Below are 55968 nucleotides of genomic sequence, written 5' to 3'. Positions count from 1 at the left end.
CGAGCGCGGCGAGGGCGGTGGAGCCGTCGGCCTTCTTGGCGAAGCCGATGGCCACGCCGATGCAGAAGAGCAGCGGCAGGTTGTCGAAGACCGCGCCACCGGCGGTGGCGAACACCGAGGCGACCTTGCCCCAGCCGAGGCCGTCGGCGCCGAACACGTCGGGCTGGCCGAGACGGAGCAAGATACCCGCGGCCGGCAGTACGGCGATCGGCAGCTGCAGGCTGCGACCGACCTTCTGCAGGCCCTGGAACAGGCCGGATCCGCGCTTCTTCGCGGGAGCGGCGGCCTGGGCGGTGGCCGTACTCATCAACTTCCTCCAGTAGGCAAGGCGCCGCCAGAGGACAGGGAAAAGGGGGTGACGGCGGCGTCTCGGGAACGCGGTGGTCTGGACCGCGTGGTCTACACCAATAAGTGGTGTAGACCTGTTGTAGCACGGGAGACTTAGATAAGGAACCTGTGAATTCTGTGCACTGAGCCATAGCCGCCCGGCGGACAGCGCAGGGCCCCCGGACCGGAGGTCCGAGGGCCCTGTGGGAGGGGGCAGGGGGCGGGCTCACGCCTTGGTCGTGTCCCGGTCCATCTCCTCCTCCACCTCCTCCGGCTCACGGCCCGGCGTCGGAAGGTCGAACTTGGTGATCGCGAAGCGGAAGATCACGTAGTAGAGGACCGCGAAACCCAGGCCGATCGGAATGATCAGCCACGGCTTCGTCGCCAGATTCCAGTTGATCAGATAGTCGATCAGACCCGCCGAGAAGCTGAAGCCGTCCTTCACGCCGAGCGCCCACGTCACCGCCATCGACACACCGGTCAGCACCGCGTGGATCGCGTAGAGCACCGGCGCGATGAAGAGGAACGAATACTCGATCGGCTCCGTGATCCCGGTGACGAACGACGTCAGCGCCACCGACAGCATCATGCCGCCCACCCGCTTGCGGTGCTGCGGCCGCGCGCAGTGCGTGATCGCCAGCGCCGCCGCCGGCAGGGCGAACATCATGATCGGGAAGAAACCCGTGGTGAACTGGCCCGCCTCCGGGTCACCCGCCAGGAACATGCTGATGTCACCGTGGACCGTACTGCCGTCCGGCTTGGTGTACGAACCGAACTGGAACCAGATCGGCACGTTCAGGAACTGGTGCAGACCGATCACAAGCAGCGCCCGGTTCGCCACCCCGAAGATGCCCGAACCCCAGGCACCCAGCCCCACCAGCCAGTCGCTGAAACTCTCCAGCGCGTCACCGATCGGCGGCCAGATCCACAGACACAGCGCGGCGAAGACGATGCCGACGAACGCCATGATGATCGGGACCAGCCGGCGGCCGTTGAAGAAGCCCAGCCAGTCGACCAGCTTCGTGCGGTGGAACCGCTGCCAGAGATAGGCGGCCAGCAGACCCATGACGATGCCGCCGAAGACACCCGGATTCTGATACGTGTAACCGGCGAAGGCGTCGTCCGCGCCCAGACAACCGCCACCCACGTCCCTCGTCCCCGTCGGACAGTCCTTCGGGAACTGGCGCAGCACCGTGTAATAGACGAGGAAGCCGACCACCGCGGCCAGCGCGGTCGAACCGTCCGCCTTCTTCGCCATGCCGATGGCCACGCCGATGCAGAACAGCAACGGCAGACCCAGACTGCCGTCGAGCAGCGCGCCACCCGCACCCGACATCACCTTGGCGACGTTGTCCCAGCCCAGACCATCGGCACCGAAGACATCCGGCTGGCCGAGCCGGTTGATGATGCCCGCGGCCGGCAGCACGGCGATGGGCAGCTGGAGACTGCGCCCCATCTTCTGCAGCCCCTGGAAGAAACCGCCCCACATCGACTTCTTCGGTGGGGCGGCGGCACTTGCGCTGCTCATCGGCGTCCTCCCTGGGCCTGCGGACGGGTGCTGGGGGCGTACTGCGGACGAATGCTGCGATGCACTGGTGTAGACCAGTTGCGGTAGGCTCGCGGAGGCCGCCGAGGGCAGGCCGCCGGTGATCGTCATCATTCGACAGAACGGCGGTATGCGCTCGCGAGGTTGGGCCAACCGTGGGTTACCGTGACACAGCGGACCATCGGCGCGCAGAACGGACAGGGAGAGACATATGGCCAGCAAGGCTGAGAAGATCGTCGCCGGCCTCGGCGGCATCGACAACATCGAAGAGGTCGAAGGCTGCATCACCCGCCTCCGCACCGAAGTCGTCGACCCCGCCCTCGTCGACGAGGCCGCCCTGAAGGCCGCCGGCGCCCACGGCGTCGTCAAGATGGGCACCGCCATCCAGGTCGTCATCGGCACCGACGCCGACCCCATCGCCGCCGACATCGAAGACATGATGTGAGCAGCTGACACCAGCCGACGAGGGGCCCGTTCCGGCAGGGGAACGAGCCCCTCCGTCACGACGCCGTCCACGCACTACGCTCAAGGCATGTCTCGTATCGACGGCCGTACCCCCGAACAGCTCCGCCCCGTCACCATCGAACGCGGATGGAGCAAGCACGCAGAGGGCTCCGTCCTCATCTCCTTCGGCGACACCAAGGTCTTCTGCACCGCCTCCGTCACCGAAGGCGTCCCGCGCTGGCGCAAGGGCAGCGGCGAAGGCTGGGTCACCGGCGAATACTCGATGCTCCCCCGCTCCACCAACACCCGCGGCGACCGCGAATCCGTCCGCGGCAAGATCGGCGGCCGCACCCACGAGATCTCCCGCCTCATCGGCCGCTCCCTGCGCGCCGTCATCGACTACAAGGCCCTCGGCGAGAACACCATCGTCCTCGACTGCGACGTCCTCCAGGCCGACGGCGGCACCCGCACCGCCGCCATCACCGGCGCCTACGTCGCCCTCGCCGACGCCATCGCCTGGGCCCAGAACAAGAAGCTCGTCAAGGCCGGCCGCAAGCCCCTCACCGGCACCGTCTCCGCCGTCTCCGTCGGCATCGTCGACGGCATCCCCCTCCTCGACCTCTGCTACGAGGAAGACGTCCGCGCCGAGACCGACATGAACGTCGTCTGCACCGGCGACGGCCGCTTCGTCGAAGTCCAGGGCACCGCCGAAGCCGAGCCCTTCGACCGCAAGGAGCTCAACGCCCTCCTCGACCTCGCCTCCGGCGGCTGCGCCGAACTCGCCGAACTCCAGCGCAAAGCCCTCGAAGGAACCCTGTAGGACGCCACCGCGTCTCTACGCTTACGGGCGCACGGGTCGAACCGTGCGCCCCGTCCAGCAGTGCACACCTGTACGTACGTAGGGGGAGGACCCGACTCGTGAAGCGCCGCCGCTCCATAGCACTCGCCGTCGCCACGGCCGCCGTCGCAGTCACCGGCCTGGTGGGCTGCGGGGCGCTCGACAAGGCCATGGACTGCGTCAAGACCGCCGAGGCCATCGCCACCTCGGTCGACAAGCTCCAGCAGGCCGTCTCCGACGCCTCCAACGACCCCACCAAGATCGAGGAAGCCCTCAACAGCATCGACACCGAGCTGGGCAACCTCAAGGGCACCACCGACAACGCCGACCTCTCCAAGGCCGTCGACGACCTCAACAAGGGCGTCGACACCGTCCGCGAGTCCGTCAAGAACGGCGACACCACCCCCGACATCAAGCCCGTCACCGACGCCGCCGCCGAGATCGGCAAGGTCTGCACCCCCGGCTAGACCCCCGGCTGGACCCGCGGCCGGCCACCCCGCCGGCCACCCGGCGAGGACCGGATAATCAGGGCATGACCCGTCTGATCCTCGCCACCCGCAACGCGGGCAAGATCACCGAACTCCGCGCGATCCTCGCCGACGCAGACCTCGACCACGAGCTCGTCGGCGCGGACGCGTACCCCGACATCCCCGACGTCAAGGAAACCGGCGTCACCTTCGCCGAGAACGCCCTCCTCAAGGCCCACGCCCTCGCCCAGGCCACCGGCCTGCCCGCCGTCGCCGACGACTCCGGCCTCTGCGTCGACGTCCTGGGCGGCGCCCCCGGCATCTTCTCCGCCCGCTGGGCCGGCCGCCACGGCGACGACAAGGCCAACCTCGACCTCCTCCTCGCCCAGCTCGCCGACATCGCCACCCCCCACCGCGCCGCCCACTTCACCTGCGCGGCCGCCCTCGCCCTCCCCGACGGCACGGAGCGCGTGGTGGAAGGCCGCATGCCGGGCGTCCTCCGCCACGAGCCCGTCGGCACGAACGGCTTCGGCTACGACCCGATCCTCCAGCCGGACGGCTACGACGTGACCTGCGCGGAACTGACGCCGGACCAGAAGAACGCGATCAGCCACCGGGGGAAGGCGTTCCGGGCGCTGGTGCCGGTGGTGAAGGAACTGCTGGGCTGAGGTGGTGAGGGGGCCGCCCATACGGGCGGCCCCCTCCGAGTGCGGCCGGTGGGACTCGAACCCACACGGGCTTTCGCCCACTGCGATCTAAACGCAGCTCGGCTGCCAATTACGACACGGCCGCATGCACGGCCATCGTAGCGGTCACCCGGTGCTTGTTTGAGGGGTGTTTCGGCGCCCGCCCCGGCACCAGGTGCTGGTGATCGCGTGACAGTTGGGACACATCAGCCGCAGATTCTCGCGTCGGTCGTCCCGCCAGTCTCCGTTGATGTGATCGACCTCCAGCGTCATGGGCTTCCCGAGCCACTCGGGTCCGACACCGCATTCGGCGCACTCCTCGGCCACGCCCACCTCGTGCAATGCGCGGCGGAGCAGATGCGTCTGAGTCCTGCGCACACCGCTGTGCATAACCAGAATCTCTGCCGCGCCCTTGGCCCTGCCCGGCTTCCCTCGCTGGTGCGCCTGCCCGGCGAAGTGGGCGATGTCGAGGCCGTCATCTGCGGCCCACTTCCGAAACAACGCGCGCACATGACCGCTGTCCGCCCTTCCCAGGGTGCGCAGAGCGCCGGCGATGGAGATCGACTGCTCGACAGCGGTCCGCAGGTCTTCCGGTGTCGGGCGTGGCGGTTGTTCGCCACGCCGCCGGTGCGGAAAGTGGGAGATGTCGATGTCGTAGTGGGCGAAGCGCTTCAACAGGTAGCGGCGCAGCTTGTCACAAGGCTGCGTGCCAAAGAAGGCCATGACCTCGTCGATGTCCGCGCACCGCGCGGCTGCTTCGGCCAGCCGCGCACGCGTGTACCGCACCTCGTTCCTCATCGGGCGCGCCCTTTGCCTCGTCCGCGATATGTGTCCGTAGTCGAGTGGCAGTTGGGGCAGAGGAAACGCAGGTTCCCGAGGCGGTTGTTGCGCCAGTTGCCGTCCACGTGGTCGACCTCCAACGGCAGGAGCTCTCCTTGCCACACTGGCTCTATCCCACACAGCGCGCATCGCTGTGGTACCCCGCACTCCGTCATCGCCCACGCGATCCGTTCGCTCGAGATGCGACGCGGGTGCGGGCCATCCTGCTCGACGAGCAGAGATTCTGGCGTACGGCGTCGCCGACTCTCCCCCCGCCGATCCGGCGCCCGAAAATGTGACGTGTCGATGCCGAACGCCTTCACCCGCCGGCTGATGTGCGTGTGCTGCCCGCCCACGACCTCCACCCCCAGCCGTCGCAGCACCTCGCACATGTTCGTCGACGCCGCCACCGCCTCCGCCAGTACGTCCCGTGTCCACCGCACCCCCTCCCGCTCGAAGTGCGACGTGTCCACCCCCAGCTTCCGCATCCGGTCCGCCACGTACCGCCGCGTCCCGCTCCGGGGATCCACCCCCAGCCGCTCCAACGCCTCCGTCAGCGTCCGCGCCTCGCGCCGCCGCTTCCAGCCGTTCCTTCGTGTACGCGCTCGTCCCCATCGAGCCCCCTCCGTGCTCGGCCACCCGTTCGTGGCCTCGCACGGACTAACGAGCCGACTGTCGGACGGTCACGTCATATCGCGTACCCCTATCGCGTGCCCTCGCCCGCAAGCGGCGGTCTCAGAACTTCGGTTCCGGCGCGCCCGCCATCACCAGTTCGGCCGCCTCCTCGTGCGTCTCGACCGCCGGGGGCGAGCCCTCCAGGGGGCGCTGGGCCGTTTCCTTCATGCAGGCGACCGCGATGACGCCGACCAGGGCCGCGCCCATGGCGTAGTAGGCGGGCATCAGGCTGCTGCCGGTGGCGCCGATGAGGGCGGTGATGACGAGGGGGGTGGTGCCGCCGAAGAGGGAGGTGGAGACGTTGTAGCCGACGGACAGGGAGCCGTAGCGCAGGGAGGTCGGGAAGAGGGCCGGGAGGGCGGCCGACATGGTGCCGAGCATGCACAGCAGGGAGAGGCCGAGCATCAGCATGCCGGCGGTGATCGCCACCACCCCGCCCTGGCCGATGAGCAGGAAGGCGGGCAGGGACAGGAAGAGGAAGCCGAGCATGCCCGTCATGAGGACCGGCTTGCGGCCGAAGCGGTCGTTGAGCCGTCCGACCTGGGTGATCAGCAGCATCATCAGGACCATCACGACCAGGAGCACCAGCAGGCCGTGGGTCTCGCTGTAGCCGAGCTCGTCGGAGAGGTAGGTCGGCATGTAGGAGAGCAGCATGTAGTCGGTGATGTTGTACGCGCCGACCAGCGCCACGCACAGGACGAGGGCCCGCCACTGTTCCCGGAAGATCCGGCCGAGGTCGCCCTTGGTGGTCGTCTCCACGGTGTCCGCGGCCTCGGAGGCGTGCGCCGACTCCGCTTCCAGCTTGCGGAAGGCGGGCGTTTCGTCGAGTCGCATCCGCAGGTAGAGGCCCACGAGGCCGAGCGGTCCGGCCACCAGGAACGGTACGCGCCAGCCCCAGGCCTCCATGGTGTCCTGGCCGAGCCACGCGGTCAGGGCGGTGACGAGGCCCGCCGCGCCGACGTAGCCGGCGAGGGTGCCGAACTCCAGGAAGCTGCCGAAGTAGCCGCGGCGGCGGTCCGGGGCGTACTCGGCGATGAAGGTGGAGGCGCCCCCGTATTCGCCGCCCGTCGAGAAGCCCTGCACCATCCGGAAGAAGACCAGAAGGACGGGCGCCCAGTAGCCGATGGAGGCGTACGAGGGGATCAGGCCGATCGCGAAGGTGCCCACCGCCATGAGGATCATGGTCAGGGCGAGGATCTTCTTCCGGCCGAGCCGGTCGCCCATCGGGCCGAAGACCATGCCGCCGAGCGGGCGGATCAGGAAGGCGACCGCGAAGGTGGCGAAGGAGGAGAGCAGCTGGACGGTCTCGTTGCCGGCGGGGAAGAAGACGTGGCCGAGGGTGACGGCGAGGTAGGCGTAGACGCCGAAGTCGAACCACTCCATGGCGTTGCCGAGGGAGGCCGCGCGTACGGCCCGCTTGACCGCCGCCTCGTCGGTCACGGTGATGTCGGTGCGGCGCAGCCGGGGCCGCTGCCGGCGGGTGACCGCCCGGAACAGCCGGGGATGTCGCCGCAGGGCGTCCGGATCGGCCGGGGTGTCGTGGTCGGGGGCCGGCATGGCCGTACGTCCTTTCTCCGGGGATGTTCCGGGAAGGACTCCTGTACGGTCACGCCGTTCCCAAACGGAATCCGGCCCCGAGTGCGACCCGCGTCACGCCGGGGGGCGTGTGGGGTGGCACCGGGGCGGGCGGCGGGGGAGGGGTCAGGCCTCGATCTTGAGGTCCTTGATGATCTTGGCGACGTGGCCGGTCGCCTTCACGTTGTACAGCGCGCGCTCGACCTTGCCCTCCTCGTCCACCACGACCGTCGAGCGGATCACGCCCGTCACCGTCTTGCCGTAGAGCTTCTTCTCGCCGAAGGCGCCGTACGCCTCCAGGACCTTCTTGTCCGGGTCGCCGACCAGGGTGACCTTCAGGTCCTCCTTGTCGCGGAACTTCGCGAGCTTCTCCGGCTTGTCCGGCGACACGCCGATGACGTCGTAGCCCGCGTCCGCGAGCAGCTCCAGGTTGTCGGTGAAGTCGCAGGCCTGCTTGGTGCAGCCCGGGGTGAGGGCGGCGGGGTAGAAGTAGACGATGACCTTGCGGCCCTTGTGGTCGGCCAGGGAGACCTCGTTGCCGTCCGCGTCGGGAAGGGTGAAGGCGGGGGCGGTGTCGCCGGGCTGCAGTCGCTCGCTCATGGCTCTCTGGCTCTCCTCGACAGGTCGTACGCGTACGCGAACCCAGCCTAATGGGGGTCTGTGACAACCCCGGCGGCTCCGAGCTGACAGACTGTCCACAACGACCGGAACACGACTACGGAGGCAGCGCGGTGTCGGACGCCAGGACCCCTGCGCAGATCGAGGCGGACATCGTCCGCCGGCGCGAGCAGCTCGCCGTCACTCTCGACGAGATCGGGATTCGGCTGCACCCGAAGACGATCGTCGGCGATGCGAAGGCGAAGGTCGCCGCCCAGGTCGACCACACCGCCGGGCGGGCGTTCGTCGCCGTCAACCGCGTCGTCTCGGACGTGAAGGCCCGCTTCACCGACGCCGACGGCGCCCCGCGCCTGGAGCGCGTGGTGCCGGTGGCGCTCGTCGCCGTGGCCGTGATCGGGCTGATCGCCGCCTCCGCCCGCAAGGGCAAGCGGTGACGCTTCCGGTCCGGTGTTCCGGTCCGTGTACCGGTCCCGGGTACGGGCGACACGCCCGGGCAGGTAGGTTCGAGCCGTGAGCGAGAACACCCACGACAAGCTGCCCATCCGGATGCTCCACGACCGCGTCCTGGTCCGGACCGACACCCCCGAGGGGGAGCGTCGCTCGGGCGGCGGCATCCTGATCCCGGCGACCGCGGCGGTCGGTCGCCGTCTTGCCTGGGCCGAGGTCGTCGCGGTCGGGCAGAACGTCCGTACCGTCGAGATCGGCGACCGGGTCCTGTTCGACCCCGAGGACCGCGCCGAGGTGGAGGTGCGGGGCGTGGCGTACGTCCTGATGCGCGAGCGCGATCTGCACGCGGTGGCCGCGGACCGCTTCCAGGGCGCGTCGGACTCCACCGGGCTGTATCTGTAACGACCTGTGGCGGTTACGTCGCGCGAAGGGCCTGGTGACGACCGTCACCGGGCCCTTCGCCGCTGTCCCGGGGGATTTTGCTAGCCTGGAATCACCCGACGAGACGCGCCGTACCGGGTTACACGACAAGACGACGCACCCCTGTAGATCCGTCTCGCGGAGGTGTTCGTCGTCATGGCCTGGGTTCTTCTCATCGTCGCCGGTCTGCTCGAGGTCGGCTGGTCGATCGGCATGAAGTACACCGAAGGGTTCACCCGGCTCTGGCCCAGTGTCTTCACGGCCGCCGGGATCGTCGCCTCGATGATGCTGCTCTCGCAGGCCGCCAAGACCCTTCCGATCGGTACGGCCTACGGCGTGTGGGTCGGCATCGGTGCGGCCGGTGCGGCGGTGCTCGGCATGGTGGTGCTCGGTGAGCCGGCGACCGCCGCGCGGATCTTCTTCGTGTGTCTGCTGCTGGTGGCCGTGGTCGGCCTCAAGGCGACCTCGGGGCACTGACCGGGGCGCCGACGGGTGCTCCGCCCGCGTCCCCGACCGGACCGTCGGCGGGGGCCGGAGCCGGCAGCGGCGGCGCCTCCTCCCGGCCCGGTCCGGGTCCCGGCTCCGGTCCCGCTCCGGCCGCCTGGCCCTGGGCCTCGGGCAACGGGGCGTCCTGGGGCACCTGCGCCTGGGGCCCGGCCGCCGGTGCCCGCCGGTCCTCGGGCCGCCCGGGCTGTCCGCGCGGCGCCGCCTCGCCCGGTCCTCCCGGACCGCCGGGCCCACCGGGGGCCGCTCCCGGCTCGCCGGGCTCGCCCCGTACCGCCGACCTCGGTGTCCACGGCGCCCACGGCTTGGGGGCGTGCGGCCGGCCGGCCGCGCCCGGCCCCTCGTACCCCTCGTGTCCTTCGTACCCCTCGTACCCCTCGCGCCCCTCCCCGAGCGGAGGCTCCGGCGCGACGCCCTCCATCAGCCGCAGGTCGAAGTCCTTCGGCGGCACGCCGGCCAGCGCCTCGCGGGTGAAGCGGGCCCAGATCTCCGCGGGTGCCCCGCTCCCGTTGATCCGGGGCTGTCCGAGCGCCCCGTACAGCGGCTGCTGCCGGCCCGACTCGGGGTCCTGGCCCATCATCGCCACCACGGTCGCGAGCTCCGGGGTGTAGCCGGCGAACCAGGCCGCCTTGTCGTCCTCCGCCGTGCCCGTCTTGCCCGCCGCGGGCCGCCCGGCCGCCAGCGCGGCCGTCCCCGTGCCGCCCTCGACGACGCTGCGCAGCACCGCGGTCGTGGTGTCGGCGGCCTCGCGCCCGATGACCTGCCGGCCCTCGTCGGCCGGCAGCGCGACCTCCTCGCCGTCCCTGGTGACCTTCTCGACCAGGGTGTACGCGGCGCGCCGGCCGTGGTTCGCGAGGGTGGCGTACGCCTGCGCGAGGTCCAGGACGCTCGCCGTGGCCGGGCCGAGCGCGATGGACGGGCCGGTGGTGAGGTCGGGGGTCTTCGCCGGCAGGCCGAGTGCCACCGCCGTGTCGCGGACCCGGGCCGGTCCGGCGTCCACGGCCATCTGCGCGTACACGGTGTTCACCGATTCGTCGGTCGCGGTCCGGACGGTGATCTCGCCGTAGCTGGCGTCGTCCTCGTTGGCGGGGTCGTAGGAGCCGCCGTTCCAGCCCCGCACCGGGCGCCGGTTGTCGCCGTCGTAGAGGGTGTCCGGGGTGATCGGCTCGCCCTCCTGCGTCAGGGCGCCGTGCTCGAACGCGGTGGCGAGGACGAAGGGCTTGAAGGTGGAGCCGACCTGGTAGTCGCGGCGGGTGGCGTTGTTGACGAACTGCCGGGTGTAGTCGACGCCTCCGTAGAGCGCGACGACCTTGCCGCTGGCCGGCTCGATGGCCGCGCCCCCGACCCGTACGTGACGGTCGACGGGGTTGCGGTCCGGGTCGAGCCTGGAGGTGACGTGCTCCTCGACGGCTTCCACGAAGGCGTCCTGCTGGGCGGGTTCCAGGGTGGTGGTGATCCGGAAGCCGCCGGCGGCCAGGGTCTTCTCGTCGACGACGGCGTGCTCGGTCAGGTACTGCTCGACGGCCTGGACGAGGTAGCCGCGCTGCCCGGAGAGCCCGGCGGAGGGGCGCGCGGGCTGGGGGGCGGGGAAGACGGCGGCCGCGCGGGCGGCGGGGGAGAGCCAGCCCTCCTTGACCATGCCGTCGAGGACGTAGTGCCAGCGGGCGAGGGCCCGTGCGCGGTTCTCGGGGTGGGCGGCGACGTCGTACGCGCTGGGGGCGTTGAGCAGCGAGGCGAGGTAGGCGCCCTCGGCGGTGTCGAGGTCGTGGGCGTCCTTGCCGTAGTAGGCGCGGGCGGCGGCCTGGATGCCGTAGGCGTTGCGGCCGAAGTAGCTGGTGTTCAGGTAGCCCTCGAGGATCTCGTCCTTGCTCTTCTCGCGGCCGAGTCTGAGCGCGATGAAGAACTCCTTGGCCTTGCGGGTGAGGGTCTGTTCCTGGCCGAGGTAGTAGTTCTTGACGTACTGCTGGGTGATGGTGGAGCCGGACTGGCGGCCCTTGCCGGTGAGGGTGTTCCAGGTGGCGCGGATCATGGCGCGGGGGTCGACGGCGGGGGAGGTGCGGAAGTCGCGTTCCTCGGCGGCGAGGACGGCGTTCCGGACGGTGGCCGGGACGCGTCGCAGGCTGACGTTCTCGCGGTCGATCTCGCCGTCGCGGGCGATGGGGGTGCCGTCGCGGTAGAGGAAGAGGTTGGACTGGGCGACCGCGGTGGCGTTGGCGGGCGGGATGTCCACGAGGAGGTAGCCGGCGACGAGGCCGCCGAGCAGGAGCAGGACGGCGAGGACGACGAGGCCGAACAGGCGCCGCAGGAGGCGGCGGGGCCGGCGCGGCCGGGAGGGCGGGGCGGGGACGGTCGGGTCCCGTGGTTCCCAGGAGGGTTCGGTGGGCCGAACCTCACGCGTACCGGATGAAGGGGACATAGCACCACATCCTGCCCTCATGGGGGTCGATGGGGCGGGAAAACCGGTCGCGGCGGCCCGGGAAATCCCACTAAGGTCGTGCGCTTTGGTTCCGGTCGGTGCTGGTCGGTGCTGGTCGGTGCTGGTCGGTGTCGGTCGGTGCTGGCCGGTTCCGGTCGGTTCCGCGGTTTCGAGGAGAGAGGGGTACGGGGGTGGGTGTGGGTGTGCTGCGGCTCTACGCGACGGTGGCCGCCGGTGGCTTCCGGCGCCATGCCACCTACCGGGTGGCCACCGCGGCAGGCGTGTTCACCAACACGGTCTTCGGCTTCATCCTGTCGTACACCTATATGGCCCTGTGGGACGCCCGCCCCGGTCTCGGCGGATACGCCATGGGCGACGCCCTCGCCTATGTGTGGATCGGTCAGGCCCTCATCACCGTCTGCGGGCTGATGGGCGGCGGCTTCGAGGAAGAGCTCATCGAACGGATCCGGACGGGCGACATCGCGGTCGACCTCTACCGGCCCGCCGACCTCCAGGCCTGGTGGTTCGCCGCCAACCTGGGCCGCTCGGCCTACCAGCTGCTCGGCCGCGGGGTCGTCCCCATGCTCTTCGGCGCCCTCGTCTTCGACCTGACCCTCCCGTCCCGCCCCTGGACCTGGCTCGCCTTCCTCCTCGCCGTGACGCTCGGCTCGGTCGTCAGCTTCGCCGTCTGGTACCTGGTCGCCCTGAGCGCCTTCTGGCTCCTCGACGGCCAGGGCGTGGTCCAGATCGCCTGGCTGGGCGGGCTGTTCTTCTCCGGGATGCTGCTGCCGCTCAACGTCTTCCCGGGATCCCTGGGCGAGGTGGCGCGGCTGCTGCCCTGGGCGTCGCTGCTCCAGGTGCCGGCGGACGTCTATCTGGAGCGGTACGAGGGATGGGGGCTGCTCGGGGCGTACGGCTTCCAGGCCTGCTGGGCGGCCGTGCTGCTCGCGGCGGGCCGGGCGGCCCAGGCGGCGGCGACGCGGAAGGTGGTGGTGCAGGGTGGCTGACGGACCGGGGCATCAGCGCGCGTACGGGAGGCGCGCGTACGGGAGGCGTGCGTACGGGAGGGGTGCGGACGGGAGGGGTGCGGACGGGAGGGGTGCGGACGGGAGGGGTGCGGACGGGAGGGGTGCGGACGGGCCGGCGGCGGACGGCCAGTGGCGTGGGGGCGCCTGCCGTGCGGCCGGCGAGTCGTGGCGTACGTACCGGATGGTGGCGGCCCTGTGGATCCGCTCCACCATGACGTACCGCTCCTCCTTCGCGCTCACCCTCCTCTCCTCCTTCACCGTCACCTTCTTCGACTTCGTCGTCATCCTCCTGATGTTCGGTCAGGTCCGGGGCCTCGGCGGCTTCTCCTTCGCGGAGGTCGCCTTCCTGTACGGGACGGCGGGGACGTCCTTCGGGCTCGCCGACCTGGTGATGGGGTCGCTGCCGAGGATGGGCAAGCGGGTGCGCGACGGCTCGTTCGACACCTTCCTGCTGCGGCCCGCGCCGGTCCTCGCGCAGGTCGCGGCGGACCGGTTCGCGCTGCGGCGGCTCGGCCGGCTCGCGCAGGGCCTGCTGGTGCTGGTGTGGGGGCTGGTCCTGCTCGACCTCTCCTGGACGCCGCTGAAGGTGCTGCTGGTGCCCGTGATGCTGCTGAGCGGTGCGCTGATCTTCGCGGCGGTGATGGTGATCGGGGCGTCGGCGCTGTTCTGGATGCAGGACGCGGCGGAGGTCACCAGCTCGTTCACGTACGGGGGCAACACGATGCTCCAGTACCCGCCGACGATCTTCGCCCAGGACCTGGTGCGCGGTGTCGTCTACGTCGTGCCGCTCGCCTTCGTCAACTGGCTGCCCGCCCTGTACGTGCTGGGCCGGCCCGCCCCGGCCGGGGTGCCGGGGTGGACGGCGTTCGCCTCGCCGCTGGTGGCGGCGGTGTGCTGCGCGGTCGCCGGGTGGGCCTGGCGGGCCGGCCTGCGGGCCTACCGATCGACAGGAAGCTGAGACACGAGATGCCCATGTCCACGCCCACGCCGTTCATCGAACTGGACGGCGTGGAGAAGGTCTTCACGGTCAGGAAGCGGGCCGGTCTGCTGCGTCGCGAGAAGCGGGAGGTCAGAGCGGTCGACGGCATCTCCTTCACGGTCGAGAAGGGCGAGATGGTCGGCTACATCGGCCCCAACGGGGCCGGGAAGTCCACCACCATCAAGATGCTGACCGGCATCCTCACCCCGAGCGGCGGCCGACTGCGCGTCGCCGGCATCGACCCCTCGCGCGAACGGACCCGCCTGGCCGGGCGCATCGGCGTGGTCTTCGGCCAGCGCACCACCCTGTGGTGGGACCTGCCGCTGCGCGACTCGTACCGGCTGACGCACCGTATGTACCGCATCCCCGACGACCGCTTCCGGGAGAACCTCGCCCGCTGCGTCGACCTCCTCGACCTCGGCGAGCTGCTCGACGTGCCCGTACGGCAGCTCTCGCTGGGCCAGCGGATGCGCGGCGACATCGCCGCGGCCCTGCTGCACGACCCGGACGTGCTCTACCTCGACGAGCCGACCATCGGCCTGGACGTCGTGTCCAAGGCGAAGGTCCGGGAGTTCCTGCGCGAACTGAACGCCTCACGCGGTACGACGGTGCTGCTGACCACCCATGACCTCACCGACATCGAACAGCTCTGCTCGCGGGTGATGGTCATCGACCACGGCCGGCTGATGTACGACGGGGAGCTCGCCGGCCTGCACGCGGCGGGCGAGAGCGAACGGCTCCTCGTGGTCGACCTGGCGCGCGAGACGGCCCCGATCGAGGTGCCGGGCGCCCGCTTCGTACGGGCCGAGGGGCCGCGCCAGTTCCTCGCCCTGCCGTCCTCGGCGTCGGCGGCACCGGTGGTGGCGGCGGTCGCGGCGGCGTACCCGCTGGTGGACCTGTCCGTGCGGGAGCCCGACATCGAGGCGGTGATCGCGAAGATGTACGGGGGAACTCGGGATGCGGCCGGGGAGTCAGTCAGGTAGGGAGGTGAGGTGATGGTGGCATGGTGAGCTTCACGTACACGGCGGCGGACGAGGAGAAGAGCAGGGGCGTACGCCGCATGAAGGCGTTCGCCGCGTCGCTGCTCGGCTTCGTGGCGGTGGTCTACGCGCTGGCCACGTGGGCGGAGTCGGCGGACGCGGGCGCCTGGGCGGGCTATGTGGCCGCGGCGGCGGAGGCGGGCATGGTCGGCGCGCTCGCGGACTGGTTCGCGGTGACGGCGCTCTTCCGCCGCCCCCTCGGGCTGCCGATCCCGCACACCGCGATCATCCCGACGAAGAAGGACCAGCTGGGCGCCTCGCTGGGCACCTTCGTGGGGGAGAACTTCCTGTCCGCCGACGTCGTACGGGGCCGGCTGCGCGGCTTCGCCATCGCCCGCCGCCTGGGGGTGTGGCTCGCGGACCCGGCGCACGCCGACCGGGTCACCTCCGAGCTGGCCGCCGCCCTGCGCGGTGCGCTCACCGTGCTGCGGGACTCCGACGTGCAGGCGATCGTCGGGGAGGCGATCACCCGGCGGGCGGAGGCGGCGGACGTCGGGCCGCCGCTGGGCAAGACGCTGAGCCGGATGGTGTCCGACGGCGCCCACCGCCGCGCGGTGGACCTGGTCTGCGCGCGGGCCCACGACTGGCTGGTGACGCACGGCGACTCGGTGATGGAGGCGGTGGAGGGCGGCGCGCCGGGCTGGACCCCGCGGTTCGTCGACCGGCGCGTGGGCGAGCGGGTCTACAAGGAGCTGCTCCGCTTCGTGACGGAGATGCGCGACATGCCGGGCCACCCGGCACGCGGCGCCATCGACCGCTTCCTGACCGACTTCGCCGCCGACCTCCAGGGCGACACCGACACCCGGGCGAGGGTGGAGCGGCTGAAGTCGGAGCTGCTGGCCCGCCCGGAGATCCAGGACGTCATCGCCTCCGCCTGGTCCTCGGTCCGCGCCCTGATCCTGGCGGCGGCGGAGGACGACCGCAGCCAGCTCCGCCGCCGCGCCCGCGCCTCCCTGATCTCTTTGGGCACCCGCCTCTCCAAGGACGAGCGCCTCCAGGCCAAGGTCGAGGGCTGGGCGGAGGACGCGGCGGCCTATGTGGTCACCACCTACCGGGCCGAGATCACCTCCCTGATCACCGACACGATCGCCGGCTGGGACGCCACCCAGACCTCCCGCAAGATCGAGGCCAACATCGGCCGCGACCTCCAGTTCATCCGCATCAACGGCACGGTGGTGGGCGCGCTGGCGGGGCTGCTGATCTATACGGTGAGCCACGCGTTGGGGGGGTGAGGGGCGGCCGCGCGGGGGCGCGCCTGGCCAGGGGCCCGGGCCCTCGGTCTCGTGGGGGCCGGGGCCGGGGCCGGGGGCCTCGGCCTCGTGGGGGCCGGGGGCGCCGGACCTCAGCCCGTCTTGCGGGCCACGGCGTACGCGGCTCCGGCCATGGCCCCGGCCACGGAGAACACCGCGGGCCACGCCCCGATCTTCTTCGCGAGCGGGTGCGACCCGGCGAACGCGGCCACATAGGCAGCCCCGAGCCCGGCCGCCACCTTCCCCCCGCCCACCTGCTGCCACTCCCGCGCGGCCACCCCACCGGCCACGGCCAGCACCACCCCACCGAGCGGTCGCTTCTTGGTCCACCGGGCAACGGCATAACCACCGACGAGCCCGGCGGCGGCGACGGCGGGGGAGAGGGTGCGGGGCATGGCGAGGGCCTTCCTGGTGTCGAAACGTCGTCGTAGCGAGCCTAGGTCACGCTTGCCCTGCCGAGGGTGTTCTCTCGCGTCCGTCGGATCCACGCCACAATGGCGTCATGAGGGTCCTGGAGACGACAGAGTCGACGAGCTCCCGGATGAGCAAGCAGCGTCGCCGGAACACCGATGTGGAGATGGCCTTGCGTCGTTGCCTGCACGCTGCCGGGCTCCGCTATCGGGTGCACCGACGCCCGCTGAAGGGAGTGCGTCGTGAGGCCGACATCGTCTTCGGGCCGGCCAAAGTGGCCGTGTTCGTCGACGGTTGCTTCTGGCACGGTTGCCCCGAACACGCGACGTGGCCGAAGCGGAACTCGGAGTTCTGGCGCGAGAAGATCGAGAAGAACCAGGCTCGGGACGCGAACACCGACGCCCGCCTGATCGAGGCGGGGTGGATACCCGTGCGCGTGTGGGAGCACGAGAGCGCCGCCGAGGCGGCGCTGCGCGTCGCAGCGGTCGTAGAGGAGCGGCGTGCTGTGTCGCGTCCGCGGGCCAGGGGAGCGCAGGCCGTCGGTGAGTGAGACACGGAAGCCCGCCAATTGGAATTTGACATCCTACGTTCTGTCAAATGGTCGGTGGTAGGCTGGCTTGCCGCTGTGCGTGCCAAGGATGCGCGGCGGTCATCACTTCGTGCAGCGAAGCGGCGAACTTCCGGGGGGAAACGCGTGACGGAACCGCAAGGCGAAGAGTTCGGTACCTGGTTGGAGCGCCAGCTCGCCCGAGCCGACATGAAGCAGGTCGAACTCGCGCAGCGCCTCGGCCTTACCCGAGCCGCTGTCTCCGCGTGGATCACCGGGCGCGCAGAGCCGCGTGAGGAGATCAAGCGTGCCATCGCCTCCGTCTTCGACATCGACCCCGCATCGGTCTACAACCGCACCGCCGACATCGCGTCCGCTCTTCCTCGTCAGTGGCATCATCGGCCTGCGCACGCCGACGGCGGTCGTGAATACGGCAATGCCGCGGCCTTCGCCTTCGACGCCGACCTGTCCGTCCTCGCTCGAGAGGCCACCCAGAACTCCCTCGACGAGCGCCTCGACCGTACGGCGCCGGTCCGAGTCCGCTACGTCCTGCACGAACTCAGCGGCGAGCACCTCGACGCCTTCCTCACCGCCATGCGGTGGGAAGACCTACGGCCGCACTACGAAGCCGCTGCCGTGGGGGGACAGAAGGTGTCCCGGAGCCTCCGTGCCGCCCTCGACGACCTGGATGAGCAGCGTTCATTGCTGTTGCTCCGCGTCGAGGACTACAACGCGGCCGGTCTGACCGGGCCGGAGTACCAGGACGGTCGCTACGCCGCCGTCGTACGCCGCCAGCTCGACAGCCACAAGCAGGCAGGCGGCCGTGCCGGTGGTTCGTACGGGCTCGGCAAGGCCACACTGTGGGCCACCAGCCGTCTGGGCCTCGTCCTCGTCAACTCCACGCTTTCGGAGCCGCACGAGGGACGCCTGGAACGGCGCGTCGTGGGCCGGCTCGACCTGCCCTGGCACGAACTCGACGGCGAAGCCTACGCCGGCCCGGCCTGGTTCGGGGAAGCCGAACCAGAGCCGCTGCACAAGGGCGTATCCCGCTCATGGTGGGCTGACGAGAACGAGGTCTCGGCTCTCCACCTGTCCAGGCAGGGCTCCGCCCCGGGCACCTCCTTCCTGATCGTCGGCGCCCACGATGCCTCGGGGGACGCCGAGACTCTCCAGGAGATGCACGACAAGATCGTCCGTTCGCTCGCGGACGGGTTCTGGGCCGCCATGATCGGGGGCCGGTCTGCCGGGGCACTGATGGAGGCCAGCGTCACCACCCTCCGAAACGGTCATGTGCTCGTCACCGAGGAACGGGTCGACCCCCATGCTCATCACCCGGCTCTCGGTCGAGCCCTTCAGGCGTACCTGGACGGAGAGACCGTTTCCGAGTTGACCGCCGGCGACCAGGTCGCACTTGCGGAGGTACCTCTCGTCGTCTCCCCCCTCAAGGGGCGCGGTCGGACCAGGGACAAGGGACGCGAGCATCCTGCCGTTCTGCTCCTCACCGCGGCTGCCGATCGGGACGAGCGACACAGCCGAGTCGTCTGCATGCGCGGCAACCGAATGACCATCACGGAGCAGCGTCCGCGCGAACTTCCGCTGGGTACGGCGCCGTTCCAGGCTGTGCTTCTCGCGGGATACGCCACCGGCAGGGTGGGCGAGGACGTCGAGCTGGCGGAGGCTTTCCTGCGCGCTTCCGAACCTCCCGAGCACGACCGCTGGGACCGCACGGAGGAGCTCACCTCTCTCTACGAGCGCGGAGCGCTCAGTCGTCTCAAGGAGTTCAGGGCCGAGATCGACAAGGCAGTACGAGGCCTGGTCGGACGCCGTGAGGCCGCACCGACCGGCGGCCCCGCCGCCCTTCGCGAACTGCTCAAACTGGACGGAGGGGTCGGTGCCACCGGAGCTGGGAGGCGTTCCCAGGGCTTCCCGGTCGTGCGTAGTGTGCAGGCGCGCGTGGAGGAGAGCGGTGCCTGGAACGTCACGGTCGGGCTCAAGCTTCCCGACGCCGAGGACCCGTGGGTGTTGACGCCCGTGGCGAAGTTCGACGTGCGATCCGGTGGCCGTCCGGCCGTGGGGTGGGCCCTGCTCACTGCGTCGGACCACTGTCGAGTGGACAACGGCAACCTCGTCGTGGAGCCCGGCGTGCGCGCCGCCGTGTTCACAGGAGTGACCGATCCGGCCACTCACCCCGTCCAGGGCGGTTTCGCCCGCCTCGTCGTCGATGTCCAGAAGGCCCGCGGAGGAGCGGCGTGAAGCCTGTCTACCCGTATCCGACCCTCTTCGGCGATGTCGACCTCGACGTGCTCTCCGGCACCGTCGACGGCGTTTCTCCGCTTCCCTACGCCAACATCTCCAAGCCCCAACGGACCGTTGCCCTCCACCAGGCCGGCCGGGGCAACTGGGAGTTCTGCACGTTCCGGCTCCAGGCGACGCTCCCCGAGCAGGAGATCGCGGGTGGCGAGTGGACGGACCTGGTCTGTCTGGCCGCTCTGACTGAGAAGGCGACGAACGCCCGCACCACCACCACCCTCGAGCGGTCCAGCGACGGCACCTGGAGCGGGAGCATCGACTTGTACCGGAGTCGTCACCTCGGCCGTGCCACCCTCGGTCTCACGGTCGTCGCCACCGTCGACGGAGTCCGAGGCCGAGTCATCGGTACTGCCGAGCAGGACTGGTACCTGGACCTCAAAGGCACCACCCCGGTTCGCCAACGGGAGATCGGGATCGTCTCCACGGACTTTCGCGAGGGGCCAGAGGAATGGCTTCGTCCGTACAAGGATGCTCCTTGGATCGTGGACACGACCGGCGACGTGCCCACCGTCTACCTCAACACCGGATCCGTCGACGGACTCGTCGAACTTCTCGGTGGCAGCGGCGGCAGCCCGGCGGAGAGAATGCTGCGCGACGTGACGTCCGGACAGATCGCTCAGGATGCCTGGACAGCCATGTTCCACACTGCCATCAGTGATCTCGACGTCGACGAGGACGGCACGCCCGTCCTGCCCACCGGCTGGCGTGAGGCCGTTCTCCGGATGATGCTTCCCGATGTGCTCCCGGGACGGCAGCTCACCGACGCCCTGTACGACATCGAGGAGCGCCGCACCAAGGGGTTCGGTTGGTCCGAGCTCCAGACGACCATCCAGTACGCGGCGGGCAGGCGAAGCCGGACGACCAAGAAGCTGACCAATGCGGTGCGGGCCCTCGACGCCGCGGACAGGAGCGGAACCCGATGAGCCACCTCGCTCCCGTGGACCTGCCGCCCGTACTGGCGCTGCTGCCCGACGCCGCCGTGACCAAGCACCTCAGCCGGGGCATTCAGGCCGGCTTGGAACTTCCGCCGCAAGTGGCGCTCGGCCGTGCGTGCGTCCCGTACGACGTGCAGACCGCTCAGCGGCGGCGCACCGAACCCGTCCGCACTCTGCTCGACGAGACGATGAGACGTTTCGCCGACGATCGATTCTCTGCCGACGGCTGGCTCGCGCCCCGCCTCCACGCCACCCTCCGCATGACCCGTGCCGAGGCCGCTGACACGCGCCTCTGGAACCACCTCGCCATGATCGTCGCCCCTGACTACGTGGTCTGGCGCCACAAGGGCGCCGCCAAGGCGGAAAGCCCGGGTATCGCAACCGCTGCCCGGTTCTGTGGCCCTCACTACACCCAGACGTTCTCCCGCCTCTGGTGGGCAGCCGAACTCTTCCGCAACGGCGACGACTACACTCCCGTCGCCACGGCTTGCAGGATTCAGGACGTCCTGAACACGACCATGCGCCTTGACGTGATCGATCACCGTCCGACGGCCCAGGCCATGATCCGTGTGATCGGCGACCTCCTCGACTCGGGAGTGGCGCGACCAGGCGACCACGTCAATGCCTTCTCCTCAGCGGTGAACGCCGCGGGCAGCACCCTGATGTACGAGGTGCTGGCGCCCGACATCGATCCGGACGTCGACGAGCTGCTCGACTGGATCGAGGCGGGCGACCGCGAGGTAGTGGACTGGGAGCGCCTTCCGGAAGGCCCCTCTGACGGGCGGGTCAAGCCGGCGGCCGTCGACGCGCTGCTACCCCTGTTCGAAAAACTGCAGAGCGAGGCTCCGCTGCGAGAGCGGAGGTCCGTCAAGGAGTCCGAGGCAGCAGACGTGTCCGTTCCGGCTCCGCGCGCACCTGGAGTGGTCCTGTCGAAGCCCTCGGACTTCGCCTGACCAGCTGATCAGGACTCGCCCCCGGTGGCGTAGTCCTCTGCGGTGCCGAGGGCGGCCGTCAGGACCGCCCGGCCGAGCAAGGGAGGGATCGCATTCCCGATCTGCTGGGCGATCGCCCGGCCGGACCAGGGGTAGCCGGCCGGGAACGTCTGAAGGATGCCGGCCTCGGCCTCCGAGAAGCGGGGAAGCTCGGCTCCGTCCCGGCCGACGACTCGGTTGCGGGAGACTTTGCCGGTGACCGTGAAGGCCGGCTCGTCGGAGGAGCGGCGGCCACGACTCTTGGGGTCGCCACCGGTTCCGTAGTTCGAGATCACCTCGAAGGGTGCCGGTCGATCGAGCACCGCAGACATGGGTACCCAGGGGGCGAGACGGGGATCGCCGTGGTCACGAGGAACGCCCTTGCGGTACATGCGGTGGGTGGGCGACGGAAGTTCGACGATCCGGTTGAGGCGGGCCACCAGGATGGCGCGACGCCGCGTCTGAGGAACGCCGAACTGCTCGGTGTGCAGCACCTTGGGCTTGGCCACCCAGTAACCGTTCGCGGACAGCACCTTGGCGTACTCTTCCCAGACCGGGAGGACTGCGGGAACCTGCTCCAGGATGATCGCTTCGTAAGGGCGTCCATCACGCATGGCTTCCAGTGCCCATCGCAGTGGCTCCAGGACGAGGCCGGTGCGCTCGTCGTCAAGTACGGCGAGCTGTGAGCGGACGTCCTCACCACGCGCCATCCGCTTGACGAACTCGATCACCTCGTCAAGGGCACGGCGCCCCGCTCCGGAGCCGGCCACGGTGAACGTCTGGCATGGTGGTCCGCCGGCCAGCACGGTCGCGTTCGGGAACTTGTGTGGCCCGAAATCTCGCACGTCGCCCTGCAAGGTGAGGAGTCCGGCTGCGGTCCGGGTGTCGCAGGCGTCCTGGTCGAACTCGATACCGGTCACCTCGTAGCCGAGGTCACGGGCTGCCACGTCGAGCCCGCCCGGCCCGGCGAACAGGTCGACAATCTCGGGACGTGGCACGTGTGATCTCCAGAAGGCGTGATGTGTTCGTCGAGGGGACCGGGAGACCCCAGCAGCAGGGGACCGGGAGACCCCAGCAGCGCCCAAGGTTACCCGGCCCCTCCGTCCCGGAGACGCGGCTGTCGGCCGCCGCCTCGCATCGGCCGGTGTCGGCGTATTCCGGCCGACCGTGTCAGTGCTCCAGAGCGGCTTTGATCGCTTTGCCCAAGGCCAGACCGACCGGCGGTGGAGTGGCGTGGCCCACCTGCCGGTATTGCGCCGTCTTTCGGCCCGCGAAGGCCCAGTCGCGAGGGAAACCCTGAAGCATGGCCGCCTGGCGCACAGTGAGGGGCACCATTCCCGCACGGCCGAGCGACGGATTCCAGGCGAAGTCCGGGCCGGGCACGTCGTCGGCCACCGTAGCGCCGTCCACGCCCATGCGTGCCCACGCGCGCTTGCTGCCGGTCGGCCCCAGATCCGCACCACCGCGGTTCCAGGACCCGCCGACCAGGGTCGGCGCGGGCCGGTCTGCCTGGGCAGCCCACTCGGCCGCCTGCGGCCAGCCACGGACCGCCATCGACATGCCCAACACCTCCCCGACCGTCCGCTGCCGGGTGACGGTGGCGGCAGGCGGAGTGAAGGAGGCCAGACGATCGCCCTCGAACGCGATCACGACGCCCTCTCTGCGATCTTGCGGCACTCCGAAATCCACGGCGTTGAGGACGAACCAGTGCAGCTCGTAGCCGAGGTGGACGAGCTCTTCACCGATGTACTCCCTGATCGGGCCGTAGGCCGGCTTGGTGACCAGGTCGGGCACGTTCTCGATCAACAGAGCACGTGGCCGGACAGCATGCATCAGCATGATCGTGGCCTTCAGCACCTCAAGCTCGTCGTTCCTATCGGCACGACCCACGGACGCAGCGGCCTTGACGCGGGGCAGGCCCGCGGCGAGAAGGTCCACGTCGTAGGTGTGCTGGTGGTCGATCGGGTCGAATTCGAGGAGGTCGAGCTCCAGGACGTTCCACGCCGGTCGATTCGCACGCAACGTCTCACAACTGACAGCTCTGTTGTCGAGGAGGAGAACCGGGTCGAACCCGGCCTGCTCCAAACCGAGGGCGAGGCCCCCGGCGCCGGTGCACACGCCGACGCTCTTCATACGGGTCGTCTCGGTGGACATCACGCTCTCCTGGCACGTCAGCGGGCCGCCGCGGCGGTGTCGATGATGGCGACGCCCTCCTGGGAGGAGTCGATGGTCGTGAACCGCAGCACGCGGCCGTCGTCACTGCGGGCCGAGGCGGGAGCGACGAAGCCGAAAGCCATCACGACCCGACTCGGATCGACCGCCTCGCCCTCCACGATCGCGGCCCGGTGCGCGGCCTCGACGATCGGGTAGAGGACGATCGCGCCCCGACGCGGCCCGACGAGGCCTTCGACGGCGACATCACCTGAATCGGGCATTCCGCCCGCGATGCGCATGGCTGCCGCGCGATGCTTCATGTCACTGATGGCGCCGAAGAGTGGATCACGACGACGGTCACGGGCGAAGTAGGAGTAAGTGCGGCCGGCAGCGCCGAGCCGGATCCGTCGGCCCGGCTGGGCGTGCTGGGGTGCGAGCACGACCCAGTCGTCCACCTGGGCGGTCTTGTCGGTGATCTCCCGCAGATAGTCGAGATGCGGATCGAACTGCGAGGGAGCCCCCCACCTGACGCCGGACACCAGCTCGAAGAGCTCTGCGGCGCCCACGACCCCCGTGAAAGCGGCGTAACGGTGGGCGACACCCTTCTTCGCGAAGTGGTAACAGAGCTGCGTCGGCTCGGTCGACAAGGAATCGAGGACCGGCGTCCACAGGTGGGTGTTGTGTCGCAGATCGGAGACCTTCGTCGGGTAGGCCGTCGGTTCCTGCCACTGACCGGGGGACCTGAGGGTGACCAGTCGAGAGTTGTACATCTTGTTCGGGCTGGTCGGCTTCAGCCACGGGATGTGCTGTGATACCAGCGGCGGCACCTTGTCCGGGGTGACCTGCGGGCGCCCGTCGACGGTCACCGAGTACTGGGCCAGTTCGGCACGGAACGCCTCCTCGTCCCTGCAGATCGCCTCGAAGCCCGCGTAGAGGTCGATCTCCTTCTTGCCCATGGTCTCCTGACGGCCGAGGTACAACCGGACCAGGTCCCGGTAACCCTTGCGGAAGCCGAACCAACGGCCCATCTGCATCAGGGTGGAGGCGTTGCCGGCACGGCGCCGGAAGTACGAGACGGTCAGGCCCTCCACGGTGAAGCCGCGGGCCAGCTTCTGTCCGCCGATGAGGATCTTCCAAATGGACCTTTTGTCGAAGTCCGCCTCGCCGGTCTCGATGTCCTTGTCACCGTTGACGACGATGATCGGTCTCTGGTCTCCGCCGATCCGTACCGCAGCCGGCCCGACGTAGGGCATGAGTTCGTCGAAGGAAGCCGGTACGGCCTGCCCGTCCGCGCGTACTGCGGAGACCGGGGCGATGTCCGTGTCGAACAGGGTCCGCAATCGTTCGTACCCTCGAGCGCCGAGGTAGCCGGCGTCCCACCAGAGCCGGGTGACCCTGCCGAGCAGCTCGCGATGGACATCCTGCCGGACGGATTCGTGGATGAGCATCGTGTGGTGCTGGAAGTAGCCGTCGCCGAGCTTGCCCTTGTCCTCGCGGTACAGCTTCATCGCGGCGGTCAGCACGAACATGTCCATGGCGCGCTCGAGGCACGTGTCGTCCTCGTCATCCTCCACCACGATGTCCCGGACGTGCGCCATCTCGTTGGAGTCGGCGTACGTCCGCTCCCCGTCGGACAGATCCGAGTCGAGGTCGTGGAAGTCGCGTGCGCCCATGTAGTCGTTCGGCCGGGGCAGGGAGATGATGAAGTCCTTCGGGAAGATGTCCTCCGTGTCGCTGGGGTCGATGAAGACGTTAGCGAAGGGTGTCGCGGTGTAGCCGACGTACTGCGCGCGCGGCAGCATGCGGAGCAATTCGGAGATCTTCTGGTTGATCGCCGTACGCTCCGCGTTCGGCTTGGCCAGATCGGAAGTGTTCACCGACGCTTCGTCGGATTCGTCGTCGACGATCAGGACCGGGATCTCGGAGAGCGGTGTCTTGATCTTTCGAAGATCCTTCACCAGTTTGGTCAGCACCTGCTTGTTCTTTTTCACCACCATCAGGCGGGCTGCGGCCCGATGCAGGTTTCGGGGATCGTATAGCGGCAGAGCGGGTTCCTGCTTCTCGTATTCGAGGGCCACGATGCCCTGCAGGAGGCTCTGGTAGTCGTCGTCCCGCGTCGTCATCCGATGGATGTCGAAGGCGCCGAGGGAGGAGGGCATGGCACCGAAAGTGGCGAACTTGCCCTGGCTCCAGGCGGGGTCGTCCGCGTAGTCGGACTCGTATTCGCTCGCCCCCCGCATGATGTTCTCGCGGCCGACCAATTCCATGTCCAGGCGACGCTGGGTCTGCGCGCGAAGCATGTTGAGCGTACCGCCCAGGACGATCACGAGCCGGTAGCCGGCATCGACGGCCTTGGCGATGACACCGGCGAAGTTGGCGGTCTTGCCGGACTGGACGTATCCGACGACGAGGCCCTTCGACTGATACGCCTCCGGCGCCGTAGGGTCGGCCAGCCGCTCCACCACACGGTCGGTCGCTTCGTCGAGACCGGCGACGACATCCTCAGGCCAACCCTTGCCCACCAGTAGCTTTCGGTACGCAGGCCAGTACCACGGGCGCCCCTGAAGGGACTGCGGTGTGTACCAGGGGGTGTGTTCGGTGCTGATCACGACCGCCCCGGCGGCCTTGGACACGGGCACGAGGGTGTCGAGCAGCTTGCTCGTGTCGTCCCCGATGCCGAGCAACCGGTACACGTCGGCCCGCCGCTCGTCTGTCCGAGGCGGGTGACTCGACCAGGCCACGTTCTCGTTGAAGTCCCAGCGGGTGAGCTGCTTGCGCCACAGTTCGACCAACGAGTCCGTGACACGTGCGTCGCGCAGGACGGACGCGAAATCGGCTTCCGTGGCGTACTCCATCGCCTCCGACACGAGGTCCTCGGCCTGATACTCCAGCGCACGGACGAGGCGCTTGGGCTTTCCCGAGCTCATGTCACCGAGGACGCGGGCGTGCAGGTCGAGCCGGATGCCGGCAGCTGTGTCGGGACTGGTCATTGCGGTTCCTCGTACGTCGGAAGGCAGGGAGGGGACGGAAAGCTCAGGGAAGGCGAAGGCCGGACAGGTCCACCGGCGCGCCAGGTGTGGGTGGGAGCCCGGTCACGTCGGTTTCGTACCGCACGGCCGAGATCCGCTCGAACGCCGCGGCGGCGAGCAACTCGGGGGTGAGTCGAGGCACCGACTCGGCAGCGAGGACCAGGGCCTCGTCGCGCGGTGACCAGCGCTCGTCGTCCTGACGATCGGGCGACCATCCGGAGCGCTTCAGGGCGGAATCCAGGCGGGCCATGACCGTCGGGGCCTGGTCCGCCACGCCGGCCCGTACGCTCTGCACCGACTCTGCCAAGGTGCGGCCCCCGGCACCTCCCCGGGTCAACCGAAGGGAGGCGAACCACAGCGGCCGGCCCGGTGTCGGATGCAGCTGTCCAATGCCGTGTATCACGTGACGGCGTCGCTCCGTTGCCGTCGTCTTCACCTCGATGTCGAAGTCGCCGAGGGCGAAGTCGTGTTCCTCACCGTACGGCCCCGTCCAGGCGGTCACGGCGGTCCCCCATCCGTACGTCTCGGCAAGCCGTGTCATCAGGGACAGTTCGCCCAAGAGGCCGATCCGACGCTCGACGCTCATTTCCCGGGGCCGGTCGAGCAGCGAACTCCATCCCTCCACGGTCTCGGTGAACGCACGATCCAGGGATCGGTTGCGCGTGACGATCCGATCGGCCACGGCGAGGAGCATGTCGTGGAAATCTCGCATCAGAGCCACTTGGGTGGTACGGATGCGGGCCATCCGCAGCCCCTTTGCCACTGCCACCTGATCTATCCGAACGGCGGGAAGCGAGGAACGGGGCGGCTGCTGGTTTCTGGCCAGTTCGACGAACAGGGCGATGTCCCTGCCGCCGTCACCTATCTCGTACGACACCACGGGATGTCGGTCGGCGGCGGACAGGCGGTAGCTCGCGCTCTGCCCTTCCCCCAGGTAGTGCTCGACCGTCGACCAGGCGAGGGAGGGGCCGGTTTCGGTATCAGTCATTCTCCGCCGCCCGGTTGAGCTCCGCCCGAGCCGCCGCCACCAGAACGGACTGCCATAGCTGCAGGTTGTCCTTCTCGCGACTGCCGCTGTACTCCTTCTCGAAGACCTGATGGAGCAGCAGGTACATGAGTGATTTGAGGATCGGCGCGTCGTTCAGTCCACCGCGGCGGCCGCCGAGGATCGCGGCCCGATAGTGATGGTTGAGGACGATGGTCCGAGTCTCTCGGTCGATCTCGAAGAACGTGCCGTTGTCGATCTTCTGCCACCGGACGGCGATCGGCTCCTCACCGGGTATCAGAGGCAATTCGTCCTCGATCGCTTCCCGCACGGTTGCCTCGAAGCCCTTGCCGGCCGGGATCACGGGCTTGCGAGTCGTGGCGGTACGCTTCCGCGCCGACCGATACGTAGCGTCCGCGTCGGCCACGTACTGGGAGAACGGCCGGCCGTCGGCGTCCACAGCGGACTCCAACGCAGTGACGAACTCGGGGGACGTGTCGACCCCGTCCTTCTTCACCGTGAGACGGAACACGTCGGAGGCGACGGCACCGTCAGGGAGGTCGACGGCGACGCGCGCCAAGGCGAGATGCTGCTCCGGCTGCCGGAAATTGTTCCAGCCGCCCGCCTGGACCAGCCGGTCGTGCCGGTAGAAGTAGAAGCCCTGCCGGTCGATGCCCGTACCCACGGCCTTGAACTCGTCCGTGTTCGACTTCGCGGGCCAGATGTGAGCGTCCAGCATCACGGGGCCCACAGAAGGAACGTGGGCGACGAATGTGCGCGCGTAGTCGGGGTGCCCGGTGACCGGGTAGGCGAACGGGTCGAGCGGTTGGACGCCGAAGTTCATGTACTCGACGCCGGTGGAGACGTCCTCGACGGCGATGGTGATGTTGAAGTCCTCTCGCGCCAGGAACCGGTGCAGATGCAGACCCAGGTGAAGCCCCAGTCTGTTGATCGTCCGGAGCAGATACCGATCGGTCTGGCCCCCGCCCGTCCGCGGGAAGTTCTTGACCTCGTCCCAGCGGACGATCGTGCCCTGCCAGACGATCGGACAGTCGTAGTAGCGGTCGACGAGCTGCTGGGCATAGTTCGGTGCGACGATGTCGCACTGATAGCCGTTCACGGCACGCTCCATCGTCCAACGGCGACCGGCCGGAGCGGCCGCTCGAGTCCGACGGACCTTGCTGACGACGGTGACGGCTCCCGCGTGACTGAGAGAGGCCGACTTCAGGCCCGTGCCGAACATCCCGAGAGCCCTGGCATCGTAGTCCCGACGCCCGCCCACGGTCATCGCGACGTCCAACTCCGTCTCGTCCATCCCCTTGCCGTCGTCGACTATGAGAAGGCTGACGAGCCGGTCCCCATCGCGTAGGAAGTGGATCACGACGTCCTTGGCGCCGGCATCGATGGAGTTGTCCACGAGGTCGGCTACGGCCGCCTCGAAGCCGTAGCCCTGACTGCTGAGCGCCTCCATGTAGCGGGCGTCCGGAGGCAGGTGCTTGCTGCCACTGGTGGGTACCTCGAACTGCCAGTCAGTCGTCATGTCTCGCCTTGGGATACGCGCGCCGCATGTGATCAAGCGACCCTAATGGACCGCAATGACATCGACGGCCGCGGAATCGATATCCGTCAGCTCGACTACTCCCGCGCGTCGCTCCCGTGGCACCCCCCATACGTCCTCCCCGACCCGCACCAGCACTCCGCCCCCCTCGCCGGGGGCCAGGGGGTGGCGTGGCCGCGGGCGGCGAGGGTGGTGGCGTATTGGGGGAGGAGGTCGGCGTTGGCCGGGGAGGAGGACTCGGAGGCGGCGAAGGCCTCGTAGGAGGGGACCGTGGCCGGGACGATGCCCAGGTTGGGGGTGCCGGACTGGGCCAGTTCGCGGAGGGAGGCCTCGATGTCCGTCAGGTGGGCCCGGTACGTCGGGTACTCCGCCTCCAGCTCCGGGTAGGCCGCCAGCAGCTCGTCCAGTTCCGCTTCCGGCCAGTGCAGGACGGCGACAGGGAAGGGGCGGGACAGGGCCGTGCGGTAGGAGCCCAGCTCCGAGCGGAGGCGGGTGATCTCGGCCTGCAGCTCCGCCGGGTCCGAGGAGCCCAGCGACCACAGGCGCTTGGGGTCGTGCAGCTCGTCCAGGGAAACGTCCCCCGCGTGGAGGCGGTCCGCCAGGGTGTCGTGGTCGTCGTGCGGCAGCGCCAGCAGGCGGCGGACCCGGTGGCGCCCGGTCAGCAGGGACTGCAGGGCGTACGACAGGTCCTCCGCCGAGGTCGGCGCCACGAGCAGCGTCGCCGCCTCCGTGAACGTCGCCTCCGACGCCTCCAGCTCGTCGTGGGACTCCAGCGTCTCCGCCACGATCTCCCACGGCTCCGGCTCCGTCGGGCGGGCCCGACGGACGCCGTCGATGATCGCCCGCGCCTCGGCCTCGTGCCCGTACTCCCACAGGTTCGCCGCCTTCAGCGCCCTGATGAGGAGCGGCGCGGCGGGGGAGGAGGCCAGGAGCGAGTCGTACAGGGACGTCGCTCTCTCGCGGTGGCCCGCCAGTTCCAGGTGGGCCGCCGCGCGCAGCAGCAGGGGTTCGCGGTCCTCCGGGTACTGCCCCGCGGTGCGGAGCAGACGCTCGGCTTCGGTGGTGTGATCGGCAGGCGTGTCGGGGCGCATGTCGACACCGTACTGCTGTACGGCCCTGGAGAGTTGGCTCCCCAGCGCTTATCGTGCCCGCCGTGCGGGGTCGACGGACGCGTGTCCCGGTGGTCGTCCAGGCGCGCGCGGGGCGCGGGCCCGGCGCACGCGCGCTGTGGACGTGCGCCGAGATCCTCGTCACCTGCGGCGTCGTCGTGCTCCTCCTCGCCGTCCACCAGCTGTGGTGGACCAACGCGCAGGCCCGCGCCGGGGCCGTCGAGCAGGTGCGCACCCTCGAACGGGAGTGGGACTCCTCACCCCCGGCGGCGACACCGGAGCCGGCGACCGTGTCACCTTCCCCGTCACCTTCCGTGCCGGCCGCCGATCCGACGGCCGCGAGTGCCAGGGGTCCTGCGCCCGCGCCGCCGTCCGCGTCGCCGGGACCCGCGCCCTCCGGCAGCCCGTACGCCGTCCTCCGCATCCCCCGCCTCGGCCTCACCGTCCCCGTCGCCCACGGCGTCGGCAAACGGACCGTCCTCGACCGCGGCTACGCCGGCCACTACCCCGGCACCGCCGCGCCCGGCCGCCCCGGCAACTTCGCCCTCGCCGGGCACCGCAACACCCACGGCGAGCCCTTCCGCCGCATCGACCGGCTGCGGCCCGGCGACACCCTCACCGTCCGGACCCGCGAGCGCACCCACACCTACCGCGTCGACCGGATCCTCCCGCAGACCTCGCCCCGCGACACCGGCGTCATCGCCCCCGTGCCCCGGTCCCTCCACAAGCCGTCGTACGGGTACGACACGCCCGGCGCCTATCTGACCCTCACCACCTGCACCCCCGAGTTCAGCTCGCGCTACCGGCTGATCGTCTGGGCCAGGCTCGTCCCGCCGCGAGCGTGACCGCCGCCCCCGCGAGCCCCAGCACCGCCGACGCCACCAGGGCCGTGTCGGCGCCCGCCGTCGCCAGGGCCAGGAAGAGGGCCACGCCCGCCGAGGAGCCGATGTAGCGGGCGGTGTTGTTCGCGCCCGAGCCCATCGCCGCCCGCTCCGGCGGCACCGCATCCACGGCGAGCCGGGGCAGCGCCGCGTTCAGCAGGCCGCTGCCCACACCCGCCGCCACCAGACCGGGAAGCAGCCGGGGCCACGACGCCTCCTGAAGTGTCCCGAGCAGCGCGAGCACGCCCGCCGTGGAGAGCGCGAAACCCACGGCCAGTTGGTACGGGGCGGACAGCCGGCCCGCGAGGCGGCGGGCCTGCAACGCCACCACGAACGCCGTGCCCGACCACAGCAGGAACAGCCACGCCGTGGTCAGCGGCGCCATGTGCGCCCCGCGCTGCAACAGCGCCGGCAGCACGCTGAACAGCCCGATCACCGCGAGGCCCGTGAACAGCGCCCCCGCCGTCGCCGCCCGGAACGCCGGCCGCCGGAACAGCGCCAGGTCCACCATCGGCGCCCCGCTGCGCCGCTCGACCACCACGAACACCGACGCCAGCACGAGAAAGGCGAGCCCGAGAACGCCCACCGGCGGGCGCAGCCAGCCGTCCCGGCCGAGGGTGAGCGCGGTGAGCAGGGCCGCCAGGGCGAGGCCGAGCGTCACCGATCCGGCGACGTCCGGGCGTCCCTCGCGCGGGGCACGGGACTCGGCGAGGGTACGGACGCCGAGCGCGGCCACCGCCAGGGTCGCCGCCGCCAGCACCTCGTACGTCCAGCGCCAGCCCGCCGGACCGCCGAGGCCGGCGAGGCCGCCCGCGAGCAGCGGGCCCAGCGCGATGCCGGCGCTCACGAACGCGCCCCACACCCCGGTCGCCCGGATCCTCGCCGGACCCGTCGGATACGCGTGGGCGAGCAAGCCCAGGCTCGCGGCCAGCACGGCCGCACTGGCCCCGCCCTGCGCGATGCGCGCCAGCGTGAAGGTGAGGGTGGAGGTCGCGAGGCCGCCGAGGGCCGTGGTCAGGCCGAGGCCGAGCGTGCCGAGCAGGAACACCCGGCGCCGCCCGTGCTCGTCGGCGAGGCTGCCGGCCACGAGGAGCAGGACGGCGAGGCCGAGCGGGGTGCCGTTGAGGAGCCATGCCTGCGCGGCGGGGGCGGTGCCGAAGTCGGCGGCCATGGCGGGCAGGGTGAGCATCGGGGCCGTGTAGTTCATCAGCGTGAGCGCGGTGGCGGCGCTGGTGACGGCGAGGACCGCGCGGGGGGCCGCCCTGGCGCCCGAGGCGCCAGTGACCCCTGTGGTGCCCGTGGTGCCCGCTGCGCGCGTCGCACCCGTGGCGCCTGTTGCGCCCACGGAGCCCGTGGCACCCGTGGTGCCCGCTGCACCCGTCGCACCCGTGGCGCCCGTCGCGCCCCCTGCTCCCGTCGCGCCTAAGTCAGGCATGGCCATGGCGTGGACCTCGGCTTCCGCGATCGACGAAGGTTCGGTGATTGAACCTTGACCGTACCAGCAAAGGTTCAATCATTGAACCCACTCGTCTACACTGCTCCCCATGGCCCTCGGCAAGGATTACGCCACCCAGCAGTGCTCCATCGCCCGCGCCCTCGAAGTCATCGGCGAGCGCTGGACCCTCCTCGTCGTCCGCGACGCCTTCTACGGCGTCCGCCGCTACAACGACTTCCTCTCCCACCTCGGCGCACCCCGTGCCGTCCTCGCCGCCCGCCTCCAGGCCCTCGTCGACGCCGGGGTCCTCGACAAGCAGCGCTACTCGCAGTCCCCGCCGCGCGACGAGTACGTGCTCACCGAGCGCGGCATCGCCCTGTGGCCCGTCCTGCGCTCGCTCGGACTGTGGGGGCGCGAGGCGCTGCCCGGGACCGCGCCCATGCGCCACTTCCACCACGCCGACTGCGGCACCGAGCTCGGCCCGTACGGCGAGTGCCCGGCCTGCCGGATCCCCGTCCACCCCGCCGACGTCGAGATGCGACCCGGCGCCGGGCTCGACCCGGAGCCGGCCGATCCGGTCGCCAGGGCCCTGCTGAAACCGCGCCGGCTCCTCGTTCCCCTGGAACTCTCGGAGCCCGCGAACCGTCCTGTATAACGGTCGGGCGAGAGAACGGTCGGGCGAGGGAACGCCCGAGCGAGAGAACGCCCGAGCCAGAGAACGGCCAGGCGACAGAACGGCCAGGCGAACACAACGGCCGAGCGATGCGACGGCCCAGGCGTGGACAGGGAGGCAGGCGTGCTCAACCGGCAGCTGCTGCGCGTCCTCGCGCCGCTCCTCTTCCTCCTCGCCGTCGCCGACCTCCTGCTCTCCGAGGGCGCGGGCCTCTCCACCGCCGTCGCCATGGCCGCGACCGCCGTCCTCTGCGCCCTGATCGGCGCCCGTACGGCTCTGCCCGTACCGCCCACCCGGGTCCGCACCGCCCTGCGCGACCGCGCCCGGCGCACCGCGTTCCTGCCGCAACGCGATCCCGACGCCCCCGGCCGCCGCAGGCCCCGGGCACCCGGCCGTCCCCTCCTGACGGCCGCGTAGGGGCGCATCGCACGTTCGCGCACTCCCGCGCGGTTCCGTCCTGCCGAATTCCCTGAAACTCCCGGCACGACGAGACCCCACGGAGGGCTCCCATGTCCGTTTTCGCCTCTCTGGTCGAGCAGCTCGCCGACCTGCTCCAGCCGCTGTTCGCCGCCTCCTCCACCGCCGCCGCCATCGTGCTGTTCACGATGGCCGTACGCCTCGCGGTCCACCCGCTCTCCCGGGCCGCCGCCCGCGGCCAGAAGGCCCGCGTCCGGCTCGCCCCGCAGCTCGCCGAGCTGCGCCGCAAACACGCCAAGAACCCCGAGCGGCTGCGGAAGGCGGTCATGGAGCTGCACGCCGCCGAGAAGGTCTCGCCCGTCGCGGGCTGCCTGCCGAGCCTGCTCCAGGCGCCCGCGTTCTTCCTGATGTTCCACCTCTTCTCCAGCGGGCGGATGGCCGGGCACGGCCTCCTCGGCGCACCGCTCGGCGACCACTACGCGGACGCCCTCGCCCACGGCGGCGTCCTCGGCCCGGCAGGCCGGGTCTACCTGGTCCTCTTCGTGCTGGTCGCGGCCGTCGCCACGTACGGCTACCGCTACGCCAAGCGGCAGAACGCCCTCCTCGCGCCCCAGGCCGTGGAGCCCGGCCAGCCCGGCGCGGGGATCGCCGAGGGCCTGGCCCGGTTCATGCCGCTGCTCTCCTTCGCGACGCTCGTCTCGGTCGCCGTGGTGCCGCTGGCGGCCGCCCTCTACATCGTCACCAGCACCACCTGGACCGCCGTCGAGCGGGCCTTCCTCTATCGGGACGTGCCCGCGAAGCCCGGAGCGGTTACTCCCGCGTAAGGGTCCACGGTGTGAACGGGGTCTTGCAGAGCTCCCCGTTCTCTTGGAGGATCGACCAATCCTCCGATGGCCGCACTCCATCGGCCGGGGCTCACCACGGCCCTCCCCGGGGCCACCTCGACCACAGGGAGAAGACCATGAAGCTGCTGCGTGTCGGCCCGGCAGGGGCCGAACGGCCCGCCCTCCTCGACCAGGACGGGACGCTGCGCGACCTGTCCGCGCTGGTCGACGACATCGACGGCAGTCTCCTCGCCGACGGGGCCGCCCTCGACCGCGTCCGCGCCGCGCTCGGCGCGGGCGTGCTGCCCGCGCTCGACGCGACCGGGCTGCGCATCGGCCCGCCGGTCGGCCGGATCGGCAAGGTCGTGTGCATCGGCCTGAACTACCACGGCCACGCGGCCGAGGTCGGGGCGGCGATCCCGGAGGAGCCGGTCGTCTTCCTCAAAGCCGCCGACACCGTCGTCGGCCCGGACGACACCGTGCTCGTACCGCGCGGCTCGGTGAAGACGGACTGGGAGGTCGAGCTGGCCATCGTCATCGGCCGCACCGCCCGCTACCTGGAGACCGACGAGGAGGCCCTGGCCCACGTCGCCGGGTACGCCCTCGCCCACGACGTCTCCGAGCGCGAGTTCCAGATCGAGCGCGGCGGCACCTGGGACAAGGGCAAGAACTGCGAGACCTTCAACCCGCTGGGCCCGTGGCTGGTCACCGCCGACGAGATCCCCGACCCGCAGGACCTCGCCCTGAGGCTGTGGGTCAACGGCGAGCTGAAGCAGGACGGCCACACCTCCGACCAGATCTTCCCGGTCGCCGAGGTGGTCCGCTACGTCAGCCGGTTCATGACGCTCTACCCCGGCGACATCATCAACACCGGTACGCCGGCGGGTGTCGCCATGGGGCAGCCGGAGCCCAAGCCGTACCTGCGCGCCGGTGACGTCGTCGAGCTGGAGATCGAGGGCCTGGGCCGGCAGCGGCAGGAGCTCAAGAGCGCGTGACGGCGGCTCGGGGACGCGTGGCCGCGCGGCTCACGGGCGCGTGACTGCGCTCAGGGGCGGCTGACCGTCGCTACAGGGCGCGTGGCCGTGGCTGACGGGCCCGTGACGGCGGCTCGGGGGCACGTGGCCGCGGCTCAGGAGCCGGGCCGCCGCACGGCCGCGGGCGGCGGGCGGGCCTGAGTCGTTCGGGCGACGCCTCCGCCGTTCCGGGCGTGGGGCGTCGCGATCCTCTCCCGCGTCGTGCCTAATTGCGGCCTATGCGTGCATACGTACCGCAACGGCGTCGTCGCCTGCTGCCCGCCGCCGCGGCGACCGCGGCCGGCGCCGCCCTGCTGACCGGAGCCCTCGCCGCCCCGGCCCTCGCCGACCCGCTGCCGGGCGGCCTCGGCCCGTGCCTGCCGGGCAGCTGCCCCGCCCCGTACCCGGACATCCACAACGGCGTCGTCGCGGGCCGCGACAACAACGTCAACGTCTTCGTCGGCGGCGACTTCCGCGTCCGCGAGGCGGCGGCCGAGGCGGAGGGCAAGGTCGTGGTCCTCGGCGCCTTCGACATGAGGAAACGTCCCGGCGTCTCACAGGTCTACAACGTCGGCGTCGCGGGCGTCGGTTCGCGCGTCGTGCCCGACAACGACTCCGCCTTCCTCACCACGGGCGGCGACATCACCGTCGCCAAGGGCCAGCGCCTGCTGGCCGAGGAGGGCGTGGTCCACGGAGTCGTACGGTACGGGGGCGGGCTGACCGGCACGGTCAGCCCCAAGGCGGTCGCCGACCCCAGGGCGGCCGACCCGTACAAGAGCCTGCGCGACAAGCTGTCCGTGGCCAGCCGGTGTTACGCGTACGTGGCGGGCGCGCCGCGCGCCGCGACCGGCACGGCCGTGAACAAGGGCGGCGAGACCGTGTTCACCGGCGACGGCAGGTCGGCGATCCAGGTCTTCACCGTCGACTTCGACCTGGAGTCGACCACGGGCGGCTCCCAGGGCCTGACCTTCCGCCGCGTCCCGGACGGCGCGACCGTCCTCGTCAACGTGCTCGGCGCGCGGCGGACCGTCGACACGTACGTCAACGGCTTCCGGGAGGGGCTGCGTGACCGGCTGCTGTGGAACTTCCCCGACGCCAAGGACGTGACCTTCGAGGGCAGCGGGCAGTTCGAGGGCAGCGTGCTCATCGGGGAGCCGACCGGTACGGCCACGGTGACCATGCCGGGCATGAACGGGCGTTTCTACACCAGCGGTTCGCTCACCCACGCCTCGGTCGTGGGCGGGGGCGGCGGCCAGGAGCTGCACGCGTACCCGTTCGACGGCGACCTGCCCTCCTGCGCCGAGAACGAGCCCACGCCGCCTCCCACACCGACACCCACGCCCACCCCGGAGCCGGACCCTGACCCCGATCCGGAGCCGGACCCGGACCCTGACCCCGAGCCGGACCCGGACCCGGACCCTGACCCCGAGCCGGACCCTGACCCCGAGCCCGATCCAGACCCTGACCCCGATCCCGACGTCAACGGCGGAACGACCACCGGCGGTACGACCAGCGGCGGTACGACCGACGGCGGTACGACCACCGGCGGCGCGACCACCGGTGGGGGCGCTGACGGCGGACTCACCACCGGCGGCGGCGAACTCCCCGACACCGGCGCCGGATCCGGCTCCGGTTCCCCCACCGCCACGATCCTCGCGGGCGCCATGGCCGCCGTCCTCGTGCTGAGCGGCGCCGTCCTCGTGTCCGTCAGCCGGCAGCGTCGCCGTACGAGCTGAGCAGCCGTTCCAGGCCGAGGACGACCAGGGCGTGGTCCTCGGCCTGCGGCAGGCCCGAGACCGTGACCGAGCCGATGACGCCGGCGCCCGCGACCGCGATCGGGAACGAGCCGCCGTGCGCCGCGAACCGGTCCGGGTCCAGGCGCGAGGACGCCTCGAAGGTCGTGCCCTTGGCGCGGAAGCGGGCGCCGACGAGGAACGAGCTCACGCCGTACCGCTCCACCACCCGCCGCTTGCGGTCGATCCAGGCGTCGTTGTCGGCGCTCGACCCGGGCAGCGCGCAGTGGAACAGCTGCTGGGCGCCGTGCCGCACGTCGATCGCGACCGGTGCCCGCCGCTCCCGCGCGAGCCCGACCAGGATCGTGCCGAGGGTCCAGGCGTCGTCGTACGTGAAGCGGGGGAGGACCAGGCGGGCCTCCTGCGCCTCCAGCTCCTCGATCTCGTCGGGCCCGGCGTTCACAGGGTCACCGCCACGCCCTCGCGGGCGGACGTCCGCGCCGCCTCCAGGACGTCGAGCGCGGCGGCGGCCTCGTGGGCGGTGACCGGGTTGTCGCCCGTACCGCGCAGGGCGGCGGCGACGGCCGCGTAGTAGGCGGGGTAGTCGCCCGGCAGGGTCTCGACGGGGTCGCCACCGCCGGTCAGCGGGGACTCCCCGGCGCCGAGCCGGCCCCACAGTTCCTCGGGTTCCCGGCCCCAGACGGCGCCGGGCTCCGGTCGCAGGCCCTCGCGCAGGGCGGCCTCCTGGGGGTCGAGACCGTACTTGACGTAGCCGGCCCGGCTGCCGAGGACACGGAAGCGGGGGCCGAGCTGGGCGGTGGTGGCGCTCACCCACAGGTGGGAGCGCACGCCGCTCGCGTGGGTGAGGGCGAAGAAGGTGTCGTCGTCGGCCTGGGCGCCCGGGCGGCGCACGTCGGACTCGGCGTACACGCGGACGACCGGGCCGAAGAGGACCAGGGCCTGGTCGACGACGTGGCTGCCGAGGTCGTAGAGCAGCCCGCCGATCTCCTCCGGCGCGCCGGACTCGCGCCAGCCGCCCTTGAGCTGCGGGCGCCAGCGCTCGAAACGGGACTCGAAGCGCTGGACCTCGCCGAGGGCGCCGTCGGCCACGAGCGCGCGCAGGGTGAGGAAGTCGTTGTCCCAGCGCCGGTTCTGGAAGACGGACAGGAGCAGTCCGCGCTCGTCGGCGAGGGCGGCGAGGCCGCGCGCCTCGGCGGCGGTGCCGGCGAGCGGCTTGTCCACGACGACGGGCAGGCCGGCCTGCAGCGCGGCGGTGGCGACCGGGACGTGGGTCTTGTTGGGCGAGGCGACCACGACCAGATCGAGCTCGCCGGCCCGCGCGAGCAGCTCCTCGGGCGAGCCCGCGACCCGCACGCCCGGGTGCGCCGCGCGGGCCTGGGCGGCGCGCTCGGGATTGCCGGTGGTGACCGTGTCGAGGACGAGATCGGGGGAGGCGGCGATCAGCGGGGCGTGGAAGACGGAGCCCGCGAGGCCGTAGCCGACGAGTCCGACGCGGAGAGGGGTGACCATACGGCTACTTTGGCAACGCTGTTGCCAAAGTGCAAGCGGCAGGCACAATGGGCTCGTGAACAGGGACAACGGCCTCCGCCTCGGACTGGCGGGCAGGGACATGGGCGTGCGCGGGGCCTTGGGCGTGGGCGGCGGCGGTACGGGGCCGGGCGGCGCGGGTCCGGGCGGTACGGGGCAGGCCGGGGGCGCCGGCCTGCCCGCCCTGCGCGGGCACAACACGGCCCTCGTGCTCGACCTGCTGCGCAGGGCGGGGGAGGGCGGCATCAGCCGGCCGGAGCTGGCGGCGGGCACCGGCCTCACCCCGCAGGCCGTCAGCAAGATCACCGCCCGCCTCCGGTCCGAGGGCCTCGTGGCCGACGCCGGCCGCCGCGCCTCCACGGGCGGCAAACCGGCGACCGCGCTGCGGCTCGTCCCCTCGGCCGCCTACGCGATCGGGATCCACCTCGACCGCGACGAACTCACCGCCGTCCTCCTCGACCTCGCGGGCACCCGGGTCGCCGAACGGCGCTCCCCGCTGGACCTCGGCGCGGGCGCGGACACGGTCCTGGCGGCGGTCCGGACGGAGGTCGCGGCGCTGAGGGGGGTGCTGGGGTGGCATGCGACGGGCCCGGCCGGTCCGGCCGGTGCTTCCGCCGGACTGGACGCGGCGGGGACCAACGCCCCCGACTCGGCCCCGACCGGTCCGGCTGGTGCTTCCGCCGGCCCGGACTCGGCCGGGACCAAGGCCCCCGGCCAGGCCCCGGCCGGGAACAACCTCCCCGACCCGGCCCCGACCCGCGCCTCCGCTCCGGCCTCCGTCTCCGCCCCGACCCCCGCCTCCGCTCCGGCCTCCGTCTCCGCACCGGCCGGCGCCCCCGCTCGTGTCCTCGGTGTCGGTGTCGCCATGCCCGGGCCGCTGGATCACTGGGCCGGGAGGCCCGGCCGGGTGACCGGGTTTCCCGAGTGGGAGGGGTTTCCGCTGCGGGACGAGCTGGCGCGGTGGCTCGGCGTGCCGGTCGTGGTCGACAAGGACACCAACGCCGCCGCGCTCGGGCTCGCGCTGCGGCCCGGGGCGCCCGCCTCGTTCGCGTACGTGCACCTGGGTACGGGGCTCGGTGCCGGGCTCGTGCTCGGTGGGGCCGTGCTCCGTGGGGGCAGGACCGGGGCCGGGGAGCTCGGGCACCAGACCGTGCAGATGGACGGGCCGCCCTGCGACTGTGGCGGACGCGGCTGCCTGGAGGTCCTGTGCCTGGGCGCGCTGGCCCGTGGCGAGGTCGCCACGGCCGCCCGGGTCCTCGGGACGGGGGCGGCCAACCTGGTCCGGCTGCTCGACATCGACCGGGTGCTGCTGGGCGGCCGGGCGGTCCTGGCGGACCCGGAGGCGTACGCGCGCGGCGTCCGCGAGGTCCTGGGCGGCCTCGGCCTCCCGGCGGACGTCGAGGCCGCCGGCACTCCGTACGCCGTCGCGGAGGGCGCGGCCCAACTGATCCTCGCCCCGGTCTTCGGCAAGGAGCCGTCGGTCCGACCGTCCCATGATCGGGAAGTAGGCTGATCGGGCGGAATGCGCGTGCGTACGGCGTGCCCGGCCGCGTCGGTCCCGCGACCGGCCCGCCCCGCGTGGCAGCGTCGCGGGCGTCCCGTACGTCCCGCGAGCAGCAAAGGCACCGCCCCCCATGCGACTGCGCAACGCCCTCGCCCTCGCCGCGCTGACCACGGCCGCCACCGTCCCCGTGGCCCACGCCCTGGCCGCCACCCCCGCCGCGACGGTCCTCCTCCCGGCCGCCGCCACCCCCGCCGCGACCCCCGTCCTCGCGCCCGCGTGCGGGGACGCCGACGCCCGGGACTTCCCGCTGGCGACCCGGATCCGGGGCGGGCCCGCCGACTACGCCGCCGGAGGGGGCTTCCGGATGTGGCACCTGGAGATCGGGAACACCACCGCCGTGCCCTGCCGGGGCGTCCACCCGGTGCTCGTCCTCACCGACAGCGGCCGGTCGCTGAAACCCGACCAGATCCGCGCGGAGTTCTACGACGCGGAGGCACGGCTGTGGCGGCCGGTGGCCTTCGAGGCGACGGACCGGGCCGAGAACGTGGGCGTCTTCGCCGACAGCAGCCCACCCGCCCCCTCCAGCGCCCTCGCCTCCGCCGCCCCCACGTTCCCCGCCCCCTCCAGCGCCCTCGCCTCCGCCACCTCCAGCGCCCCAGCTTCCGCAACCGCTACAACCCCCGCAACCCCCACCGCCCCCGCCTTCGCCGGCTTCGCGGTGCCCGCCCGCGGCACCCTGACCGTCCCCGTACGCCTCGCCTTCCGCGCCGACGCCACGCCGGACGACGACGTCGTCCTCAACGCCGCCGTCGTCCAGCGCCGTGGCGACGACGGCGACTGGGTCGGCGAGTCGGGCGACTACCGGCTGGCCGTCGGCCCCGCCGCCCCGGCCCCCGAGACCCACCCCGACCCCGACCCTGACGCCGACCCCGACACCACCCCCGATCCGTCGGCGCCCGCCCGCCCCACCGCCCCCGGCACGGGCACCGACCCCCACGTCCCCGAACTCGCCCAGACCGGACGGGAGTCCGCCCTCCGTCACGCCCCCGTGGCGGTGGCCCTCCTCGCGGCGGGTGCGGCGGCCCTCCTCGCCGTCCGCCGCTTCCGGAACGCGTAGGCCACGCTCCGTACACCCTCCCGTTCACCCCGGTCTGCGACGATCACCGGGTGGAGACGAACGACACCGGCGCCCCCATCCGCTCCGGCATCCCCGAACACGGCCGCATCCCCAAGTACTACGCCGTGAAGGCGAAGGTCGCGGCGCTCATCGACGAGTTGGGAGAGGGCGGGCTGCTGCCCACCGAGCGCGACCTCGCCGTCCGTTACGAGGTGTCGCGGGAGACCGTCCGGCAGGCCCTGCGCGAACTGCTCCTGGAGGGGCGGCTGCGGCGGCGCGGCCGGGGCACCGTCGTCGCCGGGCCCAAGCTGGAGCAGCCGCTCTCGCTGGCCAGTTACACCGAGGGCGTGCGCCGCCAGGGGCGCAGGCCCGGCCGTGCGCTGATCTCGCTGGAGCGCTTCCCCTGCCCGGAGGGCCTCGCTCCGGAGGTCGGCGTGGCGCGCGGCGAGCCGGTCTGGCACATGGAGCGGGTCCTGCTCGCCGACGACGAGCGGGTCGGTCTGGAGAGCACGTACGTCTCCGAGGCCCGCGCCCCGCGCCTGGACACGGACTTCGACCCGGACTCCTCCTTCTACGCGTATCTGCGCGACCGTCTCGGTGTCTCCTTCGGCGACGCGGACGAGCGGATCGAGACCGTGCTCGCGACCCCGCGCGAGGCCCTGCTGATCGGCACCCCGCCCGCGCTGCCCATGCTCCTGATCCACCGGGTCTCCCGCGACACGGCCGGCCGTCCCCTGGAACGGGTGCGCACGCTCTACCGGGGCGACCGGTTCAGCTTCACCACCCGCCTCGGCCGCCAGGGCTGACCCGCCGCCTGCCGACACCGGCCCCCGACCGGCCCCCGCCCCCAGCTCCACGATGGTCCGCCCCCACCCCGGTTACCCCACCCCATATTACGAATGCATAACGGGTCTAGGCCAAGCTTGTCGGGCCGTTCACCGTCCCGTCGCCGGCCGGACCGCCCGGGGCCACCCGCCGCCGCGACCGTGAGCGGCATGAAGGTGATCGTCGTAGGAGCCGGCGTGGTGGGAACCATGCACGCCTGGCAGGCAGTCGAACGCGGCCATGAGGTCGTCCACATCGAGCGCGAGGCCGAGGCGCGCGGCGCCTCGCTGCGCAACTTCGGCCAGATCTGGGTCAGCGGACGGGCGGGCGGCGAGGAGCTGGAGACCGCCCTGCGCGCCCGCGAGCTGTGGGAGGGCATCGGCGCCCGCGTCCCCGCGCTCGGCTTCCGGGCCATCGGCTCGCTCACCCCGGTCCGGGGCGAGCTCGAACGGGCCGTCGCCGAGGCCGCCGTGGCCCGCCCCGACGCCGCCGCCCGCGGCTACAAGCTGCTCACGCCCGCCGAGGCGCGCGCGGTCAACCCGGCCCTGCGCGGCACGTTCGACGCCGCCCTGTGGTGCGAGCGGGACGCCGCCGTCGAGCCCCGTACCGCCCAGCTCGCCCTGCGCGAGGCCCTGCTGGCCACCGGCCGCTACACCTTCCTGCCGAACCGCGAGGTGCGGGAGGTCGTCGGCGAGAACGCGGTCCGCGACGACCACGGCGACACCCACACCGGTGACGCCGTCGTCCTGTGCACCGGCGCCTGGCTGTCCGGCCTGGTCCGCGAGGTCGCCGGCGCGATCCCGGTGCGCCGGGTGCGGCTGCAGATGATGCAGACCGACCCGCTCGGCGAACCGCTGACCACCTCCGTCGCCGACGCCGACTCCTTCCGCTACTACCCCGCCTACGCCTCCAAGGCCCTCGACGCGCTCAACGCCGGCCAGGCCCAGGACCCCACCGCCGCCGCCCACCGGATGCAGCTGCTCATGGTGCAGCGCGTCGACGGCGGGCTGACCATCGGCGACACGCACGAGTACGAGCACCCCTTCGCCTTCGACACCCTCGAAGACCCCTACGAGCACCTCACGCGCGTGGTCGAGTCCCTGCTCGGCCGCCCGCTGCCGCGCGTCCGCCGCCGCTGGGCCGGCGTGTACGCGCAGTGCACCGACACCACCCGGGTCGTCCACCGCCAGCGCGTGCGGGACGGCGTCTGGCTGGTGACCGGGCCCGGCGGCCGCGGCATGACCTGCTCGCCCGCCATCGCCGAGACCACCGCGAACGAACTGGGCTGGTGACACCCGTGACCGACAACAAGCAGCAGCGGAACCTCCCGCGTCAGGCCCCCGCACCGCGGCACGACCTCGTCGTCCTCGACATGGCCGGCACCACCGTCGCCGACGACGGCCTCGTCGAGCTGGCCTTCACGGCCGCCGCCGAACGCCTCGGCGAGGACCCGGCCGCGATGATCGGCCACGTCCGCGCCACCATGGGCGAATCCAAGATCACCGTCTTCCGGCATCTGTTCGGAGGGGACGAGCAGCGCGCCCGGCAGGCCAACCTCGCCTTCGAGGCGGCGTACGGGGAGCTCGTCGACGGCGGCCGGATCAGCGCGATCCCCGGCGCCGCCGAGGCCGTCGCCGCCCTGCGCGAACAGGGCAGGACCGTCGTCCTCACCACCGGCTTCGCCCGCGTCACCCAGGACGCGATCCTCGACGCCCTCGGCTGGCGGGACCTGGCCGACCTCACCCTCTGCCCGGCCGACGCCGGCGGCCGGGGCCGCCCGTACCCGGACCTGGTGCTCACCGCCCTGCTGCGCACCGGCGCCGTCGACGACGTCCGCCGGATCGCGGTCGCCGGCGACACCTCGTACGACATGCTCAGCGGCGTCCGCGCCGGCGCCGGGATCGTCGCGGGCGTGCTGACCGGCGCCCACGGCGAGCCGGCCCTCACGGAGCAGGGCGCCACCCACGTCCTGCCCTCCGTCGCCGGGCTGCCGGCCGCGATACGGGACTTCGAGGAGCGCCGGGCATGACCAGCGGCATCCGCTTCGACGCCGTCTCCGTCGCGTACGGCGGCCACACCGTCCTCGACTCGCTCACCCTCACCGTCGAACCCGGCGAGGTGATGGCCCTGCTCGGGCCCTCCGGCTCCGGCAAGACCACCGCCCTGCGGGCCGTCGCCGGTTTCGTCCGGCCCGTCGCCGGGCGGGTGTTCATCGGCGACCGGGACGTCACCGGCCTGCCCCCGTACAAGCGGGGCATCGGCATGGTCGTCCAGAGCTACGCCCTCTTCCCGCACCTGCGCGTCGAGGACAACGTCGCCTTCGGCCTGAGGGCCCAGAAGGTCCCCAAGGGCGAGATCCCCGGGCGGGTGGCCGAGGCCCTGGAGATGACCGGGATGGCGGCCTACGCCCGGCGCTACCCGCGCGAGCTGTCCGGCGGCCAGCAGCAGCGCGTCGCCATCGCCCGCGCCCTCGCCATCCGCCCCGACGTCCTCCTCCTCGACGAACCGCTCTCCGCGCTCGACGCCCAGCTGCGCTCCGGCATGCTCGCCGAACTCGCCCGGCTGCACCGCGAACTGCCCGACGTCTCCGTCCTGTACGTCACCCACGACCAGGTCGAGGCGCTCACCCTCGCCGACCGGATCGCCGTCATGGACCGGGCCCGCCTCCAGGACTGCGGCACCCCGCAGGAGCTGTACCGGCGGCCCCGCACCCAGTTCACCGCCTCCTTCGTCGGCAACGCCAACCTGCTGCCGGTGACCGTCACCGCGGACGGAGTCATGCTCGCCGCCGCCGGCGCCCCCCTCACCCCCGCCGGCGCCCCCCTCGCCACCGACGGCGCCACCGGCCGTGTCGCCCCCGACGGCGGCCCCCTCACCCCCGACGGCGCCACCGGCCGTGTCGCCCCCGACGGCGGCCCCCTCACCCCCGACGGCGCCACCGGCCGGGTCGCCCCCGGCGGTGTCCCGCTCGACGTGCCCGTCGCCGACGCCGCCCCCGGCGCCACCGCCACCCTGTGCGTCCGCCCCCACCTGGTCGGCCTCGGGCCCGGCCCCAACGCCCTGCGCGGCAAGGTCGCCGAGGTCCAGTGGCGGGGCGCCACCCACCGGCTGTACGTCGACGTCGGCGGCCACCGGGTGAAGGCCGACGTCCGGGAGCTGCGCGCGACCCCGGCCCTCGGCGACGAGGTGACCGTGCACTTCGCGCCGGAGGACGCGGTGCTGCTCGCCGCGGGGGCGACCGATGGCTAGCCCCGCGCTGCTCGCCCGGCGGGGCAGCGGGGCGCAGGCGGCGCCCGGGCGCCGCGTGCCCACCACGCTCCTGTGGGCCGCCCCGCCCGTGCTCGCCCTCGCCGTCGTCTTCCTCTACCCGCTCGTCCTCGTCGTCCGGGAGTCCCTCGCACCCGGCGCGTACGCCGAGGTGCTCGGCTCCCCGTCCTTCCGGGACGCGCTCGTCACCACCGTGTGGCTCGCCGCCGCGGCCACCGCCGGCTGCCTCGTCCTCGGTTTCGCCCTCGCGCTCGTCATCGCCTTCGTGCCCTTCCCCGGCGCCCGCGCGGTGGCGAGGTTCATCGACGTCTTCCTCTCCTTCCCCTCCTTCCTCATCACCCTCGCCCTGCTGTTCCTGTACGGCACGGTCGGCATGGCCAACGGCCTGTGGACGGACGTCACCGGCGCCGACAGCGGGCCCTTCCGCTTCCTCACCACCCCGTGGGGCGTGCTGCTCGCCGAGATCACCTACTTCACCCCGTTCGTGATGCGCCCGCTGCTCGCCGCCTTCTCGCAACTGGAGACCGCGCAGCTGGAGGTGGCCTCCTCGCTCGGGGCGCGCCCGCTGCGGATCGTGCGGCAGGTGATCCTGCCCGAGGCGCTGCCCGCGCTCGCCGCCGGCGGCGGACTCGTCCTGGTGATGTGCCTCAACGAGTTCGGCATCGTGCTGTTCACCGGGGCCAAGGGCGTGACGACCCTGCCGATGCTGGTCTACGGCAAGGCCATCCTCGAATCGGACTACGCCGCCGCCTGCGTGGTCGCCGTCGTCAACGTCGTGATCTCCGTGGGCCTGTACGCCCTCTACCGGGTGGTGAGCCGCCGTGCTGGTGCATAGCCGTACGGGCAGGTGGGCGGCCTGGGCCTGCTTCGCCGTCCTCTTCGTGCCCCTCTTCGCCCTGCCGCTCCTCGTGATCCTCGCCGCGTCCCTCGCCACGAACTGGTCCGGCGCCCTGCCCTCCGGGCCGACCACGGCCCACTACACGGCCGCCGTGCGCGGGGAGTCCCTCCAGGCGCTCACCACCAGCCTGGTCACCGCGCTCGTCGCGAGCGTGCTCGCGCTGACCTTCGGCACCTGGGCCGCGCTCGCCGCGTCCGCCCTCGGGAAGAAGGGCCGCCGGGTCCTCGACGCGCTGTTCATGCTGCCGGTGGCGGTGCCGTCCGTCGTCGTCGGACTCGCCGTCCTGGTCGCCTTCTCCCAGCCGCCGCTGCTGTTGAACGGCACGCGCTGGATCGTGGTCCTCGCGCACACCGTTCTTGTCACGGCGTTCGCCTACCAGTCGGTCTCGGCCGCCATCCTGCGTCTGGACCCGGTGTACGAGCAGGCGGCGGCCAGTCTCGGCGCCCGCCCCTCGTACGTCCTGCTCCGGGTGCGGCTGCCGCTCCTGCTGCCGTCGCTGAACGCGGCGGCCGGGCTCTGCTTCGCCCTGTCCATGGGCGAGCTGAGCGCCACGATGATGCTCTACCCGCCGGACTGGCTGCCGCTGCCGGTGCTGGTCTTCACGTCCACCGACCGCGGTTCGCTGTTCACGGGCTCCGCGCTCGCCGTGGTCCTGATGGCGGCGACGCTGCTCGTCCTGCTCGCCGTCTCCCGTATCCGCACCCGAGCGTCCTACCGCTGACCCGCCCAGGAGAGAACGACGCCATGCTTATCCAGGCCCCGTACGCCCGGCCGGTCGCCGCCGTCACCGGCTGCCTCCTCCTCGCCGCCACCCTCACCGCCTGCGGCGGCTCCTCGGCCGCCTCCGACGAGAAGGTCGTCACCGTCTACAGCGCCGACGGCCTCAAGGGCGAGGCGGGCGACGGCTGGTACGACAAGGTCTTCAAGGACTTCGAGAAGCAGACCGGCATCAAGGTGCAGTACGTCGAGGGCGGCTCCGGCGAGATGGTGCAGCGCGCCGCCCGCGAGAAGAACAACACCCAGGCCGACGTCCTCGTCACCCTGCCGCCCTTCATCCAGCAGGCCGACTCCAAGGGGCTGCTCCAGGCATACACGCCGAAGGACGCCGACATGGTGGGCGGCATCGACAAGGCCGACAACGGCAGGTGGATCTCCGTCGTCAACAACTACTTCGGCTTCATCCACAACAAGAAGGAGCTGACGACCCCGCCCACCACCTGGGAGCAGCTGCTCGACCCGACGTTCAAGGACAGGATCCAGTACTCCACCCCGGGCGTCGCCGGCGACGGCACCGCCGTGCTCATCAAGGCCATGCACGACTTCGGCGGCAAGGAGCCCGCCATGGAGTACCTGAGGAAGCTCCAGGCCAACAACGTCGGCCCGTCCTCCTCCACCTCCAAGCTCGCCCCGAAGGTCGACAAGGGCGAGATCCTCGTCGCCAACGGCGACGTCCAGATGAACTTCGCGCAGTCCCGCTCCATGCCGAACCTCGCCATCTGGTTCCCCGCGAAGCAGGGCGGCAGGCCCACCACCTTCGCCCTGCCGTACGCCGCCGGCCTGGTCAGCGACGCCCCGCACAGCGAGAACGGCAAGAAGCTGCTCGACTTCATGCTCGGCGAGCGGGCCCAGCGCGAGGTCAGCTCCGTCGGCGGCGGCTTCTCCGTCCGCAAGGACATCCGGGCCACCGACGCCAACGCCCTCGCACTGACCAGGCTCATGGAGGGCGTCGAGATCTTCGAGCCGGACTGGGCCGACATCGACAAGAACCTGCCCGCGTACGTCGACGCCTGGAAGGCCGCCACCGGAAGCTAACCGGGCGCCGCACAAGAGTTCACCGCACGTACCTTCCGCCCCACCGAAGTATCGCGGAAAGATAACGGGTACGGACCGAAGCTCAACGCCCCTGAGGAATCAGGGGCGTTGGGCCGCCCCCAGCCCCCTTCCACGGAGGACTCCAGACATGCCGCACACCGGCATCTCCCGCCGCGGCGTGCTCGCCGCCGCCGGCGCCACCGCCGCCCTCACCGCCACGGGCCTCGCCACCGCCCCCACGGCGCAGGCCGCCGCGCCCACCCTCCCGAACGGCACCAGCAAGGACAAGGTGCTCGTCGTCGGCATGGACGGCCTGCGCCACGACCGGATCGACGCGGCGAACGCGCCGACGCTCAAGGCGATGATGGCGGCCGGCACCTACGGCGTCTCCCTGCTCTACGCCAACCCCATGGCGGCCACCTCCTCCGGCCCCGGCTGGTCGACCATCTCCACCGGCGTGTGGCCCGACAAGCACGGCGTCCGGGACAACACCTTCACCGGCCGCAACTACGGCCAGTACCCCGGCTTCCTGGCCCGGCTGCACCAGGTGCGGCCCGAGCTCTCCCTCTACGCCGCCGTCGACTGGAAGCCGCTCGACACCTACGGCACCGTCACCGCGGGCGCCGACGCCAAGATCGTGCTCGACGGCGACCGCGACGGCTACGCCGGCCACGACGAGACCATCACCGCCGACAGCGTCACGGTGCTCCGCGACCAGAACCCCGACGTCGCCTTCGTCTACCTCGGCAACACCGACGTCGTCGCCCACTCCTACGGCACCGGCCAGCGGTACCTCGACGCCATCGCCGTGCAGGACGCCCAGCTCGGCCGGCTCATGGCCGCCGTCAAGGCCCGCCCGTCCTACGCCACCGAGCGCTGGACCGTCATCGTCTGCACCGACCACGGGCACGTCGACGCGGGCGGCCACGGCGGCTCCGCCATCGAGGAGCGCCGCACCTTCGTCCTCGCCCAGGGCCCGGGCATCGCCGCCGGCGCCCGCCCGATCGACACCCGGCTCGTCGACGTCGCCGCCACCGTCTTCCACCAGCTCGGCATCACCCCCGAACCGTCCTGGGGCCTGGACGGCAAGCCGATCCAGCAGCGCTCCACGGACCCGTTCGACGCGCTGTACGGCTCGCTCACCGGCCGCGTCGACGAGACCGGCATCCCGGCCGGCGTCCTCGGCTTCACCCACACGGCGCCCAGCGGCTGGTCCGTCATCAACAACGCCATGGGCACGGGCGGAGTGACCGAGTGGCGCGGCTGGTCCTTCGCCACCGACGAGTTCTGGTCCCGCAGCCAGCGCGACCAGTCCCGCGAGCTCAACGTCCGCTCCCGGGGCGTCTTCGCCGTCGCCGACTCCGACGAGTGGGCCGACAAGACCTTCTCCGGCACGTACGACTCGACGCTGGTCACCCCCGCGTACTCCGTCTCCGGCGCCTCCCGCGTCACCCTCGACTTCACCACCTTCTACCGGCAGGAGGGCGCCCAGACCGCCCAGGTCCTGGCCTCCTTCAACGGCGGCACGCCGTCCGTCGTCAAGAGCTACACCGCGGACGTGATCTCCCAGCCCCAGTCCCTCACGGTGAACGTGCCCGCCGGCGCGTCCAGCGTGAGCTTCCGCTTCCGCTACACCGGGTCCAACAACTGGTACTGGGTGGTCGACGGGGTCAAGGTCACCACTTCCTGACTAGTGTGGGGGGCGTCGCCACAGCGCTGTCGCGTCGCCCCCAGCACACCGCCCGTCGCGTACGGCACCCGACACCGGCACCCGCCCGTCGGCCGCCCGTACGCGTACGGCATCCGTACGGCAGGAGTCCCGCACCCATGGCAGAGCGCAAGCCGATCGAATCCTGGCTCACCGACATGGACGGCGTCCTCATCCACGAGGGCGTCCCGATCCCCGGTGCCGACGCGTTCATCACGAAGCTGCGGGACACCGGGAAGCCCTTCCTGGTCCTCACCAACAACTCGATCTACACCGCCCGCGACCTGCACGCCCGGCTCGCCCGGATGGGCCTGAACGTGCCCGTCGAGAACATCTGGACCTCGGCCCTCGCCACCGCCAAGTTCCTCGACGACCAGCGCCCCGGCGGCACCGCGTACGTCATCGGCGAGGCCGGCCTCACCACCGCGCTGCACGACATCGGCTACGTGCTCACCGACCACGACCCCGACTACGTGGTGCTCGGCGAGACCCGTACGTACTCCTTCGAGGCCATGACCAAGGCGGTCCGGCTCATCAACGCCGGCGCCCGCTTCATCTGCACCAACCCGGACGAGACCGGCCCGTCCCTGGAGGGCCCGCTGCCCGCCACCGGCTCGGTCGCCGCGCTGATCACCAAGGCGACCGGCAAGGAGCCGTACTTCGCCGGCAAGCCGAACCCGCTGATGATGCGCACCGGCCTGAACGCCATCGGCGCCCACTCCGAGACCAGCGCCATGATCGGCGACCGGATGGACACCGACATCCTGGCCGGTCTGGAAGCGGGCATGCAGACCTTCCTGGTGCTCACCGGTCTGACCACCCAGGCCGAGATCGACCGCTTCCCCTACCGCCCGTCGAAGATCGTGAAGTCGATCGCGGACCTCGTCGACCGCGTCTGAGTCCTCGCAGGTGGGGGCCCTGTTCGGCCCCCTGCGGATGCGAAAGGACCCGAACCGGGTGACCCTTCCCTCAGGAGGTCACCATGCGTTCAGGTCCCATCGCTCTCCGTGCCGCAGGGGCGGCCGTGGTTCTGGTGCTCGCTCCCGCGGCGGGCACCGCCCTCGCCCACGACGGGGTCAAGGTCACCGTCACCCCGGCCACCGCGGCGCCCGGCGCCGACGTCGACGTCAAGGTCACGGGCTGCAAGGGCACCACCGGCGCCGCCAAGTCCCCGGCCTTCGTCGCGGACGCCGAACTCACCGGCCGCGACGGCGGCAAGAACCCGCTCTTCGGCGACGCCACCGTCCGCTCCGGCCTCGACGAGGGCTCGTACCGGGTCGGCGTCACCTGCGACGGCCACGACCACCCCGACGTCGGCACCGTCCACGTCAAGCGCCACCACGAGCCCAGCCACCGGCCCACCCACCACCCGTCCCCGGTCGCCCCGGTGCGCGCGGGCGGCGGCGGCACGGCCGCCTTCGCCGCCCCGGCCGCGCCCGGCATGGCGCAGACGGCGGGCGGGGAGGGCCTCGGCACCCCGTACACGCTCCTGGGCCTCGGCATGGCCGCCGTCGCCGCGGTGGCGGTCGCCCTCCGCAGCACCCGCCGCCGGCGGGGCGCGGACTGAGTCCGGTGCCCTCCGGGCGTGCGCTGACCGGGACGGCCTGGGCGGTCCTGCTCCTGGGCCTCTGGCTCTGGGGCGAGGACGCCTCCGACGGGCCCGGCCGCCCCTCCGCGCCCACGACCGGCGACATCGCCGCCGTCGGCCGCCCGCCCGGCGCGCCGCTGCCCCCGGCGCACCCCCCGCTCACGGCCGCCGAGCCGCGCCGCGTGGAGATCCCCTCCCTCGGTGTCTCCGCCCCCGTGGTGCCCCGCGGCCTGGACGCGGACGGGGCGATCGACCCGCCGCCGTACGAGATGCCGCACACGGTCGGCTGGTACGGCTCCGGGACCCGTCCGGGCGCCGCCGGGGCCGCCCTGCTCGTCGGCCACGTCGACACCGAGAGCCGCCCCGCCGTCTTCTACGGCCTGAGCGCGGCCCGCCCCGGCGCGACGGTGCGCGTGACCCGTTCGGACGGAAGCGTCGCGGAATTCACGATCGACGACGTCCGGGTCCTGTCCCGGGACCGCTTCGACGCCCGTGCGGCCTACGGCCCGCACCTCGCGGGCCGGGCGGAACTGCGCCTGATCACCTGCGGCGGCACCTTCGACCGCGCGAGCGGTGCGTACACGGCGAACGTGGTCGTCTCGGCGTATCTGACGGGCGCGCGGGACTGAGTGCGGGGGAGGGGATGGGGGAGGGGTGACCGGGGGCCGGCCGGCGGGGCGGAGGTGCGGCCGCCGGCCGGCCCGGTCCTCGACCGCGGGCTCACGGGCCGCGGGAGGAGCCCGGAGCCGCCGCGGGAGGTCGGGACGGATGGCGCTCACTGTAGAGGAGCGATGCGGCGGAAACGGCCGAGACAGCGGAAACGGCGGAGAAGGCGGAAAGGCGGAAACGGCAGAGGGGGTGGAAACGCCGCAAACGGCGGAAACGACCGAGGCCCTTCACCTGATGGTGAAGGGCCTCGGCCTTTCGCGTGCGCCGCCAGGGACTCGAACCCCGGACCCGCTGATTAAGAGTCAGCTGCTCTAACCAACTGAGCTAGCGGCGCCTGCTGACGTCGATAACTTTACAGGACTCCCGAGGGTGCTCCTGACCATTTCCGGTCCCGCCCGGCCTGTCGGATGGTCGTATTGAGCCTTCGATCCGTCAAAATGCGATTTGTCCAGACAGTTGAGAAACTGGCGCCCGTGCAGGAGCGCCAAAAGATCTTGACGAGTGTGGAGGGGAACGCATGAGTGTGCCGGTCTTCGAAGAAATCGAACCCGCGGCCGACTGCGGCTGCCCGGGCTGCGCCCGGCAGCGGCGCGACCTCGCCCTCGGACTGCCCGTACGGGCGGGAGGCCACCCGGCCGCGCACGGCGCCCGTCGCGCGCTGGTCCTGGTGACGGCCGCGGGGGTGGTCCTGGGCGGAGGGACGGGGGTGGCCGGCGCGGATCCCGTTGTGGGAGGCGGGGTGGAGGGTGCGGCGAGAGATGCGGCGGGGGGAGCGGCGGGACGTACGGCGGGGGGCGCGGCGGACATCGGACCCGGGCCCGACACCCCGCAGGGCGACCGCGGCCCGCTGCACGGCGCGCCCGGCCCCGCCTCGGCGCCCTCCCCCGGCGCGGACCCGACCACCAGCCAGATCTCGGTGGAGTCGCTGCGGAAAACCACCCGCGCCGAGATCGTCAACCGCGCGAAGAAGTGGGTCGCCGCCCAGGTCCCGTACTCGATGGAGAAGTACTGGAACGACGGCTACCGCCAGGACTGCTCCGGCTACATCTCCATGGCCTGGAACCTCCGCAGCAACGAGTGGACCGGCAGCCTCGACCGCTTCGCCGACCGCATCGACCGCGCCGACCTCCAGCCCGGCGACATCCTGCTCTTCCACAACCCCGCCAACCCGACGCGCGGCTCGCACGTGACGATCTTCGGCGGGTGGACCGACTACACCCACACCGCCTACATCGCGTACGAGCAGACCAAGCCGCGCACGCGCAAGCAGCCGACGCCGCTCGCGTACTGGGAGTACTCCGACCGCTACGTCGCCTACCGCTACAAGGGCGTGGTCAGCGGCGGCGGTGGCGGCGCGGCGGGGGGCGGCCCGTCCGCGACCGTGACGCCGTACCCCGGGGCGGCGAAGTTCGGCCCCGGCGCGAACAACGCGTACGTCACCCAGCTGGGCAAGCTGCTCGTCGCGCGCGGCGGCAAGAAGTTCTACAGCCAGGGCCCGGGACCGCGCTGGGGCGAGGCGGACCGCCGCGCCACCCAGGCCTTCCAGCGGGCCCAGGGCTGGAAGGGCCGCGAGGCGGACGGTCTGCCGGGCCCGCAGACCTGGTCCCTGCTCGTGCGCGGGCAGGGCAAGGACATCGGCGGTTCGAGTGGTTCGGGCGGGTCGAGCGCATCTGCGAGCGGGTTCCCCGGGCGTGGCTACTTCCGTCCGGGCCAATTCAACGCATATGTGGAGAAGCTGGGCAAACAACTGGTGAAGCGGGGCTTCGGCAAGCACTACGTGTCAGGCCCCGGTCCGCGGTGGACGGAGGCGGACCGCCGCAACGTCGAGGCCTTCCAGCGGGCCCAGGGCTGGCGCGGCGGCGCGGCCGACGGCTACCCGGGCCCGGAGACCTGGCGGCGCTTGTTCCGATGACCCCGAGAACATGAGGTGGACCGAATGACGGCATCGACCCCGAACCCCCCGGACTCCGGCCCGGCCGCCACCCGCGACGCGGCCCGCACAGCCCGCCGCCTCACCGACGGCCGCCTCCGGCGAGGGGGACCGCCGGGTGGGGGTGCGGGGTTGTTGGGCGAGGGTGCGGGTGCGGGTGCGCCGGTCGGCGGGGACCCGGGGGCCGGGCCGGTCGCGCCGGGGGGTGCGGGTGCGGGAGACCGGTCCGCCGCCGCGCCCACCACGGGCGCGGCGGAAGCGCCGCCCGGGGTCGGTGGTGCGGGCCCTGCCGGTGCGGAAACGGGTGCGCCGAGTGGCGGCCACCCGGCCGGGCCGCTGCCGGCTCCCGCCGCTACGGGGCCGGTGACCCCCACGCCTGGCGTCCCCACCGTGGGAGCCACCACCAGCCCGACCGGACCCGGTACACCTGCGGCTGAGGCGGGCCGGCCGACGGCATCCGCCGCTACGGCCGCCACCCCGCAGGGCCCGTCCGGCGGGGTCGCAACTCCGGCTTCGCCGCCCGGGGCCGCGTCGGGCGGTGCGCCGGTGACCTCCGGTACGGCTGCGGCCCCGCAGGGGGCTCCTGCGGGTGGTGCGGTGGGCACGGTGGGCCTGTCTCAGGGCTCGGCTTCGACCGCGTCGGGCAGTGCGCCGGTGACCACCGGTACGACTTCTGCCGGGCACGCGTCGCCTGCCGGACCCGGCGATGCCGCGCGGCCGGGCCCGGCCGCGCCGGGCGGCGGGGCCGATGCGGGTGCGGTAGGCGCGCCCGAGGCTCCGTCGGGCGGTGCGCCGGTGACCGCCGGTGCGGCTGCGGCCCCGGGGGCTGCGGTAGGCGGGCCCGGGGTTCCGGCTTCGTCGTACGGGGCCGCGTCGGGCGGGGCGTCCGCGGGTACGGCTGCCGTCCCGCGGGTGACCTCTGGCGGGGGCGGGGCTCCGGATTCACCTCAGGCCAGTCAGCCGGGCGGCGCGCCGGTGACCGCCGGTACGACTGCGGCCCCGCAGGTGCCGTCCGGCGTGCCCGGGGCTTCGGCTTCGCCGCACACCGGCCGGTCGGCCGGTACGGCTGCCGCCCCGCAGGTGTCGTCTGGTGGGGGCGGGGCTCCGGCTTCACCTCAGGCGACTCAGCCGGGCGGCGCGCAGGCGGCCGCCAGTACGGCTCCGGCCCCGCAGGTGCCGTCCGGCGTGCCCGGGGCTTCGGCTTCGCCGCACACCGGCCGGTCGGCCGGTATGGCTGCCGCCCCGCAGGTGTCGTCTGGCGGCGGGGGTTCGAGTGCGCCGCACGCGACTTTGCCGGCTGGTACGTCGGCGAACGCCGGTACGGCTGCCGCCCCGCAGGGGGCACCTGCGGTAGGCGGGCCTGGGGTTTCGGCTTCGCCTCAGGCGACTCAGCCGGGTGGCGCGCGGGCGAATGCCGGTACGGCTGCGGCCCCGCAGGGCTCGTCTGCCGGGGCCGGGGCCGGTGCGAGGCCGGGCTCGGCCGCGTCGGGTGGTGGGGCCGGGGCGGGTGCGGTACGCGCGCCCGACGCGCCGTCGGGCGGTGCGCCGGTGACCTCCGGTGCGGCTGCCGCCCCGCAGGGCACGTCCGGCGTGCCCGGGGTTTCGGCTTCGCCGCACGCGACTCAGCCGGCTGGTGCCTCGGCGAGCGCCGGTGCGGCTGCGGCCCCCCAGGGGGCACCTGCGGTAGGCGGGACGGAGGCTTCGGCTGCGTCGTATGGGGCCGCGGCGGGTGGCGTGCAGGCGTCCGCCGGTGCGGCTGCCGACCCGCAGGGCACGTCCGGCGTGCCCGGAGCTTCGGGTTCGTCGCACGCCGGCCGGTCGGCCGGTACGGCTGCCGCCCCGCAGGTGCCGTCCTCCGGGGCCGGGGTCCGGGGCGGTGCGCCTGGCTCTGCTGCCTCCGCCGCCTCGTCGCACGCCGCCCGGTCCGGCGGTACGGCGGCGTCCGCCCCGCAGGAAGTACCCGCCGACGCCGGGGCGGCGGCCACCGCCGAGCGGGCGCGCGCGGGTGGCGGGACAGCGCCTGGCGCCGCCGGCCCCT

Annotated in this window: 51 protein-coding genes, 2 tRNA genes, 1 pseudogene and 1 riboswitch (1 of these 55 only partly in view); of the genes and pseudogenes, 35 read left to right on the top strand and 19 right to left on the bottom strand. The window is 72.0% G+C overall.

Annotated features, from left to right (window positions below; translation table 11 throughout):
* On the bottom strand, positions 1-307 hold the start of the coding sequence (locus tag ABTZ91_RS32090; RefSeq protein WP_352080743.1) for a PTS transporter subunit EIIC. The gene continues 959 nt to the left of window position 1, outside the view; the window shows 307 of its 1266 coding nt (coding positions 1-307); the start codon lies at positions 305-307; its stop codon lies off the left edge, out of view.
* 246 nt (positions 308-553) lie between these two features.
* Entirely contained in the window at positions 554-1855 is a 1302-nt protein-coding gene (locus tag ABTZ91_RS32085) for a PTS transporter subunit EIIC (RefSeq protein WP_352080742.1), read from the bottom strand.
* 229 nt (positions 1856-2084) lie between these two features.
* Here ABTZ91_RS32085 and ABTZ91_RS32080 point away from each other — a divergent pair, with 229 nt between their 5' ends.
* The 4 genes from ABTZ91_RS32080 (at position 2085) to rdgB (ending at position 4290) form a co-directional block, all read left to right on the top strand.
* Positions 2085-2318, top strand: a complete 234-nt coding sequence (locus ABTZ91_RS32080; RefSeq protein ID WP_345487976.1) for a PTS glucose/sucrose transporter subunit IIB — start codon at positions 2085-2087, stop codon at positions 2316-2318.
* A gap of 87 nt (positions 2319-2405) precedes the next feature.
* Positions 2406-3137: a ribonuclease PH gene (gene rph / locus ABTZ91_RS32075; protein ID WP_352080741.1), complete on the top strand. Its 732-nt coding sequence runs from the start codon at positions 2406-2408 to the stop codon at positions 3135-3137.
* 98 nt (positions 3138-3235) lie between these two features.
* On the top strand, positions 3236-3622 hold the full coding sequence (locus ABTZ91_RS32070; RefSeq protein WP_352080740.1) for a hypothetical protein: 387 nt from the start codon (positions 3236-3238) through the stop codon (positions 3620-3622).
* A 65-nt stretch (positions 3623-3687) separates the two neighbouring features.
* Complete coding sequence (gene rdgB / locus ABTZ91_RS32065; protein ID WP_352080739.1) at positions 3688-4290, top strand: RdgB/HAM1 family non-canonical purine NTP pyrophosphatase; 603 nt, start codon at positions 3688-3690, stop codon at positions 4288-4290.
* Between the two features lie 40 nt (positions 4291-4330).
* On the opposite strand, the gene ABTZ91_RS32060 is transcribed toward rdgB, so the two are convergent.
* The 5 genes and pseudogenes from ABTZ91_RS32060 to bcp form a co-directional block, all read right to left on the bottom strand.
* Positions 4331-4414, bottom strand: a tRNA-Leu gene (locus ABTZ91_RS32060).
* Positions 4415-4434: 20 nt separating this feature from the next.
* A complete protein-coding gene (locus tag ABTZ91_RS32055; protein ID WP_352080738.1) occupies positions 4435-5106 on the bottom strand; it encodes an HNH endonuclease in 672 nt (223 codons plus the stop codon).
* A pseudogene (locus tag ABTZ91_RS32050) lies at positions 5103-5742 on the bottom strand (HNH endonuclease). Before ABTZ91_RS32050 ends, ABTZ91_RS32055 begins: the two are co-directional and overlap by 4 nt.
* A 120-nt stretch (positions 5743-5862) precedes the next feature.
* Positions 5863-7359: a glycine betaine/L-proline transporter ProP gene (proP, locus tag ABTZ91_RS32045; RefSeq protein WP_352080737.1), complete on the bottom strand. Its 1497-nt coding sequence runs from the start codon at positions 7357-7359 to the stop codon at positions 5863-5865.
* Positions 7360-7503: 144 nt separating this feature from the next.
* Positions 7504-7977, bottom strand: a complete 474-nt coding sequence (gene bcp / locus ABTZ91_RS32040) for a thioredoxin-dependent thiol peroxidase (RefSeq protein ID WP_352080736.1) — start codon at positions 7975-7977, stop codon at positions 7504-7506.
* A gap of 131 nt (positions 7978-8108) precedes the next feature.
* Here bcp and ABTZ91_RS32035 point away from each other — a divergent pair, with 131 nt between their 5' ends.
* From ABTZ91_RS32035 to ABTZ91_RS32025, 3 genes are all read left to right on the top strand, one after another.
* Positions 8109-8429, top strand: coding sequence for a DUF3618 domain-containing protein (locus tag ABTZ91_RS32035; protein ID WP_352080735.1), 321 nt, complete (start codon positions 8109-8111; stop codon positions 8427-8429).
* A gap of 76 nt (positions 8430-8505) precedes the next feature.
* Positions 8506-8844: a co-chaperone GroES gene (locus tag ABTZ91_RS32030; protein WP_352080734.1), complete on the top strand. Its 339-nt coding sequence runs from the start codon at positions 8506-8508 to the stop codon at positions 8842-8844.
* 69 nt (positions 8845-8913) lie between these two features.
* Positions 8914-8984: riboswitch (guanidine-III (ykkC-III) riboswitch) on the top strand.
* A 34-nt stretch (positions 8985-9018) separates the two neighbouring features.
* Positions 9019-9339 carry a multidrug efflux SMR transporter gene (locus ABTZ91_RS32025; RefSeq protein ID WP_352080733.1) on the top strand — a complete coding sequence of 107 codons (321 nt, stop codon included), beginning with the start codon at positions 9019-9021 and terminating at the stop codon, positions 9337-9339.
* Here ABTZ91_RS32025 and ABTZ91_RS32020 read toward each other — a convergent pair.
* On the bottom strand, positions 9317-11782 hold the full coding sequence (locus tag ABTZ91_RS32020) for a transglycosylase domain-containing protein (RefSeq protein WP_352080732.1): 2466 nt from the start codon (positions 11780-11782) through the stop codon (positions 9317-9319). The two genes, ABTZ91_RS32025 and ABTZ91_RS32020, sit on opposite strands and share 23 nt — an antisense overlap.
* Positions 11783-11988: 206 nt before the next feature.
* On the opposite strand from ABTZ91_RS32020, the gene ABTZ91_RS32015 reads away from it, so the two are divergent.
* The 4 genes from ABTZ91_RS32015 to ABTZ91_RS32000 all read left to right on the top strand — a co-directional run bounded on the left by ABTZ91_RS32015 (position 11989) and on the right by ABTZ91_RS32000 (position 16061).
* The gene (locus tag ABTZ91_RS32015; protein WP_352080766.1) at positions 11989-12789 is read left to right on the top strand and encodes an ABC-2 family transporter protein; all 801 of its coding nucleotides are present in this window, start codon (positions 11989-11991) and stop codon (positions 12787-12789) included.
* Positions 12790-12991: 202 nt separating this feature from the next.
* On the top strand, positions 12992-13768 hold the full coding sequence (locus tag ABTZ91_RS32010) for an ABC transporter permease (protein ID WP_352080731.1): 777 nt from the start codon (positions 12992-12994) through the stop codon (positions 13766-13768).
* Positions 13769-13782: 14 nt separating this feature from the next.
* The gene (locus tag ABTZ91_RS32005; protein WP_352080730.1) at positions 13783-14772 is read left to right on the top strand and encodes an ATP-binding cassette domain-containing protein; all 990 of its coding nucleotides are present in this window, start codon (positions 13783-13785) and stop codon (positions 14770-14772) included.
* 20 nt (positions 14773-14792) lie between these two features.
* The gene (locus ABTZ91_RS32000; RefSeq protein WP_352080729.1) at positions 14793-16061 is read left to right on the top strand and encodes a DUF445 domain-containing protein; all 1269 of its coding nucleotides are present in this window, start codon (positions 14793-14795) and stop codon (positions 16059-16061) included.
* 110 nt (positions 16062-16171) lie between these two features.
* Here the strand turns inward: ABTZ91_RS32000 and ABTZ91_RS31995 are convergent, their stop codons facing one another.
* Entirely contained in the window at positions 16172-16474 is a 303-nt protein-coding gene (locus ABTZ91_RS31995; protein ID WP_352080728.1) for a hypothetical protein, read from the bottom strand.
* A 107-nt stretch (positions 16475-16581) separates the two neighbouring features.
* Between ABTZ91_RS31995 and ABTZ91_RS31990 the strand changes: the two genes are divergently transcribed.
* The 4 genes from ABTZ91_RS31990 to ABTZ91_RS31975 all read left to right on the top strand — a co-directional run bounded on the left by ABTZ91_RS31990 (position 16582) and on the right by ABTZ91_RS31975 (position 21235).
* Positions 16582-17040 carry a very short patch repair endonuclease gene (locus ABTZ91_RS31990; RefSeq protein WP_352080727.1) on the top strand — a complete coding sequence of 153 codons (459 nt, stop codon included), beginning with the start codon at positions 16582-16584 and terminating at the stop codon, positions 17038-17040.
* A gap of 207 nt (positions 17041-17247) precedes the next feature.
* Entirely contained in the window at positions 17248-19290 is a 2043-nt protein-coding gene (locus tag ABTZ91_RS31985; RefSeq protein WP_352080765.1) for a helix-turn-helix transcriptional regulator, read from the top strand.
* Positions 19287-20270, top strand: coding sequence for a hypothetical protein (locus ABTZ91_RS31980; protein ID WP_352080726.1), 984 nt, complete (start codon positions 19287-19289; stop codon positions 20268-20270). Before ABTZ91_RS31985 ends, ABTZ91_RS31980 begins: the two co-directional genes overlap by 4 nt.
* On the top strand, positions 20267-21235 hold the full coding sequence (locus ABTZ91_RS31975; RefSeq protein ID WP_352080725.1) for a DUF6339 family protein: 969 nt from the start codon (positions 20267-20269) through the stop codon (positions 21233-21235). The genes ABTZ91_RS31980 and ABTZ91_RS31975 overlap by 4 nt, the downstream gene beginning before the upstream one ends.
* A gap of 8 nt (positions 21236-21243) precedes the next feature.
* Here the strand turns inward: ABTZ91_RS31975 and ABTZ91_RS31970 are convergent, their stop codons facing one another.
* The 6 genes from ABTZ91_RS31970 to ABTZ91_RS31945 form a co-directional block, all read right to left on the bottom strand.
* Positions 21244-22251: a DNA cytosine methyltransferase gene (locus ABTZ91_RS31970; RefSeq protein ID WP_352080724.1), complete on the bottom strand. Its 1008-nt coding sequence runs from the start codon at positions 22249-22251 to the stop codon at positions 21244-21246.
* Positions 22252-22423: 172 nt separating this feature from the next.
* A complete protein-coding gene (locus ABTZ91_RS31965; protein ID WP_352080723.1) occupies positions 22424-23407 on the bottom strand; it encodes a DNA cytosine methyltransferase in 984 nt (327 codons plus the stop codon).
* Positions 23408-23424: 17 nt separating this feature from the next.
* Positions 23425-26397 carry a Z1 domain-containing protein gene (locus ABTZ91_RS31960; protein WP_352080722.1) on the bottom strand — a complete coding sequence of 991 codons (2973 nt, stop codon included), beginning with the start codon at positions 26395-26397 and terminating at the stop codon, positions 23425-23427.
* A 43-nt stretch (positions 26398-26440) separates the two neighbouring features.
* Positions 26441-27424, bottom strand: a complete 984-nt coding sequence (locus tag ABTZ91_RS31955) for a PD-(D/E)XK motif protein (protein ID WP_352080721.1) — start codon at positions 27422-27424, stop codon at positions 26441-26443.
* On the bottom strand, positions 27417-28961 hold the full coding sequence (locus ABTZ91_RS31950; RefSeq protein WP_352080720.1) for an ATP-binding protein: 1545 nt from the start codon (positions 28959-28961) through the stop codon (positions 27417-27419). Before ABTZ91_RS31950 ends, ABTZ91_RS31955 begins: the two co-directional genes overlap by 8 nt.
* A gap of 95 nt (positions 28962-29056) precedes the next feature.
* Positions 29057-30070, bottom strand: coding sequence for an SEC-C domain-containing protein (locus ABTZ91_RS31945; RefSeq protein ID WP_352080719.1), 1014 nt, complete (start codon positions 30068-30070; stop codon positions 29057-29059).
* Positions 30071-30132: 62 nt separating this feature from the next.
* Between ABTZ91_RS31945 and ABTZ91_RS31940 the strand changes: the two genes are divergently transcribed.
* Positions 30133-30933: a class E sortase gene (locus tag ABTZ91_RS31940; RefSeq protein WP_352080718.1), complete on the top strand. Its 801-nt coding sequence runs from the start codon at positions 30133-30135 to the stop codon at positions 30931-30933.
* Here ABTZ91_RS31940 and ABTZ91_RS31935 read toward each other — a convergent pair.
* Positions 30878-32314, bottom strand: coding sequence for an MFS transporter (locus tag ABTZ91_RS31935; protein WP_407078072.1), 1437 nt, complete (start codon positions 32312-32314; stop codon positions 30878-30880). The genes ABTZ91_RS31940 and ABTZ91_RS31935 overlap by 56 nt on opposite strands.
* 199 nt (positions 32315-32513) lie before the next feature.
* Between ABTZ91_RS31935 and ABTZ91_RS31930 the strand changes: the two genes are divergently transcribed.
* From ABTZ91_RS31930 to ABTZ91_RS31910, 5 genes are all read left to right on the top strand, one after another.
* Positions 32514-33059: a helix-turn-helix domain-containing protein gene (locus ABTZ91_RS31930; protein WP_352080717.1), complete on the top strand. Its 546-nt coding sequence runs from the start codon at positions 32514-32516 to the stop codon at positions 33057-33059.
* A 141-nt stretch (positions 33060-33200) separates the two neighbouring features.
* Positions 33201-33494: a DUF6412 domain-containing protein gene (locus tag ABTZ91_RS31925; RefSeq protein ID WP_352080716.1), complete on the top strand. Its 294-nt coding sequence runs from the start codon at positions 33201-33203 to the stop codon at positions 33492-33494.
* Positions 33495-33586: 92 nt separating this feature from the next.
* Positions 33587-34318 carry a YidC/Oxa1 family membrane protein insertase gene (locus ABTZ91_RS31920; protein WP_352080715.1) on the top strand — a complete coding sequence of 244 codons (732 nt, stop codon included), beginning with the start codon at positions 33587-33589 and terminating at the stop codon, positions 34316-34318.
* A gap of 137 nt (positions 34319-34455) precedes the next feature.
* Entirely contained in the window at positions 34456-35313 is an 858-nt protein-coding gene (locus tag ABTZ91_RS31915) for a fumarylacetoacetate hydrolase family protein (RefSeq protein WP_352080714.1), read from the top strand.
* Positions 35314-35570: 257 nt separating this feature from the next.
* Positions 35571-37067, top strand: a complete 1497-nt coding sequence (locus ABTZ91_RS31910; RefSeq protein WP_352080713.1) for a choice-of-anchor A family protein — start codon at positions 35571-35573, stop codon at positions 37065-37067.
* Here ABTZ91_RS31910 and ABTZ91_RS31905 read toward each other — a convergent pair.
* Positions 37039-37527 (bottom strand): heme-degrading domain-containing protein, encoded by a 489-nt coding sequence (locus ABTZ91_RS31905; protein WP_352080712.1) that lies wholly within the window; start codon positions 37525-37527, stop codon positions 37039-37041. The two genes, ABTZ91_RS31910 and ABTZ91_RS31905, sit on opposite strands and share 29 nt — an antisense overlap.
* Positions 37524-38594, bottom strand: a complete 1071-nt coding sequence (locus tag ABTZ91_RS31900; protein ID WP_352080711.1) for a Gfo/Idh/MocA family oxidoreductase — start codon at positions 38592-38594, stop codon at positions 37524-37526. The genes ABTZ91_RS31905 and ABTZ91_RS31900 overlap by 4 nt, the downstream gene beginning before the upstream one ends.
* Positions 38595-38694: 100 nt before the next feature.
* Between ABTZ91_RS31900 and ABTZ91_RS31895 the strand changes: the two genes are divergently transcribed.
* From ABTZ91_RS31895 to ABTZ91_RS31835, 13 genes are all read left to right on the top strand, one after another.
* On the top strand, positions 38695-40125 hold the full coding sequence (locus ABTZ91_RS31895) for an ROK family protein (RefSeq protein WP_352080763.1): 1431 nt from the start codon (positions 38695-38697) through the stop codon (positions 40123-40125).
* Positions 40126-40246: 121 nt separating this feature from the next.
* Entirely contained in the window at positions 40247-41233 is a 987-nt protein-coding gene (locus tag ABTZ91_RS31890; protein ID WP_352080710.1) for a hypothetical protein, read from the top strand.
* A gap of 50 nt (positions 41234-41283) precedes the next feature.
* Entirely contained in the window at positions 41284-42039 is a 756-nt protein-coding gene (locus tag ABTZ91_RS31885; RefSeq protein WP_352080709.1) for a GntR family transcriptional regulator, read from the top strand.
* A 189-nt stretch (positions 42040-42228) separates the two neighbouring features.
* The gene (locus tag ABTZ91_RS31880; RefSeq protein WP_352080708.1) at positions 42229-43350 is read left to right on the top strand and encodes a TIGR03364 family FAD-dependent oxidoreductase; all 1122 of its coding nucleotides are present in this window, start codon (positions 42229-42231) and stop codon (positions 43348-43350) included.
* Between the two features lie 5 nt (positions 43351-43355).
* Positions 43356-44087 (top strand): phosphonatase-like hydrolase, encoded by a 732-nt coding sequence (locus tag ABTZ91_RS31875; protein ID WP_352080707.1) that lies wholly within the window; start codon positions 43356-43358, stop codon positions 44085-44087.
* Positions 44084-45307 carry an ABC transporter ATP-binding protein gene (locus tag ABTZ91_RS31870; protein ID WP_352080706.1) on the top strand — a complete coding sequence of 408 codons (1224 nt, stop codon included), beginning with the start codon at positions 44084-44086 and terminating at the stop codon, positions 45305-45307. Before ABTZ91_RS31875 ends, ABTZ91_RS31870 begins: the two co-directional genes overlap by 4 nt.
* Positions 45300-46160, top strand: a complete 861-nt coding sequence (locus ABTZ91_RS31865) for a 2-aminoethylphosphonate ABC transporter permease subunit (RefSeq protein ID WP_352080705.1) — start codon at positions 45300-45302, stop codon at positions 46158-46160. The genes ABTZ91_RS31870 and ABTZ91_RS31865 overlap by 8 nt, the downstream gene beginning before the upstream one ends.
* Complete coding sequence (locus ABTZ91_RS31860) at positions 46147-46944, top strand: ABC transporter permease subunit (protein WP_352080704.1); 798 nt, start codon at positions 46147-46149, stop codon at positions 46942-46944. The genes ABTZ91_RS31865 and ABTZ91_RS31860 overlap by 14 nt, the downstream gene beginning before the upstream one ends.
* 23 nt (positions 46945-46967) lie before the next feature.
* Complete coding sequence (locus ABTZ91_RS31855) at positions 46968-48035, top strand: 2-aminoethylphosphonate ABC transporter substrate-binding protein (RefSeq protein WP_352080703.1); 1068 nt, start codon at positions 46968-46970, stop codon at positions 48033-48035.
* 148 nt (positions 48036-48183) lie between these two features.
* Positions 48184-49725 (top strand): alkaline phosphatase family protein, encoded by a 1542-nt coding sequence (locus tag ABTZ91_RS31850; RefSeq protein WP_352080702.1) that lies wholly within the window; start codon positions 48184-48186, stop codon positions 49723-49725.
* A 137-nt stretch (positions 49726-49862) separates the two neighbouring features.
* Entirely contained in the window at positions 49863-50642 is a 780-nt protein-coding gene (locus ABTZ91_RS31845) for an HAD-IIA family hydrolase (protein ID WP_345488034.1), read from the top strand.
* Between the two features lie 83 nt (positions 50643-50725).
* Positions 50726-51310 carry a hypothetical protein gene (locus ABTZ91_RS31840; RefSeq protein ID WP_352080701.1) on the top strand — a complete coding sequence of 195 codons (585 nt, stop codon included), beginning with the start codon at positions 50726-50728 and terminating at the stop codon, positions 51308-51310.
* On the top strand, positions 51307-51960 hold the full coding sequence (locus ABTZ91_RS31835) for a class F sortase (protein ID WP_352080762.1): 654 nt from the start codon (positions 51307-51309) through the stop codon (positions 51958-51960). Before ABTZ91_RS31840 ends, ABTZ91_RS31835 begins: the two co-directional genes overlap by 4 nt.
* A 300-nt stretch (positions 51961-52260) precedes the next feature.
* On the opposite strand, the gene ABTZ91_RS31830 is transcribed toward ABTZ91_RS31835, so the two are convergent.
* A tRNA-Lys gene (locus tag ABTZ91_RS31830) sits at positions 52261-52334 on the bottom strand.
* A 183-nt stretch (positions 52335-52517) separates the two neighbouring features.
* On the opposite strand from ABTZ91_RS31830, the gene ABTZ91_RS31825 reads away from it, so the two are divergent.
* Entirely contained in the window at positions 52518-53912 is a 1395-nt protein-coding gene (locus tag ABTZ91_RS31825; RefSeq protein WP_352080700.1) for a peptidoglycan-binding protein, read from the top strand.
* The last annotated feature ends 2056 nt before the right edge of the window (positions 53913-55968 follow it).

It is taken from the genome of Streptomyces sp. NPDC126499, assembly GCF_040302485.1.
Taxonomy (GTDB): domain Bacteria; phylum Actinomycetota; class Actinomycetes; order Streptomycetales; family Streptomycetaceae; genus Streptomyces.
This window is presented reverse-complemented; position numbering and strand designations above follow the sequence as displayed.

Coding starts and splice junctions, on each gene's coding strand:
- ABTZ91_RS32085 (WP_352080742.1), bottom strand. CDS start 1,855: ATGAGCAGCGCAAGTGCCGCCGCCCCACCGAAGAAGTCGATGTGGGGC.
- ABTZ91_RS32080 (WP_345487976.1), top strand. CDS start 2,085: ATGGCCAGCAAGGCTGAGAAGATCGTCGCCGGCCTCGGCGGCATCGAC.
- rph (WP_352080741.1), top strand. CDS start 2,406: ATGTCTCGTATCGACGGCCGTACCCCCGAACAGCTCCGCCCCGTCACC.
- rdgB (WP_352080739.1), top strand. CDS start 3,688: ATGACCCGTCTGATCCTCGCCACCCGCAACGCGGGCAAGATCACCGAA.
- ABTZ91_RS32055 (WP_352080738.1), bottom strand. CDS start 5,106: ATGAGGAACGAGGTGCGGTACACGCGTGCGCGGCTGGCCGAAGCAGCC.
- proP (WP_352080737.1), bottom strand. CDS start 7,359: ATGCCGGCCCCCGACCACGACACCCCGGCCGATCCGGACGCCCTGCGG.
- bcp (WP_352080736.1), bottom strand. CDS start 7,977: ATGAGCGAGCGACTGCAGCCCGGCGACACCGCCCCCGCCTTCACCCTT.
- ABTZ91_RS32025 (WP_352080733.1), top strand. CDS start 9,019: ATGGCCTGGGTTCTTCTCATCGTCGCCGGTCTGCTCGAGGTCGGCTGG.
- ABTZ91_RS32020 (WP_352080732.1), bottom strand. CDS start 11,782: ATGTCCCCTTCATCCGGTACGCGTGAGGTTCGGCCCACCGAACCCTCC.
- ABTZ91_RS32010 (WP_352080731.1), top strand. CDS start 12,992: ATGGTGGCGGCCCTGTGGATCCGCTCCACCATGACGTACCGCTCCTCC.
- ABTZ91_RS32005 (WP_352080730.1), top strand. CDS start 13,783: ATGTCCACGCCCACGCCGTTCATCGAACTGGACGGCGTGGAGAAGGTC.
- ABTZ91_RS32000 (WP_352080729.1), top strand. CDS start 14,793: ATGGTGAGCTTCACGTACACGGCGGCGGACGAGGAGAAGAGCAGGGGC.
- ABTZ91_RS31995 (WP_352080728.1), bottom strand. CDS start 16,474: ATGCCCCGCACCCTCTCCCCCGCCGTCGCCGCCGCCGGGCTCGTCGGT.
- ABTZ91_RS31990 (WP_352080727.1), top strand. CDS start 16,582: ATGAGGGTCCTGGAGACGACAGAGTCGACGAGCTCCCGGATGAGCAAG.
- ABTZ91_RS31985 (WP_352080765.1), top strand. CDS start 17,248: ATGAAGCAGGTCGAACTCGCGCAGCGCCTCGGCCTTACCCGAGCCGCT.
- ABTZ91_RS31975 (WP_352080725.1), top strand. CDS start 20,267: ATGAGCCACCTCGCTCCCGTGGACCTGCCGCCCGTACTGGCGCTGCTG.
- ABTZ91_RS31965 (WP_352080723.1), bottom strand. CDS start 23,407: ATGTCCACCGAGACGACCCGTATGAAGAGCGTCGGCGTGTGCACCGGC.
- ABTZ91_RS31960 (WP_352080722.1), bottom strand. CDS start 26,397: ATGACCAGTCCCGACACAGCTGCCGGCATCCGGCTCGACCTGCACGCC.
- ABTZ91_RS31955 (WP_352080721.1), bottom strand. CDS start 27,424: ATGACTGATACCGAAACCGGCCCCTCCCTCGCCTGGTCGACGGTCGAG.
- ABTZ91_RS31950 (WP_352080720.1), bottom strand. CDS start 28,961: ATGACGACTGACTGGCAGTTCGAGGTACCCACCAGTGGCAGCAAGCAC.
- ABTZ91_RS31945 (WP_352080719.1), bottom strand. CDS start 30,070: ATGCGCCCCGACACGCCTGCCGATCACACCACCGAAGCCGAGCGTCTG.
- ABTZ91_RS31930 (WP_352080717.1), top strand. CDS start 32,514: ATGGCCCTCGGCAAGGATTACGCCACCCAGCAGTGCTCCATCGCCCGC.
- ABTZ91_RS31920 (WP_352080715.1), top strand. CDS start 33,587: ATGTCCGTTTTCGCCTCTCTGGTCGAGCAGCTCGCCGACCTGCTCCAG.
- ABTZ91_RS31915 (WP_352080714.1), top strand. CDS start 34,456: ATGAAGCTGCTGCGTGTCGGCCCGGCAGGGGCCGAACGGCCCGCCCTC.
- ABTZ91_RS31910 (WP_352080713.1), top strand. CDS start 35,571: ATGCGTGCATACGTACCGCAACGGCGTCGTCGCCTGCTGCCCGCCGCC.
- ABTZ91_RS31900 (WP_352080711.1), bottom strand. CDS start 38,594: ATGGTCACCCCTCTCCGCGTCGGACTCGTCGGCTACGGCCTCGCGGGC.
- ABTZ91_RS31895 (WP_352080763.1), top strand. CDS start 38,695: ATGGGCGTGCGCGGGGCCTTGGGCGTGGGCGGCGGCGGTACGGGGCCG.
- ABTZ91_RS31890 (WP_352080710.1), top strand. CDS start 40,247: ATGCGACTGCGCAACGCCCTCGCCCTCGCCGCGCTGACCACGGCCGCC.
- ABTZ91_RS31880 (WP_352080708.1), top strand. CDS start 42,229: ATGAAGGTGATCGTCGTAGGAGCCGGCGTGGTGGGAACCATGCACGCC.
- ABTZ91_RS31870 (WP_352080706.1), top strand. CDS start 44,084: ATGACCAGCGGCATCCGCTTCGACGCCGTCTCCGTCGCGTACGGCGGC.
- ABTZ91_RS31865 (WP_352080705.1), top strand. CDS start 45,300: ATGGCTAGCCCCGCGCTGCTCGCCCGGCGGGGCAGCGGGGCGCAGGCG.
- ABTZ91_RS31855 (WP_352080703.1), top strand. CDS start 46,968: ATGCTTATCCAGGCCCCGTACGCCCGGCCGGTCGCCGCCGTCACCGGC.
- ABTZ91_RS31850 (WP_352080702.1), top strand. CDS start 48,184: ATGCCGCACACCGGCATCTCCCGCCGCGGCGTGCTCGCCGCCGCCGGC.
- ABTZ91_RS31845 (WP_345488034.1), top strand. CDS start 49,863: ATGGCAGAGCGCAAGCCGATCGAATCCTGGCTCACCGACATGGACGGC.
- ABTZ91_RS31840 (WP_352080701.1), top strand. CDS start 50,726: ATGCGTTCAGGTCCCATCGCTCTCCGTGCCGCAGGGGCGGCCGTGGTT.
- ABTZ91_RS31825 (WP_352080700.1), top strand. CDS start 52,518: ATGAGTGTGCCGGTCTTCGAAGAAATCGAACCCGCGGCCGACTGCGGC.